Raw genomic sequence first — 52,469 nt, 5'->3', positions numbered from 1 at the left:
AACATCAAGCATATAGCCAAATTATTCCACAACTATTTTACTGACAATCAGTGTTTTGTTGAACAAAAAAGAGGGAATCCGTTTTTGGACACCCTCGTTTCGTATTACATATTTTATGGGTGGTTAGTTTCGCCCCATCAACTTCTCTTTCCTTAAAAATTCTTTGTAGCGCTTCACCTCCTTGGTCATAACGGGTGCTAAAAGCAGTAACGCTATCAGGTTAGGAATTGTCATAAAGGTAATAACCATATCTACAAAGTTCCACACAATATCGATACCCCAAATTGCACCAAAAAAAGTGAAAAGAGCAAAAATGAAGTAGTATGGCTTAATGGCCTTATCGCTAAATATGTACTGTATGGCCCGGCTACCGTAGTACGACCAGCTAATAATAGTTGAGAATGCGAAAAGCAGCAAACCAAGAGTAACTACATGGGTAGCAAATCCACCTAAGCCTACGCGGCCCATCCCCTCCTGAAAACCCTCAATTGTCATTCCAACCCCTTGAATACCCGAAGTCCACGCACCCGAAATTATTACAACCAATGCCGTAAGAGTACAAATGATTAGGGTGTCAACCATGGGTTCGAGCGAAGCAACAAAACCCTCGCGCATTGGATGCTCTGTTTTAGCTGCTGCGTGGGCCATTGGGGCCGACCCCTGCCCTGCCTCGTTGGAGAAAAGGCCTCGCCTAACACCCCACACCAATGTCATGATGAAGGTTGAGCCCACAAAACCGCCTGTGGCTGCTGTTCCAGTAAACGCATCGCTAATAATTAGGCCAAAAGCACTTGGGATATCTCTCCAGTGGACGCCTATTACAATTATTGCCGATAAAAAGTAAAGAGCCGCCATGAAGGGTACTAGGGTTGATGTTACATTGGCAATTCGTTTTAATCCGCCAACAATAATTAGTAACACTAGTACTGCAAGGATAATTCCTGTAACTAATATTGGTACGTTGTAGCTGGTAAGCAGTACATCGGAAATGGAGTTAGCTTGAGCCATATTGCCTGTACCAAGTGTACAAAGAGCAGCTGCTCCAGCAAATACTAGTGCGAGGGGTTTTGCAAATCGTCCCAGCTTTTCTTTCAGTCCAATCTCAATATAATACATAGGGCCACCCGATATGGATCCGTCGTCGTTAACCTTTCTAAAAATTTGAGCAAGGGTACACTCCACCATTTTAAGCATCATGCCAAAAAAGCCAGTTACCCAAAGCCAAAATATTGCACCTGGGCCACCGAGGTATATGGCCAGCGAAACGCCTACAATATTACCAGTACCCACAGTACCCGACAGGGCTGTTGTGAGAGCCTTAAAATGGCTCACATCGCCTGTCTCGTCCTTCTTGCTGTATTTACCTGCCACAAGCCTTAAAGCGTGCCTAAAGTGCGATATCTGTAAAAACTTGAATTTAAAGGTAAAGTATATACCTGTTGGAACAAGCAGTAAAAGAATTAGATAACCCCCAACGTACTCATTGTAAAACGAAATCACGTTGTTGATTGACTCGAGGATTGGATTAATAATTTTTAGGGTTGTTTTTTAAAGGGTTAAGAATTTATGATTGCTAAAAATAGAATAGTAATTGCATAATGCAAAATTTATATAGGTTGATTTTCTGTCGTAAATATTTTCAATAGCTCTTTGCAAACCACGTTCTTGTATTTTCTGCTCCAATTAACATCAAATTTTTTAGATACCCTTTACTTCGAAAGGTTCAAAACTAATGTGAATTAAATAGCAAAGGGTTGGCGTATGCCAACCCTAAACTAATATTTAGCAATGAAGTATGATTATTCCTCTGTAATTTTTTGGATTGCCTGATCGAGCTGAAGCGACTTTAGCCTGAGGTAGTGGTTAAGCGCTTTGTTGATAAGCTCGTCGGTTGTTTCACCCATGAATGGTGCAAGAATCTTTATCTTCTTCATAATTAGCGGGTCAATTGCAACCTGCGATTCTGCTGGGTTCACTTCGGTACTGCCGGGGATAGGCACTGTGTCAGCAGGTACATCCTCTTCCTTGATGAAACGAGTGTTCGACATCAGGGCCTTCTGGATGTCGTTTATGGTATGCTTACTCTTCTTAGCCATATATCTTAAGTATTTCTTTTGCCAAATCGTTGTAATCGTCGGCGCCTCTACTCTTAGGAGCATAATCGTATACCGATTGTTTAAATGCGCCCGATTCCATTAGCGAAATATCCTGCCGGATGTATGTATTGAAAAGTTTCCCCTTAAAGTTCTGATTTTCGGATAGGCTATGAATTACGGCCTGGCTAAACTTGGTGCGAGGATCAAGCTTAACAAATAGTATCCCCGCTAAATCCAAATCCGGATTCATCCTTTTCTTCACCTTTTCTGATATCAGCATAATTCTATCGAGCCCAATAAAGGCAAAATTTTCGGCCTGCATAGGAACAATAAAATGGTTGGCGGCCACCATCGAGTTTATCGAAAGTGTTCCCAGGCTGGGTGGACAGTCTATTAGAATAAAATCGAAATCATCAGCCACTTTGTCGAGCTGCTCGCGGAGCATATACTCCCTACCAGGCTCATTGTTAAGCTGAAACTCAAAATCGAGAAGTTTCTCACTTGATGGAATAAGGCTCAACTTTCCATTCTTAATCATAACATCATCCAACGTTGCGCTCCCAACCAGCAAGTCGCCCACTCCTACTTCAGGCGTGTCGGCTCCAAAGGCCGAGGTTAGGTTACACTGGCTATCGAGGTCGACCAGAAGAACTCGCTTTCTTTTTTTGGTTAATGCTGCACCAAGGTTTAGAACGGTTGTGGTTTTGCCTGTCCCTCCCTTATTGTTTATTATACTGATAATGTTTGCCATACAGAGCTGGTTAAATTGAATCGCTTCATTTTAAAGCACTAATATATGAATTTTTACTGCAATGCCACACTGCCAATGATTTTAAACATAGCCGATGAGTAATTATAATAGCTTTTAACACTATTTTCATAAAGATTTTGGTCATTTTGCATAACTTTACCAACATAATTTGGTTTATAAGATTGTAGTGAAACCGTAAATTTTAATTGTTATGAAAATCTTTTGGAGACATTCATTCCTCTTGATTTTTGTCTTGCTGGGCTACGTGGGTAATGCACAGCTTACAAGGGATTTGCATAAACTTTACCATCCCGCCTACTTCAGTCAGGCTTCGAGTGATTCAAGCCAATTCGACCCGTGGCGAATTGCTTCGAGCAAACCTACCTACTCCGTTGAGCTGGGCACCAGCTACTCCTCGTTTGGTGGAGGACTTTCATCAACATTTATCAGCCCTACCGTTTCGTTTATGGCCACCGATAAGCTACAAATTGTGGCAGGCGGGAGGTTTACCCAAACCAATATGGGTGGTTTGCCATTCCTCAGCTCGGAGCTGGGTCAGGTTGGTGAACAGCAGATGTCGGGTAATCCAACCGAAGCCTTTGCCTACGGGCATTACCAGATAAATGAGAAGTTGAGCGTTTACGGAATGGGTGCCTTTGGAAAAAATCAGCTATACATATCGCCGTTTCAAAGCGGGGTAACAAAGGCCGACTATCAGCAGCTATCGTTTGGAATGGACTATAAAATATCGGATAGGGTAAGTATTGGCGCATCCTTTGGGGTTAACAACGGCCCCTCATGGGGTGTATCGCCTTTTGGCAACCCTTATCACAATCGGATGAATCCATTCTTTCCATAAATTGATATCATTATAAAAGCTAAAGCGGGGCATAAAATCCCGCTTTAGCTTTTATATCAACTTGTTGTTCTATTCGGCCTCCACAAGCTGCTTAAATGTGATATGCTTGTTGTGATATAAGCCTGTCATAAATTTTACCACCCTCTCCTCGGCAGGATGAATCTTATCGCCAAGTCGCTCTGTCAAATCAGCGCAAATCTCCCCTACGCTTTGCTTACCATCAATGGCCATCCAAACTGCAGAGCCCAACTCATCGAGATGAATAGAGATGTAAATGGACTTTCGTGCTGGTATAAAAAATCGTGCAAACTTCTCGTTCTTAAACTTGGGAATTAGTATGGTAACTATCCCATTATCGTCAACCTTATGATCGTGAATACGAATGGGGATTAGATCCAGCGCACTTGTATTCTTTAAAATCTTTCTCCTCTTAAAAAAACTTGCCATATCTATAATTATTGATATTAATAAGAAAGTAAAGCCGATGACGTTTCATCGGCTTTACTTTTATAAATGGTTCTTTAGATTAATGTCCAACGCTTGGTGGAGCAGGTTCGTCTGGGTTACCGGCATTACGTAATGGCACCATGATAAGTATTAGGGCCACAACAATAATCACTATAAATCCGATAAGGAAACCAGGGTTTTTGAAGAACGAGAACACCTCGAAGAGGAATATACCACCCACGGCAAACATGGCCACCACTAGCCCCATGAGCGCCTCTCCGGCAATTAGTCCAGATGCCAAAAGCACCCCAACATTCTCGGTGCGTTGCTTTTGCGCTTCGTTGAGCTTGCGCTTGTTCGACATCATATCCATAATACCCTTAATGATACCACCCACAAATATTGCAAATGTTGTTGTTAGGGGAAGATACATACCCACGCTAACAAGCATAGGGCTCTTCACCTGCATAAGAATAAAGCCAACTCCCATGAACATACCCACAATAATTAATGGCCATGCCATTTCGCCGCCCACAATACCGCGAGCCAGAATGGCCATAAGGCTTGCTTGGGGTGCAGGAAGTTCTTGGCTGCCAAATCCACCAACGTACCCCTCAATATTACCACGGGCAATATCACCATCGTTAAGAATGGTAAGGATGAAGAACATTACAGCGCCAGAGGCAACCACACCAATAATATTACCTATCTCCATTTTCCATGGTGTTCCGCCAAGGATATGCCCAGTTTTAAGATCCTGAAGCATTTCGCCAGCCACGGCAGCCGAAACGCAAACAATGGCTGCAACACCAAGTACAGCCGCAACACCAGCATCACCACCATCGATACCAAGGATTACAAGCACTAAGGCAGTAACCAGCAATGCGGTAAGGGTTAGACCACTCACAGGGTTGTTCGATGAGCCAATCAAGCCCACTAGGTAACCAGAAACGGCAGCAAAAAAGAAGGCCAGAATTGTCATTAGCACAGCCACAACAATTGCTACCCACATAGCAGTTTTAAAAATAAAGAAAGTGATAACAAAGGTTAGGATGGCAACAGCAATAATACCAATAACGGTGAAGGAGAAGCTGATATCCTTTTCTATTCTATTGGTATCGGCTGGTGTACCCGCCGCAGCTTTCTTTACATCTCTTACCGAGCGGGCAATGCCCTCAATTAGGCTATGCCTCATATTGTATAGGGTAAAAGCTGCTCCCACAAGCATACCTCCAATGGCAATTGGACGAACAATACGAGCCCACACGTCCTTAGCAGCAGCAAGCCACTCGGCCGATGTTGCTGTTTCGGCCAGCTCCATTGATGGGCCAATAAAGTATAGTATAATTGGGGTTAAAAGTCCCCAGGCAATTATACCACCGCTAAATGCCAAGGCACCAAGCTTTGGGCCAATGATGTAGCCAACGCCAATGTATGCGGGGCTAACTCCGGGTGAGCCCAGGAACATACCTCCTTGCCCTGTGAAGCTACTTCCGGCAATAGTTTGCTTGCCCCATACAATAAAGCTCTCCCATGCGGTGGCAAAAAGCTTAAATTCAGCCAGAATTTTAACCACAGCACCAACGATCATAGCACGGAAAAGGAATTTTGATCCTCCACCGCCAGAGCGGCCTGCCTTATGAATCTCTGCAGCAGCAACACTTTCAGGGAAAGGTAACTCTGTGCTTTCAACCATAACCCTACGCAGTAGGGCAACGAACATAATACCTAGAAATCCACCAGCAATTAGAATAAGCGTGGATGTAAGGTAATTGCCTGCTGTAAAAAATGGGTCCCAAAGCCCAGCAACAAAAAATGCAGGCAAGGTAAAGATGGCTCCTGCCGCAACAGATTCGCCAATTGCACCAACGGTACGGGCAATATTCTCCTCAAGAATACTACCTTTCACCATTTTAAGGATGGCCATACCAACCACAGCAGCAGGATATACAGCAGCAATGGTCATACCTGCTTTTAAGCCCAAGTAGGCATTGGCAGCTCCTAGCACAACCGACATCACCAAGCCAATGAGCAACGCTCTAAGCGTGAACTCTTTCATATTTGTTTCGGCCGAAACAAATGGAACGAACTTTTTTGGTTCAGACATAAATGTTAGAATTTTAGTTTAGCTAATTTATAAAAGCATTTTCAATTGCAATTTGCTAAATTTTCTGATAATTACAAGTAATCATTTTTTTATTTTTTTATGTTTGGGCTATTGTTATAATATAAAAAGCCACGCATTTATAGAAATGAGTGGCTCAACTGGCAATTATAATTTTATGTTTTGTCTATCCGTAAATCTCTTTTTTGGATGCTTTAAGAGTATTCTTTAGTAATGAGACAATTGTGAGTGGCCCAACACCGCCGGGAACCGGCGTTATGTAGCTACACTTGGGCGAAACCTCATCAAACTTAACGTCGCCTAGCAGTTTCCAGCCCGATTTGGTAGTATCGGATTTTACTCGTGTAATTCCAACATCGATTACTGTTGCCCCTTCCTTTACCATATCGGCGGTGACAAACTCGGCTTGGCCAAGCGCCACAATAAGTATATCGGCAGTTCGTGTAATAGAGGGAATATCCTTGGTGCGGCTATGGCAAATGGTAACGGTACAATCGCCTGGTATGCCTTTCTGCGATAGCAGATTCGCTATGGGACGGCCAACAATATTGCTACGACCTAACACCACACAGTGCTTGCCCGATGTTTCAATCTTATATCTGCGCAAAAGTTCAATTATCCCATCGGGTGTGGCCGACACGTATGCAGGTAACCCAATCACCATTCGCCCCACGTTAACCGGATGAAACCCATCGACATCCTTCTTGGGATCGATTGCCTCAATAACCTTTTGGTCGGAGATGTGCTTGGGTAAAGGCATTTGAACAATAAAACCATCAACCTCGGGGTTGTTGTTTAGCTTATGAACTTCATTTAGCAACTCATCCTCGGAAATATTCGCATCGAATCGGAGTACTTCGCTCCTAAATCCTACCTTTGCACAGGCTTTCTCCTTGTGCCCTACATATGTTTCGCTAGCACCATCGTTACCAACCAGAATGGCTACTAGGTAGGGGATTTTACCACCGTTGGTCTTTATCTGAGTAACCTCTTGGGCTATCTCTTCCTTAACCTCATTGGCAATCTTTTTTCCGTCTAGTAGTTCCATGGCTTATCTGTTTAGTGTTTGTTAGTTCGATTACAAAATCGTTTATCTGCGGGGCATATTGGCCATCATACGGCCCAAGTTCTTGCCTCCTCCTCCAGAAACCATCTTCATCATCTTGCGCATATCATCAAACTGCTTTATTAGCCTGTTTACATCCTGGATGGAAGTTCCACTCCCCGATGCAATACGCTTACGGCGCGAACCATTGAGCAATGCGGGGTTCTCCCTCTCGTCGGGGGTCATGGAGTGAATTATGGCCTCAACACCTTTAAAGGCATCGTCATCAATATCGATATCTTTCATCATCTTGCCCATACCGGGAATCATTCCAGCCAAATCTTTTAGGTTACCCATTTTCTTAACCTGACCAATTTGCGAAAGGAAATCGTTGAAGTTGAATTGGTTCTTGGCAATCTTTTTTTGTAGCTTGCGAGCCTCTTCGGCATCGTACTGCTCCTGAGCACGCTCTACCAGCGACACCACGTCGCCCATTCCCAGTATCCTGTCGGCCATCCTGTCGGGGTGGAACACATCCAGGGCCTCCATCTTTTCGCCGGTGCTAACAAACTTAATTGGTTTGCTTACCACCGCACGAATTGAAAGTGCAGCACCACCTCTAGTATCACCATCGAGTTTGGTAAGCACTACGCCGTTGAAGTTTAGCCTGTCGTTAAACTCCTTGGCTGTGTTAACGGCATCCTGACCCGTCATGGAGTCGACCACGAAGAGGATCTCGTTGGGATCAACTGCCTTTTTGATAGCTGCCACCTCCTTCATCATCTCCTCATCAACAGCCAAACGACCCGCGGTATCAATTATCACCACATCATGCTTGTTCTGCTTGGCATGCTTAATGGCATCCTTGGCAATGGAAACGGGATCCTTACTGCCATCAACGGTGTATACAGGAACATTTATCTGCTCGCCCAAAACCTTAAGCTGGTCGATTGCGGCAGGTCGATAAACGTCGCCAGCCACTAGCAATGGATTTTTGCTCTTCTTGCTCTTTAAGTGATTAGCTAACTTACCCGAAAAGGTTGTTTTACCAGAACCCTGAAGACCAGCAATAAGAATAACCGATGGGTTGCCCCCAAGGTTAATATCTTCGGCCTTGCCCCCCATTAGTTCAGCAAGCTCATCGCGCACTACCTTAACAATAAGCTGACCTGGCTTAAGGGAGTTAAGTACATCCATACCCAACGCCTTACGCTTTACCTCATCGGTAAATTGCTTTGCAATTTTAAAGTTTACGTCGGCATCGAGCAGGGCTTTGCGCACATCCTTTAACGTTTCGGCAACGTTAATCTCACTAATTTTTCCTTCGCCCTTGATGAGTTTAAAAGATCTCTCGAGTCTTTCCGTTAAATTATCGAACATACTGAAATGTGGATTTGAAATGTATAGCTGAATTAATCAGCGCAAATATAACAAAAAACCATAAATTTAGTTTAGGTAAAGCAAAGGCGCTAATGAAGAATCGTTAGCGCCTTGACAAAACAAACTGGATACCTGCAAATTACTTTTTCCGTCCCCCAACAAGCGTGTTATAGTCTAGGTAGTACAACATCCGTAGCGAGATACTATTTCCCTTTCCTGTGCTCCAGAGCTCTCCTACATTATCGAAATACTGGCTACGAACATGGGAGTTTGAGGTTTCAATCACATTTTTCCACACTACGCTAAGTACGCTTCCGGGTGCAAAGTGCCACTCGTAGGTTAAATCGATATTAAAGAGGTTATAGTTGATGTTTCTATCGATGTTAGCATCAGCAATAGGCGTAGAAAGGGTGCCATCGTAATTAAGGCTATGATAACTTGAATAATCTAACCAACGCCAGTAGTGCCTTAGCCTAATGTTTATAAACGAATTTGCGGTGAAAGTGTACAGGGCGTCGAGGGTGTTGGTAAGTGTTGACACATCGCGTAGCCCCATAAAGATTTCTGAATTATCGTTGGCTCTTCCAACGTATCCAATATCATTCCTGCTAAAGTCTTGCTGTATTTGATAAACCACAAAGAAACTGTTGCTAAACCGTATGCGAGGGGAAAAACGGAACGAAAACTGATCCATACCCATGCTCTCCGAACGCCAGTAGCTAGTTCGGGTATCGATGGCTAAAGGCTTTCGATAGTCCGATGAGGTAGTGAAGTTACCTGCAAATCGACGAGGACGAATAACCATACGGCCATCAACACGGGGCTCATCGTAATCATGTGTTTCGCGTGGATCCATCCAAAACTCTCCGCTAACGTAGTGATATGTTTTGGCAAAAGTGGTACGAAAATTTATGTAAAAATGCGATGAGGTGTAAACCATTGGATTATGAAGCATAGAGTATGAACCGCCTATCCAACTGCTCCAGTTTAGCAGCTTCCAAAAAGGTTTGTAAACCCTATACCCAACGCCAGCCCCGTTGCTAAACTCGTTGGCCTTTTTTAGATATCCCATATCGTTAGGGTTATAATTCTTGCTTTCGGTATTTGTCCAGGTCTCAAAAAGCAGGTTTCCAGAAGTTTTATGTAATCCAAGATTATATTTATAACCCAAATCTAGATCGTCTTCAGCTATCTGACTTAGTACACCCTTACCTGTAATGGCGTATGTATTTGCCTTATCGCGCAGCACAAAGTCGGTTGCCGTAACATTTGATGTGTACCTTGAACTAGGCATTAAAAGATTGGTATTTGCTAGGCTAACGTAGGAGTTATTCTTTAGCGTTTGGTCAAATACCATCATATTGTAATTTGTAAACCCCTGGGTTAAGACACCTCTCTCCTCTTGGTTTACCGTGTCGCGTATGGTTGCATAGGTGTTAGATGTCATTGCATTGAGAAAACCGATACCCAAGCCAGATGATGTACGGCCCGATATCTTTGTGGCATTAATCATAGCGGTTTCTTGTGGATTAGCAATAATCTGCTCATGTTCGTCCAATTGGCCAGAAACTCCACTGTACTCCTTGGGGCGAGTGCCTATTCGGCGAGAGTAAAATATCCCTCCTTTTTGAAATAGATCCATACCCTCGTTAAAAAAGGGACGCTGCTCGCCATACTGCACCTCGTAAGGCGAAATGTTTAGCACCTTATCGTCCGATTTCACCTGTCCAAAGTCGGGTATCAGGGTCATATCCAGAGTGAAACTTTCAGTAAGGCCAAGCTGCACATCCATTCCACCATTTAGCTGCCATGCTAGCGATTCGTTATCGGGGTGTTTATCGATATAACCCGACACGTATGGGCTAAACGATAATCGAATGGGAGTATTAATGTCACGAATACCTGATAGTTCGCCCGACTGATTAACAATACCTGACACAGAGTTATCGATGGGATTCCATGAACTCCACTCGTTGTATCGCTTAATAAGTCTTCGGAAATTAAGCCCCCAATTACCATCAATCCTACTTGAAAAACGAAGTGCCGAAAAGGGAATACGCAACTCGGCAAACCAGCCCTCATCGGTAATGGTTACAGCACTTTCCCAAACTGCATCCCAGCTTCTATCGGTTGAATTACCCGTTCTTCGAACATCGGCCTGAACGCCCGATGCAGAAACAATAAATTCAAGGTAGTTAATCCCGTCGTTGTATGGGCTAATTAAAACGCTGAATGCATCGGCCTTTAAATTATCTGCATTATCGCGCTTACCCAGTTCCCTGTATACATTGTCGGGTTCTTCGTCGAAAAGTGAGGCACCAATATAAATGGAGACATCATCGTACAAAATTCTCACCTCGGAACGCTCCGATGGATATGAGCCGTTGAATGGTTCGTACTGAAAGAATTCATCGGCCACCTGAGCATTTTGCCAGGCATTCTCGTCCAACACCCCATCGATTCTAATGGGCTCATCAATTCGGTATGCGGTTATCTTACGCTTGCCCTCTGGCAAATCCTTTTGTGGGCGTGCATGGGCAAAGGGCATAAATATGCTGGATACTATAATAAATGTTAGTATTCTTCTTTTAATCATTGTGAAAAGTGATAAGTGTCCCCAATTGTTTGTCGTCAGAGTTTTGAAACGTAAAGGTAGCAAAGGTTTAACGGTGTGTGGTGCTTTTTTTGTATGATATAGATCATACGCAAAGCGACCCCAAAATAATGGGGTCGCTTTGCACTTGTAATCAGACTTAATGGACTACCTTTGACTAATCCAACTAACTATCTCTTCGGAATCGGGACTTTCACGAGGCGATACGGATTTAACCACCCTTCCCTCCTCATCAATAAGAAACTTTTGAAAATTCCACGTAACCTTTGCATCCACCACACCGTTCTCATCCTTACTGGTTAGCCACTGGTACAGTGGGTGAATATCTGATCCTTTAACAGATATTTTCGACATCATAGGGAAGGTTACCCCATAGTTCTGACTGCAAAACTCCATAATCTCATCGTTTGAGCCAGGCTCTTGATTCATAAAGTTATTAGCCGGAAAACCAATGATGACAAAGTTTTTGCTTTTGTACTGCTTGTATAGCTTCTCTAGTATTTCGTACTGTGGAGTTAGTCCACATTTCGAAGCTGTATTTACAACCATTACCTTTTTACCCTTTAGGCTTGATAGCGGGAATTGCTGACCACTGATGGTCTCGACTGTAAAGTCATGCAGCGTTTTTTGCTGCGCCATTCCTAGCATCGAACCTGCTACGATGCTAACGGCTAGTATGAATAGTTTTTTCATTGTTTAATATTGAATTGTTTACCATTAAACACCTCATTAAGCTAATTGTTTTCAAGATATTCTAAGAATTATCGAAAATGATACATTGTTTTATCTATAGTTGTAAATTGCAAGTCCATTGCAAAAGCGCTTAACCAAAAAATAATTACTATGAAAAGAAAACCAATTTTAGCACCATTGCTTTTGATTTTGCTTATCTTATCGGTTGGTTATAATGTTTATAGTTGGATAAAGGCAAGCCGAATTGAACATAGCATTGAATCGGCAGAAAAGCTTTTCAACCTACAATTTACTAAGGCCGAGAGAGATTCACTAAAGGATGGGGTAGCCGAGGCCATTGAGAAGTACAAGCTAATTCATGAGTTTGATATACCTAACGACCTGGCACCTGCTCTTGTCTTTTCCCCTATTCCAGTGAACTATAATGCAAAGTTTAAGGAGCAGAGGTCAGATTTTTGTATTCCCAATGCCATAGCTGTTCCTGACAATTTAGAAGACTTAAGCTATTACACCGTTGCCGAGCTGTCGTCCCTCATAAAAAGTAAGCGCATTACATCCGAGAGCCTTACACGGATGTATATTGATAGGCTTAAACGCTACGACCCCGAACTTTTCTGCGTTATAACCCTGCTTGAAGACAGGGCCATTAAACAGGCCAAGGCTATGGATGAAGAAATTTCAATGGGGAAATACCGTGGTCCACTTCACGGTATTCCCTATGGTGTAAAAGACCTACTGGCTCTTGAAGGATATCCATTTACCTATGGCTCACCAATTTACCACGATCAAGTGGCGGAAATTACCTCTCCGGTAATTAGTAACCTCGAAGAAGCAGGCGCTGTGCTGGTTGCAAAGCTATCGCTGGGAGAACTTGCCTGGGGTGATGTGTGGTTTGGCGGAAAAACCCGAAATCCTTGGAATACCGATATGGGATCAAGCGGATCATCGGCAGGCTCGGCATCGGCCACTGCTGCAGGCTTGGTTCCCTTTGCCATTGGATCCGAAACCTGGGGATCCATCGTATCGCCATCAACTGTTAATGGGGTAACTGGCCTGCGGCCAACCTTTGGTAGGGTTAGCCGAACCGGGGCAATGGCATTATCATGGACAATGGATAAAATTGGCCCCATATGCCGCACGGCACAGGATTGTGCCATTGTAATTGATGCCATAGCAGGCACAGATGGAGATGACCCAACGCTGGTTGATAAGCCAATTAGTATTGATTTAAAGGCTGATGTCCTTAGGTTGAGAGTTGGGTACGCCAAGGACTATTTCGACAAGGAATATGGCTTTAAAACTAACGACAGCATTGCGCTAGAGGTTTTAAAGGATATAGGTATTGAGCTTATACCCGTAACTCTACCTGAGCACTTACCTATGGAAGCCCTTTCAATTATTCTCGATGTGGAGGCAGCGGCCGCATTTAGTCATCTCACGCTATCGAATATGGATGATTTGATGGTGCGACAAGGCAAGATGGCTTGGCCAAACTTTTTCCGTAAAGCTCGTTTTATCCCTGCAGTTGAGTACCTTCAGGCCAATCGGATTAGAACAGTTCTAATAGAGGAATTCGTAAAGCTATTTGATGAGGTTGATGTAATTGTAACCCCTAGTTTTGGTGGAAACCAGCTGCTAATGACCAATCTTACTGGGCATCCTGCACTGGCAATGCCCACTGGTTTCTCCAGCTCAAAGCTGCCCACAAGTATTACACTTATTGGCAACTGGTACCGCGAGGATCAGATCTTGCTGTTGGGTAAAGCTTATCAGGATAAGACCCAGTGGTACAGAGAAACTCCCGAAAAGTTTACCCCAAAACAATAGGCATAGAGCAGTACTTATACAACAAAGGCCGGTTCCAAAACTAGGCCTTTGTTGTTATTAGTGGTAGCTGTATCTACTTTCCTTTTCGCCAGCGCCTAAATGGGTTAAGCTTGTGTATTGGCGATTTGGCGGGGAATATTCCGGAGCTCACCTTTCGCACATCCTCTATGGTGAAAAAGGCTTTGGGGTTAAACTCTTCGATAACTGATATCACCTCCTTTAGATTCTCACGGCTAACAATGGAGTAAACCAGCTGAACTTTTCCAGCACTCCCTTCGCCCTCTACCAATGTGGCTCCATAGCCACTTTTGCTGAGGTTCTTTACCAAAAGGCTTCCGTCCTTGGTGGCAATAACCCTTACCAAAATATTACCCATGGCTAGATGCTCCTCAAGTTTCATTCCTACCCAGTTCCCAGTGGCAAAGCCAGCTGCATATCCAAAGTAGCAGGCGTAGTTATCTAAATTGCCCATTATCTTGCCAATGGCGATTATCCAAATAAACACCTCAAAGAACCCTAGAATTGGTGCAAGCAAACGCTCCCCCTTTGATACAAAGATAATCCTCATTGTTCCCAAAGTAACGTCGATTATGCGTGCAAAAAAGATTAGAAGAGGTAGCACCAGATAGAGATAGATATTACTATCGAAAAAGGCTGCATCGAAAATTGTTAGCATAGCTGTTGATTTGTTGGATATGTAGATATTTAAAGTTTGAAATAGGTTACGATCTTTTTTAAGCGATCTGCCAACTCCGAGAGATCATCGGCTTTAGTGGCCGACAAATTAGCCATTTCTGTATTCTGTTGGGTAACCAAATTTAATTCTTGTATTGCATTGTTAACCTGTTCCGATCCAATTTTTTGTTCAGCACTCGCAACTGAAATTTCCACCACCAGTTCGGCTGTACGTTCAATCTCAGGAATTATCTCCGATAGCTCTTTGCCAGATTGGCTAGAAACGCTTACCCCATGGTTGCTAAGTTCAATTATCTGTTCTGCTGCTACGCGCGAACGCTCTGCAAGCTTTTTCACCTCGGCAGCTACCACGGCAAACCCCTTGCCATATTCGCCTGCCCTAGCAGCTTCAACCGCTGCGTTAAGGGCTAGAATATTGGTTTGCTTGGCAATCTCGGTGATAATTGAGATTTTTCCATCAATTTCAGACATGGCCTCAAGCGCGCGCTTCGACGACTCGTACCCCTGCTTAACTCCGTTCGATGCTCTTGTTGCTATGGATTAAGTTGTTTTAGCATTCTCACTGTTTTGCTGTATGTTGGCAACCATCTCCTCCATCGAGGCCGATATCTCTTCGGATGAAGAGGCTTGGTTTGATGCTCCGCTAAGAATTTGTTTCGATGAGTCGAGCAACTCAACGCTGGCTGCAACCATTTCATTCGTCCCAGAAATTATTTCGCTTATGGTACTACGCAACCTTTCGGCCATTTCTTGGAGGCTCTTCACCAAGAGGCCAACCTCATCATCCCTGTTGATATTAATTTGCACCATCAGGTTTCCGCTGGCAATTTGCTGTGCAAAATCGACACTCTGTTTTATTGGGGAGATAAGGCGTGATGCAATAATCCATATAATAAGGTACATTAAGGCTAAGCCTAAAACACCAAAAACGATTGTACGGTATAGTAAGGCATTGGCCTCCTTCATTACAACGCTAACAGGAACCTCAATGGCTAAAGTCCATACGTAAGGGCTGTTTCCAACCTCAATGGGTACCATCGACACAAAGTACTCTTCCCCATTCTCGGGATTTACGTACTCAAACGTGCTGTAATCACGCCTTTGTGTTGAGACAATCGTGTTGTGAAATGATGTTGTGTCGGTAGTAAGTGAAGGCAATAGCTTATTGCCAACTATGTTTTTACTGCTATGGGCAACCACTGTACGGTCATCGGCAAGTAAATACGACACCGAATTCTCAAAGGGCATTATTTCAGAGATGATATCACCCATCGATTCAAGGCTTAGATCGATGCCAATTATACCCATAAATTCGCCATGTTTTTGAATGGGTGCCACAATGGATGTCATAAGAATTCCTGCAAGTTCAGGGGTATGGGTATCGTAATAGGGTGTCCAAATCTCTTCGATATTATTCTTTCGCGCTATGTAGTATGGGCTTACAATGTCTAAGTTATTCATATCCACTGTTTGCCTAACTACATTGATATTATTGCCACTGCGTATATATACATTCCGATGCCTGCCATTTTTAAGGGTATAGGTGGGATCAAATGCTTTAATCTCCCACACCTGCCAAACTGATAGTATTTCGGGATTATTCTCGAGCCATGCATAGCAAAGCTGATCGTAAAAAAACTCACGATCCTCTTTGGGAATATGATCGTAGCGGTTGTAAACATCTCGGAAAGTTGATGCTACTTCCATATAACGACCCAAATCGTATTCAATTAAATTTTTATACTCATAAGTAGTTCTATAAATAACCTCTTGAGAATCGCTGTATGCATTAGCTCTAAAGTTTATGCTTATGTATGTTAGCGCGAAACCATAAATAAGAGTAAAAACACCCAGAATTGAAACCAAAAGGTTTGTTTTAAGATGCTGGCGGATATACTTTATCATTGAAAATGATTATTTGAAGTAGCTAAATATATTATGCTGTATAGCTTATTTAACGGGGCTTACAGCTTTATGTTTCAATGCTTGAAGCATACGTAAATATGATTTATAATGCTTGCAAATTTCCCATCGTTCCAATAAATTACACGGGGCAAACCTAGTAAAAAAAAGTAAACTGTGGATACAATACCCCTCAATAGCTAATAACAAAAGCAAACCCCAACCACTTAAACTTTCAGTGATTGGGGTTTAACATTTATAATGTTTACAGTATCTATATATTTTCAAGAGGGCCTAGCGCATCAATATTCATTGATTTTGATAGCTTAGAGATATTCTGAAGATTTATATCTCTTCCTTGAATCGATATAAGCACATTCTCAGATCCTCCAACAATTAGTAAAAGTTCAACAACCTTCCCTTTGATATCTTTGATAAGAAAGGTTAGGTTTTGCTCTTTTTCCCTAATCACCATGAGCTCTTTGTACTCATTGGTAGGGAGCTCCTTCATAATTTCTTTGTGAAAATCAACATCAGGATTTTGCTTTTCGGTTGCTAATATTTTAATGCCCGATAAGCCCTTTACTACATCTTGAAACTCTTTGTCGGCCTCATTGAGGTTTGCAAAAAGGGTGAACATATACTCGGATATAAATATGGATGTATACCCATCTTTACCTGCATACCTATCGAATAGCTTATCGACCGGCGATTTTTGTGCGAATAACATTCCTGTAAAAAGGAGCAGTACAACTAGCGCAATGGTTTTTCTCATGGCTTATGCGTATTTAATTATCAACATTTTGTTTGCTCGAATTCGCTGTAAAGATATGCTTAATAAATGGCATTTCTTTTGGCTTTTCTATCGCCTTTAGCTTTTCGAGTTGCTGTATATTTCTTGAAAAATCACTAACTGGTTCTAGTATCTGGTGTGGCAGATTTAGCTTGTCTAGCGATCGCATCTCATTTTGCACCCGATTAATTTTTGAACCCACCAATGCAAGTACACGTTGGGTCTCCTGCAGTGCAACGTAAGGGTCGTCGTAGGTATCAACTATCATTGTCTCTGTGGTGCGGTTTGACAAAAACCATGCTAGGCCAAGTAGAATAACCACCGATGCTGCAGCAGCCCAAACAGTAGCCAACTTTACTGTCCTCCCCCTCAAAGAGCTTTGCCTACTCTGTGCCTTGTCAATTGCATCTAGTATACCCGCCTCCAGATCGAACTGCAACTCGGACGAATTGCTTAACTCCGGGCAAAAAAGTTCCTTCTCGGCCATTAAGTCAACGGGGATAATCTTGTTACAATAAAAATACTCCCTTATAGAATCTTCCTCTTCCAGCGAGGTGTCTCCTTGGTAGTACCTACGTAGTAACTCTCTTACCCTATACTCCATTTTACTCATAAACCTGCTTTTTGCTTTGTAATTCGCATTCGATAATCTCTTTAATTCGTTTACGGGCTCTTGAGAGCAAAACCCGAATATGTTCAGGTGATGTTGCCATCTGATTTGCAATATCATCAAATTCCAACCTCTCGACATCTCTAAGGTTAAACACCTTTTGTTGTAGCTCAGGGAGTTTACTCAGAGCCTTGCTAATTAGCAGCATTCTATCGTCTTCCCTGTACTGTTCTCCGTTGTAAATTAAAGAATCTTCTGTACTTGCAATAGTTTCAATATCTACCATCTGCTTTTTTAGCTTAAGCCTATCGAGGCAACTATTTCGTGTAGCCGTATAAGCAAATGCCTCTATGCTTTTTACCTCTGCCAGATAGTCTTTTTTTGTCCAAAGCTTTACAAATACGTCCTGCACACAATCCTTGGCCTCGTGCTCATTTCTTAGCATTCTAATACAAATGCTATAGAGTCGACTAGCTAGCGGAAGTACCCTTTGCTTAAACTCACGCTCATTCATGCAGATGGCCAATTGTTAAATGTTTTTTGCCAGCTTACTGTCCTCGGTGAAGTTGGTTACCAGCTGCATAAAGTTTTCGGGATTGATGTTACCTTTAACACCAAGACATACAAATGATGAGCTGTCGTCAATAATTATCACCATCTCTCTAATTCTTCCATTTTTCTCTAAGGCTTTTATGGTTATTCTAGAATCACTATCGATTACCTCCATAAAGCTATTATAATTAGCCTTTCTAAGCCTTTCGTTGATTCGAGCAAATACATTCCTTGAGTCCTTCATGTCTTCCGAAATAGATATGGTAAATGATGTGACCCCTTTAAGAGCTGGACGAATCATACGTGTTTCCTCTGAAATCAGCATCACGTAGCGCACCAAGAAGCCAGGCAATTTGAATGAGCGAATATCCTCTTGGTAAAGTATTTGCGAAAGTACAGGCTTTTGGTTGCTTTGAGATTTTGTAGAGCAGCTAGCCATAGTTACCAGCAGGCTAAATGCTAGGGTTAGTAAAATTTGTAATGACTTTTTCATGACTTTCACTATTTAGGTTTTTTTATACATCAGCCCTACATGTAAATGGTGCCTGTAGGGCTGATTATTTGCATTAAATAGAACAGCTAGTTCTCAAGGTTTTTAAGAAGAGATAGATGTCCGGAGCTCCCTCCAAACGAGCTAGACGTCCCTAGTTTCGAGAGCTCACTCAGCTTAAGGTTACCAGATATTGAGAGTAGAACTTCCTCTTTACCGTCAATGGCAAGGAGCAAAAAATCGGTTATTACATCACCCTTTTGTTGCACGAAAAAGTTTACCTTTTGAGAACCATCCAAAACTTCCATGATGTTGAGATAATTCTTTTTATCCATTTTGGCTCTAACCTCTTCGGTAAACCCAACTACCTTGTCCTCGGATACAAGGATACGGAGAGAATTCATCTTTTCTGAGATCATTTGCAGATCTGTATCGGTTTTATCGACCAAAGCTAGCAACTTGAACAGCTGTGGGGTGATCATTACCGAAGTAAACCCTGGCTGGCCAGAATACTTATTAAACACCTCATCGATAAATGCTTGCCCAAATGATATATTTGCTGCAATTACCATAGCTACTATTAATACTAATCTTTTCATTTGATTTGTTTTTTTAATTTAACATTTGATATTAAGGTTAACCTTGCCTCTGAAATAATGACGAGTTTAGGGTCATTTTGTAACAGTTCATTCTAAAAAAAATACGTTACAACACTCAAGCACCTGAATATGTGGCAAATAAAATACATTAATTTTTGAAAATTTTATATATATTCATTTCACATAATCAGGGAGCGTAACAATGATGAACCATTTCATAAATAATCCAACACATAAACATCTGTTACTAAATACATTTTGCACATCGCTACTAAAAAAATAAAAAAAAACCTCTGCAGGGCTTGTGGGAAAAGATAAAAAGCATTAGTTTTGCAGCGCTTTGGTGATAAGCGGAGATCAAATGATTGAGCCTAGTAACCATAAGATTAGGTAAGGATAAGGACGTAAAAGTCCTTTTTTTTTCTAGTAGTAATGATTCAGTAGCTCAGCTGGTAGAGCACATCCCTTTTAAGGATGGGGTCCTGGGTTCGAGCCCCAGCTGAATCACACGAGCTCTAAAAAATATTTTTTTTGATTCAGTAGCTCAGCTGGTAGAGCACATCCCTTTTAAGGATGGGGTCCTGGGTTCGAGCCCCAGCTGAATCACACAAAAAAAGCAGCCAAATGGGCTGCTTTTTTATTTTATATATACGGTATTGCTAGAATTTTGACTCAATGCAAGCGTGAGGCATATTAAGGCCACTAAACTCGAATAGTTCCTCCCCCGACTCTAGCATGTCTTCGTCATCCTCCTCGTAGTGCCATTCAACAAATATTGAGTTGCCAATTTCCGTTAGCTCATTAATTTTTTGTAAAAGTGTAATTAAGTATTTATAGGTTGCCGAGTTAAAATAGCGGAAGAAAAGCACCACCTTTATGTCACGTTTTTCGCCATTGGCATCTAAATACTTCTTGAAGTCATCGAGCCAAAAAAGGACTGGTTCAAAGAATTTTGTAACATTTTCGGGATGACAAATGCCTTTTATAGACAAGAGGTTGGAAGAATGGTCCAAAATTACCTCAGGTGAATCTTTTTTGGGTTTGATGTGTAGTTTCTTCATGATAGTATTTATCTGTACTTCCAATTACTACTCTGCTTTAGGTAAAAACTCGAAGGGAATATTCAGCAGCTGAGAAAACTCCTCCCCAGCCTCTTCGAGCTCAAAATCGTACTGAGGATACTTCCATATTACCTGTACTCTATTCCCATTCTTTTGAAGATCCCTTAGTTTAGACAATATGATGAGCAACATTTTTGAAGAGGCTGTGTTGAAGTAGTCGAAATCGAGTACCATCACCGTTTCGTGGTTAGGTTCTTCCATGTAATCATTGAACCATTCAATAATTGGATTGAAGAACTTTTTTACATCTTCGGGTAAGCACCTACCTTGGACTAAAAATTCTTCTTTAGCCTTGTTAAGTATTACCTTAGGAGTTATTTCGGTTGGTTCAATACGAATAACTTTCATTCTATTGGTAAAGATTAAAGGCTAACCATTAATTTGGCTAGCCTTATTGAATTAGGATATTGGCTGATAGCTAATGAAGTTAAAGGGAACTTCTACGATATCGGCATAATCCTCTCCAGCGTCTTGCATATCTTCGTCATCCTCTTGATAGTACCAATCGATTACCACTTTGTTTCCAGCATCGAACATTGCCTTAAAGTGTTCGAATATCTCCAGCAACATTTTAGATGAGGCTGTATTAAAGTAGTCCATCTTCACCTTTAGAATCGTCTCAGAATTTGGCGATTTGGCGTACTCCGAAACCCATTTAACAAGGGGGTAATAAAACTCCTTTACATCCTCGGGAAGTGATTTGCCCGAAATGGAGAATTCTCCTGAATTTTTATTGAACAGCACTTCTGGGGTTTCGTGGGTTCCTTTAATGCTTAATGCTTCCATCTATTGTTAATTTTTATTGAGTGTTTTAGAAATTTTATTTCATTGTCAACAAATTTACGAATAAAGTAATGAAAAAACAAAGGAGATTTCAATTTAACAGTTAAAAATAGTCACAAATAATGAAATTAGGTGAAGGCTACATAACGTGTTGTTAATCTATCGATTCAATCCACTCTTTAATTCGTGGCTTATTCATTTTATTCTGATTTTCAAAATCGAGCACAAGGCCAACAAACTTATCATTCCGTAAGGCTAAAGACGATTCGAATGTATACCCCTGCGTACTAGTATGGCCAACAATTGTTGCGCCTGTACTTTCGAAAACCTCGGCCAAAAGGCCCACGGCATCGCCAAAGTTCTCGGGATACCCAACCTGATCGCCATTACCAAATATGGCAACTTTCTGCTTTTTCAAATCAAGATCCTCAATGGCAGGAACCAGCTCATCCCAATAGTGGGGAAGTTCACCATCGAACCATGTTGGCACTCCAAGGATTAGCATATCGTATTTCTTCAAATCGTTGGGATTTAGCGAATCAACATCAATATCGTCGATAGGTTTACCATAACTCTCTTTGATATGCTTTGCTGCTTGTACTGTTTTAGTAGCGCTGTGGCTATATATTATTGCTGTCTTCATAATCTTAATATTCAAAATAGATTAGTATTGGATTAAGTCCTTAGCTGCCGCTAAAATTTTGTCGGTACTAGGAAGAATAGCGGCCTCTAATATCCTATTAAACCCAACAGGGGTAAAGGTTGCTCCAACACGCTTCACGGGTCCATCAAGGAACTCGAAAGCCTCATCGGCAATAATAGCGGCTAATTCACCTCCAAATCCACCAAAAACCTTATCCTCGTGCACAACCAGCACCTTGCCAGTTTTCTTCACTGATTTTAGGATGGACTCGCGATCGAGCGGAACAATTGATCGTATATCCACCACTTCTACGCTTACACCCTGTTCCTTCTCAAGCGTTTCTGCTGCCTCAAGGCACATATGGGTAGTGTTTCCAAAGGTAATCATCGAAATGTCGGTTCCCTCTCTCCTAACCCGAGCCTTGCCAAATGGCACCTCAAAATCATCAGGAATTGGAGTTGCCGCCTTTGGAGCATTGTATAAAGCCTTAGGCTCTAGAAAAAGGGTCATCCCTTTAGAGCGCATGCTGGTACGAAGCAATCCAGCCGCATCGTCGGCAAATGATGGGTACACAATACGCACCCCTGGTATGGATGCCAATGCACCCTCGATGGTTTGCGAATGGTACAGGCCTCCACCAATGTAACCGCCACTCGCCAGTCGTATGGTGATATTGGGGACAAACTTACCGTTCGAGCGCCAGTAGTCGTGCGATGAGTCGACGTACTGCTCCATGGCTGGCCAAAAATAGTCGGCAAATTCGGCACCCTCCACGACCACTCTAATCTTGTCGTTAAAACGGGTCATACCATTGGCTGTACCCAGGATATAATCCTCGGCAATGGGGCCATTGAAAACCCTATCCTTGCCAAACTCCTGCTGCATCCCTTTCGAAACATTGAAAATTCCGCCTTTATCCTTGTTGGCCATATCTTGCCCCCAGATAAAGGTGTCAGGGTTATGCCTAAATTCGGCCTTAAGCGTTTCGTTTAACCCCTCAATTAGCTTCTTGGGCTCGCCCTTAAAGTCGTGGACTCCCTGCGGATATTTCTCAGCAGAGTATGGTTCGGGCAAAACAAAATCGTGAATTGATTCGGGTTTTGGATCGGGTGCCGCCATTGCTTTCTTGTGAGCATCTTTTACAATTTGCTTCACATCAGCATCAATTGCGGCTAGTTCATCCTCCGAAAAACGGTTGTAGTTAAGTAGCATTCGGCGGAACTTGGCTAGTGGATCGGCTTGCTCCACATAGGTTTTCTCGTACTCGTCGCGATACAACTCATGCCTATCGGAGTTGGAGTGCGAATGGATACGCACACAGTTGGCCTGCACAATGGCGGGCATCTGATTTTCCATTACCCATTCCTTTGCCTCCTTAAGGGTATTCATCGAGTCGAAAACATCCTTACCGTTGCAATGGAATATTCGCAGATTTTTAAATCCTGAGAAATTATTAGCCACCTTGCGGTTAGCAGTTTGATCCTTTTTGGGTACAGAAATACCGTAGCCATTATCCTGGAAAACAAACACAACGGGTAACTTTTCGTTTGACGCGCCATTTATGGCCTCGTAAACATAGCCCTCGGAAACTGAGGATTCGCCCTGCGAGCTGAACACAACGCCCTTGTGGCTGTATCGCTTAAAGGCTCTCCCCACACCCGATGCTTGCTGCGTATGGTTGCCCGTACAGCTGGATGAGTTGTGGATATTTAGCTCCGCCTTGGCAAAGTGATTGCTCATATGGCGTCCACCACTCGAAGGATCAGTATCTTTAGATATTCCATTTAGGATAATCTCCTCGGCAGTCATACCAGCCGATAGCACAGTGAGCATATCGCGGTAGTATGGAAAGAGGTGATCGGTTTCCTTATCGAAAACCTGGCCTATGGCCAGCTGAATGCCATCGTGACCAGCGTAGGGGGCGTGATAGCTCCAGCCAATGGCCTGTTTCAGATAGTTTGGTGCACGCTCATCGAGAGCACGCCCAAGGGTCATCAATTTATACCACTTCTCAAGGGTTTCCTTTGATGTTTGCTTAATGCCGTAAGGCTTATCGTTTCTTTTTATGTATGACATTTTAGTATCGTTTTTCAGTTATCAGTTATAAGTTATAAGTTATCCCTGCCTGACTGCCATTGGCAGATCAATCATTCATTCAATTATGTTTAGACTCTGTCAGGACCTTCGGACGCTGACAGGTCAACCTCTACTACAAATCATTAATCAATTATACTTCCCTGTTGGCATCGAACTGCTCGAGGTAATCGGCCACACGGCGCAGGAAGGCTCCACCCAGCGCGCCATCAATTATGCGATGATCGTACGATAGGCTTAGGAACATCTTGTGACGGGGCACAATGATATCGCCATGCTCGGTCTCCACCACGGCAGGTTTCTTCTCAATGGTTCCCGTGGCCAAAATGGCCACCTGAGGTTGCGAGATAATGGGCGTTCCCATTACATTTCGGAAAGTTCCAAAATTGGTGATGGAAAATGTTCCATTCTGGATATCATCGGGCGAAAGCTTATTGGTACGTGCCGCTTCGGCCAAATTGTTGATTGCGCTGGCCAGTCCCGGGATGTTCAGCTTATCGGCTTCGCGAATCACTGGAACAATTAGGTTACCATCAGGTTTGGCCACTGCTATTCCAATGTTTACGCTACCTTTTACGATAATTTTATCGCCATTAACCGATGAGTTAACCATTGGGAAATCTCTTAATGCTCGTGCTGCTGCCTCGGTGAATAATGGCATAAAGGTTAGCTTGGTCTTGTACTTTTTCTGGTAGGTTTCCTTCATCATCTCGCGCCATTTAACCAGCGCAGTAACGTCGGCCTCCACCATATTGGTAACGTGAGGCGAAACCTGTTTCGACATCACCATGTGCTCGGCAATTAGCTTGCGCATACGATCCATCTCAATTATCTCGTCGCCAGCACTCACCGAAACATTAACTTTTTGCTCCTTTGGAGCAGATTTAGGCTCGTTAGTAACCTGATGGGCTGAACTAGTTTTTTTGTCTCCCCTTCTGCTTATGAATCCAAGCAAATCGTCCTTGCGAACACGACCATCCTTTCCAGTTCCCTCAATGGAATCGAGTTCCTGCTGGCTAATATTCTCCTGCTTGGCAATGCTCTTTACCAACGGGCTATAAAATCTAGTGCTCGATGAGTTTATGTTGATATCCGAATCATTTGAAACGGTTTTCTCGTGCTCTTTCGCTTCTGGTTCTTCGGCAGATTGACTGTCTGATTCGGTTTCTTCGGACACCTCATCACCCGTATTAATAATGGCAATAACTTCTCCAACTGGCACTAAATCGTTCTCCTTAAAAAGTATTTTATGCACTTTACCTTCAACAGGAGAGGGAATCTCAGAGTCGACCTTATCGGTAGCAATCTCGAGGAGATTATCGTCCTCCTCCACAGTGTCGCCAACTTTAATAAACCATTTGGTAATTGTAGCTTGCTCAACGCTTTCGCCCAACTTGGGCATCTTTATTTCGAACATACTCCTATTTATTTGTAATTATTCTAAATAGGAAACATCGAAGTGAAAAAAATGTTCGGGAGGGCTGGTAGGAAAGTTTAAAGTTTAGAGTTCATAGAGTGCCTAAAAATTTGGGTTTACGAAATGTTGTTGGTTATATAGAATGATTGGATGACCTGCCTGCCTTAGGCTGATGGTTGATTGAATGATTGTATGATTGATTTGCCAAAGGCAGGAAAGTTTAAAGTTTAGAGTTCATAGAGTGCCTAAAGTTTTGGGTCTACGATATGTTGTAGGTTATTCAGATTGGTTGATTGATTGATAGACCTGACTGCCTTAGGCTGATTGGTTGATTGAATGACCCTGCTTGCCAGCAGGCAAGCTGCCTGACTAGCGTCAGAGCAGGCAGGTTGGTTGATTGAATGATTGAATAGGGAAAAAGTTGCTCCCAGACATTATTCAGTGAATTAATGGCTGTTTAAAACGATTGAGGTTTTAAGATAGCTTCTGACTTTCTGTATTTTAACGTTCGTCGTTCAAGCAAACCTAACACAAAGAGGACATAGATCTTCACATAACCACATGGAAGAACAAATCACTATTTGTTTCTTTAAGCACTCTAGGTACTTTTAGCTTTAGGCACTTTTAACTTTAGGCACTTTGCTGTGGATTATCTATTAAATCCCATAAGCTTAGCTACAGCATCGGTATTGCTCTGTGAGGTTAGCTGCTCTAGGAGCAAAAACGCTACATCGATTGCTGTGGATGGCCCGTATGAGGTTGTAATATTACCCGTTTGTACAATTGGGCTATCAACTAGATTTACTCCATAGCCTAGCAAAGCCTCACGTCTTTTGGGAGAATTGTAGGTTGTAGCATCTTTGCCGTTTAACACTCCGCTCCTACCCAGTGGTAATGCAGCAACACATATTGAGGCAATAACCTTACTCTTATCATTGAATGATCTAATCAGATTTAGTACCCTCTCGTCGTATGCGTCGGTATAGTAGCTATACTCCTCAAATCCTCCAGGAATAGCCAATGCATCATATGATTCGACATCCACCTCATCAATCAAAATATCGACGATAAATCGTTGGTTAAACGAGCTTACTATTTCTTTACGTAATCCACAGGTGTATAGCATTGTCGATCCATCTCCCTCAAGATGGTTCCACCCCATCACATCAATAAAGGCGCTGGCCTCGAGCACTTCAAATCCGTTAGGAAGTAATAGTAGTACTTTTTTCATCTTGACTTATATTAGTTTAAGGTTCAATATGCCATGAACGGAAAACATTGTGAAGCCACAATTTAACTGTTCAGCACAATAAGGTACAGCCATATATATTAATGCATACAAAGGAATTGATCTATTTTAAGCCCTCTCCACCTCCACCATATTATCATGGAAAGCAGTACCGTGTCCCATATCGGTTTCGCGGCCATAGGATAACACGTTGAGCGCACATCCTTGGGCTCCCCACCAGCCATTGTGAATAACCACGCAGCCCTTGCGGAGCGAGTAGGTTAGCTGAGCAGCAACTGTGACCTCGCCCCGAGCATTATAAACCCTTACCTTATCGCCATCCTTAATGCGACGAAGCTCGGCATCGGAAGGGTTGATCTCTACAAACGGCACTGGATTAAACATTTTAATAACCTGCAGGTTACCAAACTGTGAGTGAATACGATTCTTGGTATTGGGGCTCATTAAATGCAGTGGGTATTCCATCTGCTTTTTATCTTTGGAATAGCCTTCTACGGGCCTGTCGAATGTGGGCAATGGGCTTACGCCCCACAATTTTTGAGCCTGTTGGGAGTATAGCTCAATTTTTCCGCTTGGGGTTTTAAAGATATTGTCAGAATATGGTATTTCCTCTAATCCTGGGGCTAATACCGGACTTTTTTTAAGTTGCTCCATAGATAGTTCTGGAAATCGACTTAGCTTCTCGCTAAGAAAATTATTAACCCCTGCATCTCCGGGAGGAATTAACACTTTCTCAACCTCATTCTTAGCAAAACCAAGCCTTAGGGCTAAATGATAATAGATTTCATTCTCGGGCATCACCTCGCCTGCCGGTTCCACCACCTTTTGCTTAAGCTGCACGTAGGGATTCCAGTACGAGCCAATAATATCGCTCTGCTCGAACATATTCTTGGCAGGTAGTACAATGTCGGCCTTCAAAGCGGTATCGGTGAAGAACTGCTCCACCACCACCCTGAAATCGAGCTTACGAAATGCTTTTAAAACCGTAGAGGTATCTGGGTTTTGTGCCAAAGGATTTCCCCTCTCAACCCAAACCATTTTTAGGGGAGGATTTTTTGTGGCTAGCATATCGGCTCCCAGCCGAGCAGTTGCTATTGAACGGCGGGTAATGCCATCGGGTTGAACTGGGGGGTAGTAACAAAGCGGTTCCAGCACATCGTCGAACACGTAGCTCTGCAGGTTTGCGTAGTGCCAACATGCACCAGGCTTACCAATATTTCCGTTAAGAACCGACAATGCTAGCAGGCACCGAACGGTTTGCCCACCGTTGCTGTAACGCTGCATCCCGTAACCGGGAATTAGAGTCATTGGCTTAATATTGCCTATGCTCCAAGCTAACTTGTAGATTAACTCTTCGGGCACACCCGTTATTTCAGATGCCCAAAGCGATGTATAGTCTTTAACGTGCTCTTTAAACTGATCGAAACCCAATACATTCTTATCTATAAAATCCTTATCAATCCAATTATTTAGGATCAACAAATTGGCAACGGCAAGCGCCAGCGCTGCATCGGTTCCAGGAACAGGCTGAATGAGTAACGATGCCCTTTGGGTGGAATCAGTTCGGCGAGGATCGATGGCAACAAGCTGCGCCCCATTATCGAGCGCCTTGCCCAGTGGTATCATCTCCTGAATATTGCTCTCGGCAGGGTTTTTCCCCCAGAGCACAACTAGCTTGGCATTCTCCAAATCCCATGGAACATTGTGCTTATTCTCGCCAAGGGTAAGACGAGTAGCCTCAAGGCCAGCAGGCCAGCATAGGTTGCCATATACGGTCGTGGCTCCGCCATAGATATCGCGCCAAAACTTGCCGCTAAGCTCGTTGATTAAACCCGACATTCCACTGGCAGCATAAAAGAGCACACTTTGCGATCCGTAATGCTCCTTGTAGTGCAATAGACGACCGGCGATGGAGTCGAATGCTTCGTCCCAGCTAATTCGATGAAATTTGCCTTTGCTATCCTTGCGGTGAGGATAGATAATTCTATCGGGAGAATTTGCTCGTTCCACATAGCTTAGTCCTTTTAGGCAGATTCCTTCGGGGGTTGCTTTATTTAAAGGATTTGGAGAGATATTAACCACCCTGCCATTATCGACATACACATTAAAAGTACAGGTACTATAGCAGTTACGAGGGCAGGCTGTGGTAAATACTTGCATTATTGAAAAAGATATTGCTATATGGGTTATTTGGTTTCGTTGGTGTATTGCCAAGCTGTGATAAACTCACCATTTTTAAAATGGTATACCGATCCGTTATCATGCTCGACCCTGGTGTAGAATGTAATTACACCCTCTCGATTTGTAACCGTTCTGGTTAAAATTATTTTATTCAATTCGAACTTCTCTACTGTTACTTCGGTGCCGTACATTTCTTTTAGGTTCTCAACAGGTATTGGATTTCCTTTGTTAGCACTCTGCTGTGCCATTGTTTGCAGCTTTCGTTCATTGGCCTGCCTAACAAGTTCCTCCTGTTTTTGCTGTTGTTCCTTGAGAATCTGTTGGCGTATACGTTCTTCTTGCTCACGAATTCTTTCGGTTTCCCTTTGAATACGTTCCTCTTCTTGACGAAGTTCCTCAGCGCGCCTTCTGGCCACTTCCTCTGCAAGTCGCTGTTGCTCCTGCTGAGCAAGAAGGCGCTCCTCCTCAGCCCTTTTCCTAGCTTCTTCCCTAGCTTTTGCTTGGGCTAACGCCATAGCCTCTGCTTCACTCCTCTGTTTTTCCAACTCAGCCAAACGAGTTTCCTCCTCAGCCTTGCGACGAGCCTCTTCGGCAAGTCGACGTTGTTCGGCTTCCTGCCTTATGCGTTCCTGTTCAGCCTGACGGGCCTCCTCCTCGGCTTTACGGCGTGCTTCTGTGGCAAACCTGTTGCGTTCGGCTTCCTGACGTGCCTCCTCCTCGGCTTTCTGGCGTGCCTCTTCTCGCGCTCTACTTTCTGCCAGGGCGCGAGCTTCGGCCTCTTTTCGCTGACGTTCCTGCTCAGCTATATGTGCTTCTTCCTCAGCCTTTAGTCGAAGATTTTCAGCCAAACGGCGTTGCTCTGCTTCCATCCTAACACGTTCCTGTTCTGCTTGACGAGCCTCCTCCTCGGCTTTACGGCGTGCTTCTGTGGCAAGCCTGTTGCGCTCGGCTTCCTGACGTGCCTCTTCCTCGGCTTTCTGGCGTGCCTCTTCTCGCGCTCTACCTTCTGCCAGAGCTCGTGCTTCGGCCTCTTTTCGCTGTCGCTCCTGCTCAGCTATACGTGCTTCCTCCTCAGCCTTACGGCGTGCCTCTTCGGCTAAACGCCTCTGTTCTGCCTCCTTCCTAACACGTTCTTGCTCGGCCAGTCGAGCTTCCTCCTCGGCTTTACGACGCGCTTCTGTGGCAAGCCTGTTGCGCTCGGCTTCCTTGCGAGCTTCTTCCTCGGCTTTCTGGCGTGCTTCTTCTCGCGCACGAGCTTCAGCCAAAGCTCGTGCTTCGGCCTCTTTTCGCTGACGCTCCTGCTCGGCTATCCGTGCTTCCTCCTCAGCCTTACGACGTGCCTCCTCAGCCAATCGTCTCTGTTCTGCCTCCTTCCTAACACGTTCTTGCTCGGCGAGTCGCGCTTCCTCCTCGGCCTTTTTGCGAGCCTCTTCGGCAATTCGAATCCTTTCGGCTTCTTTTCGGGCTTCCTCCTCAGCCTTTTTTCGAGCCTCTTCTTTGACCCGTGCTTCAGCCAAAGCTCTGGCTTCAGCCTCTTTTCGTTGACGCTCCTGCTCTGCAATACGAGCCTGTTCTGCTGCTTTTTTCCGGGCTTCTTCCTCCTGACGACGCTTGGTCGCCTCTGCTGCTATACGTGCCCTTTCTTCATCGGCTGCTTTTTTCTTGGCCTCTTCGGCAATTTTACGCTCCTCTGCGGCTACATCTCGCTGGAAACTTGCTGAGTAATCAACATCAAAGCCAAAATCATTACGTCTAGTTTCAAAAAGTATTTTCGCCACTGGATTGTTGTAGACTTTTAAGGCGCTTTGGTCTGTTTGAGGCTCTAACTCCACCTCAAAATCGATTGTAAATGCTCTTTTCTGAGCAGTACTGGGGATGCGAGAGTTGATGCTAATCTTTTTGGAAACATAGTTAGGCTTCTCAAAACTAATAATATAGTCTGAATCATAATCGAGCATAAAATCAAATCGCCCACCCCTACCAGGAGTCAAGCGCTTAACCTCAGCACCCTGTTTGTAAAGTATTATGGAAGCGTCGTCGGTGCTTGCCCTTCGAACAATTAAACGACCAATCACTTCAAGTCCATCCTGTGCTACAGATACAGAACCAAAGAATGAAAGAATAATTATTAGCGCTACCCTTATACTTTTTGATGGGCTAGTTATGTATGTTGTGCTCTTCAATTTTAGAATTTTAATAACAATTGTACGACAAAAGGCTTTATAAGTTACTAACAGCTATGTAAGTTAAATCACTTGAATACACTGCTGGATATTTCATCGAAAGGGCGTTCGGGCTTAAATTGGTAATAAAAGGCCAATCGATCTGAAAATTCGCCTACAACTACAACCGCCAGTAGCACCCAAGTAAAGTTTTCGTTTTTTAGAGATATAAGACCAAAGGGGACAAGAAAACCAACTGATATACGGAACAAAGATAAAAGAGCCATTACTGCAGATGGTTTGAACTGGCTATGCCCAATGGTTATAATAAAAAGCATTGTTTTAAGTGCCAGTAGCACTATCAATAGATCCATTTGCTGGGCAAAAAGCGAAGCAAAAACTAATGCGATACCAAACGTGTTGCCACTGGTGACCAATGTTTTTAAACCTTGGCTAACGGTAACGTATAGCATCTCGATGGAGAGAAGCAGAAACACTCCAAAAACCATCGACACAATTTGCAGTGAAGCAACAGGGAAAAGCTTTGAGCCAAAACCTGTAGCCATAAATAACCCAAACATTAAAATCTCCCTTGACAGCCAGCTTGTATTAAGATTATTGATTGACAAATAGGCTCTCGTAGGTTTCCCCAGATGCAAAGTGCTGGCCAACATCCCTGTGCCACCTATTATGGCAAATAGCCAAGGTGAAAGGGAAATGCTTTGGCTCACAATGCCAGCCCACTGCCACCCCACCAGCAATGCGGCTAAAAAGGTGAACAAAGCCAATGGCCATTCATTTAGCCACTCTCTAACTTCTCCTTTAGCTTGAGCTAAAATTCTCTTACTGCTAACGGCCCCTGTAGTTGTTGCTTCCACATCAGCTTGGGGCACATTGGCTTTTACATCTTCCCCCAGTATTTTTATCCGTGGATAGATCTCCCGATTTGATAGCCCAAAAGCATTGGGGCTTGACTTCTCTTCAATCTCACCAAACGATAGTGCTCCTGTTGGGCAGTTTTGGGCACAAGCAGGAATTTGCCCATCCTTAAGCCGATGAAAGCAGAAATGGCACTTCTCCACCACTCCGCTTTTGTGGTTGTACTTTGGAGCATCGAATGGGCAAGCCCATGTACAATATTTACATCCAAGGCACAACTCAGGGGTATGAATTACGGCATTTGTTTCAGTATCTACCCTATACGCTCCACTTGGGCAGGCTTTAAGGCAGGGTGCTTCTTGGCAGTGATTACATGCAAGAGATAGATGAACATAGCCCAAAAGAGGTAGCTTCTGCTTATTGAAGTGGTTAACACTCCGCCAGCTTAGCGGGGGCACAGTAGAGTTTTCGACACTACAGGCAACGACGCAGGCATGGCAACCAACGCATTTACTGTAATCGAAAATGAAACCCCTTGTAGTTCCCATAGGTTATGTAATGCTAGTCAAGCGAATTGAGCGCTTGAGAAATCAAGTTAATTAACCACTCTGTATTTTCTATACCTACTGATAAACGAATCATTCCCGGAAAAGGGTACTTATCGCCCCAAACAGGCTCAATGGGCATTAGAATGGTGTCGGCATCGCCCAGCGTTGGCACCAACAGGATATGGTCTTTAACTAGATTTATGAACTGGTTACACCGTTTTTGCTTCTCATCGGGGTTTTTACCTTCAATATCGAATGTGATAATTGCTCCGTACCCCTTACTGCCGAATAGGTTTACGGCGTTGGTATGGGTTGTATGGGTGGGCAATCCAGGGTAAAGCACCTTTTCAATTTTACTATGGTTACTTAAAAATTTGGCCAGTTCAAACGCATTGTGACAATGCTGTTGAAATCGAAGGTCGAAGGTTTTTAGCTGTTCGCAGAGCCTTGCAGCATCATCGGGCGAGAGCATGTGTCCAACCAGCTTACGGTACTCTAAAGCGGCTTTTTCCAGCTCAGGGCAATTGCCTGAGAGTACACCCGCAGAGATGGAACCATGGCCAGCAAGATACTTGGTAGCGCTATGGAGAACAATATCGGCACCACTATCCAATGGTTTCCAAAGGAATGGAGTGGCAAAGGTGTTGTCGACAATAACCCGTGCACCATACCGCTTGGCTACCTCAATAAATCTATCGCCATTAAGCGTGATTAGCATTGGATTTGAGATGGCCTCGAATAGCACTACCTTTGGCCTTAATTCTCTAAGCGTTGCCTCGAACTTTTCGATAGAATACTCATCGCCATCGGGGAAAAAGCGGTGAATATCCATACCCCGACGTTTAATCAGTACATTGTCGATAAAGTGGTTGGTTCCCCCATAAATCTCAGAGAAGAAAAGCCAACTACCCGGGTTATCGTGCTCCTGAAAAATGGATAGGGCAATATCGATGGCTGCCAAGCCCGACTGGGCAAGAACTGACCATTGGCTCCCCTCAATCTCCATAATCATCTCCTCAGCAGCAGCAACGTTCGGGTTTCGATATCGACCATAAATATAAAGCTCAGGGTTGCGAGAATAGTCGTGCTCGTTGGCAAATGCTTGCTGCATAGTGGGGATATCCACCAAATGAAATCCAGTATCGCGGTATATGGGCGTACGGGTGGCTAGGGGGTTATTCTTCTTCATATCTATTTGTTGAATAGATTGTACATTATTGAAAACAGAAATGAACGGCCACCAAAACTACAAAAAAAGGGCAATAAAATTGCCCTCACCATTCTGTATTTATTAACTATTTTATGTTGCTACGAGAACAACGACTCAACGAAAGCAAACCGGTCGAAAATCTGCAGATCGGTCATTTTTTCACCAACACCAATGTATTTCACAGGAATTTTAAACTGATCGGATATTCCCAACACCACGCCACCCTTGGCAGTACCATCGAGCTTTGTAAGGGCAAGGGCAGTAACTTCTGTGGCCAGGGTAAACTGTTTTGCTTGCTCAAAGGCATTTTGACCAGTGCTACCATCGAGCACAAGAAGCACCTCATGCGGAGCATTGGGAACAACCTTTTGCATCACCCTCTTAATCTTTGAGAGCTCATTCATTAGGTTTACCTTGTTGTGCAGTCGGCCCGCTGTGTCGATTATCACAACATCGGCATTATTAGCCTTAGCCGAAGAAAGCGCATCGAAAGCGACAGAAGCAGGATCGGAACCCATAGTTTGTTTCACAATGGGTACATCCACCCGCTCGGCCCAAATGGTAAGCTGATCGACAGCAGCAGCCCTAAAGGTATCGGCAGCACCTAAATACACCTTTTTCCCCACACCCTTGTACATATGGGCAAGTTTACCAATGGTAGTGGTTTTCCCTACGCCATTAACACCCACAACCATAATAACATAAGGCGATCCATCGGGAGTATCGATAGAAGTATCCACATCGCCCGATTCGTTTTGGGCAAGAAGTTCTGCAATTTCAGACTTAAGTATCTGGTTGAGTTCACTGGTATTTATGTACTTTTCGCGGGCAGCACGTTCCTGAATTCGCTCAATTATCCGCAGGGTGGTCTCCACACCCACATCCGAAGTAATGAGCACCTCCTCAAGGTTATCGAGCACGTCATCGTCAACCGTAGACTTGCCCACCACAATCCTTGAGAGTTTCGAAAAGAGGCTCTCCTTGGTTTTCTCTAGGCCTTTGTCCAGAGATTCCTTTTTACTACCCGAAAAACGTCCGAATACTCCCATAGCAACTTAATTTTGGAATGAATTGGGTAAAAATAGTAAAAGCTTCCCAATTAATCAGGAAGCTTTAATACGAATTGAGTATCTCAAGGAAAAAACTAGATTTTTCCGTCGAAAAAGTCTTTGATTTGAGCATTGGGCACCATCTCCTCACGGAAAGCATAGGCACCAGTCTTGGGCGACTTCACCATTTTAATGCACTTGGTGTTAGTTCTTCCCTCACCTTTTTGTAAAGATGCAACTACTTTCTTAGCCATAACTTAATGTTTTATTTGATTTCACGATGTACGGTTACCTTGCGCAGAATAGGATTGTACTTCTTACGCTCGATCCTATCGGGGGTGTTTTTCTTGTTCTTGGTTGTAATGTACCTAGAGGTGCCAGGCATACCCGATTCCTTGTGCTCTGTGCACTCCATAATCACCTGTACTCTATTACCTTTCTTTGCCATAGCAGTATTCTTTAGTAGATGTTAATTAGACCTTTTTGCTGAGCCTCTTTAAGAGCGCTCTTCAAACCTTTCTTGTTGATGTTACGGATACCCGCAGCTGATACCTTAAGGGTTACCCAGCGGTTCTCCTCCTCAAGGAAGAATCTCTTGTTCATAACGTTGGGATAAAATCTTCTCTTGGTCTTCTTGTTAGAGTGAGAAACGTTATTCCCAACCATTAATTTCTTTCCGGTAATCTGACAAATTCTTGACATCTCTCCTGTGTATTTTGGATTTGTATGATTTTCAAAACAGTGCGCAAAGGACGCTATTTTTATCTAAAATTCCAAAGCATTTTGAAAAAAAATTCCTCTTTATTGCATTTTTTTCTCACTTAGAATCAATAGCCTTAGCATATTGAGCGCTGCGACGGAGCTCCGCAGAATATTTCGCTCCCTGTCGGAACCAAAGTTTAATTTCTGGCTCACAGTAGTTTGCCGTGACGATACAGCCACCCACACTGTACCCACGGGTTTACCTGGTGTAGCTCCGGTTGGACCAGCAATACCCGAGGTTGCAATGGCATAGTCGGTATTAAGTACCTTCATAACCCCAGTGGCCATAGCCTCAACTACCTGCTGGCTAACTGCGCCGTGTGCTTCGATAAGTTGACTATCCACACCAAGGGAACTAATTTTTACTTGGTTGGAGTACGCCACAACTCCTCCGGTAAAATATCGAGAAGAGCCAGGTTGTTGGGTTATTAAATGAGCAATGGTTCCACCAGTACAACTTTCTGCCACCGAAAGTTTAAAGCCATCATTGGCCAGCAAATTTCCAACTACTGAGGCCATAGTGTCGTCCTCGTAGCCAAAGATGTTGTTGGGAATTATCTTCAGCAGCGTTTCAACTTGCTTTTGTATTTCTAATTCAACTAACTCCTTTTTATGACCTGATGAAGAAAGTCTTATACGTATTGAAGTTGGGTTTGGTAAGTATGCTACCTTGATATTATTGGGCATCTTGGCCTCCCACTCGGTAAGCTTTTCGGCCAAAAATGATTCGGGTAGACCAAAAGTTTGAATTGTTCTATGAACTATGCTTTCACCGCCTGATAATGCAAAAAGTCTAGGCAAAATATGCTCATGCATAATGGCCTTCATTTCGAATGGAACACCGGGCATGGCCACAACCGCCTTACCATGGACCTGAAACCACATGCCGGGAGCTGTTCCCATACGGTTGTGCAGCACCTCGCAATTGCTGGGCACTTCGGCTTGCTTAGCATTTAGCTCTGTTAATGGTAAGCCTCGTTTTATAAATATTTGTCGAATGTGCTCAAGGGTGGGCTCATGAACTACAAGGTCACCACCAAAAAGTTGGCAAATAGCCTGTTTGGTAATATCGTCGTTGGTTGGACCAAGACCTCCGGTTATTAGCACAATATCAGAGTCGTTAATCGATTGTTTAACTGTGCTTTTAATCTGTTCATCTGTATCGGATATTGAAATGATTTGCCGAACCTTAACCCCAACCTTATTGAGCTCATTGCCCATCCACGCTGAATTGGTGTCGACAATTTGTCCAATAAGAATTTCCTCACCTATAGTTATTATAGTGGCGTACATACATCAGCTTATAAACAGTAATTAGGCAGCCATTAACCACCCTTAAATAGAGCCTCTCATGGGACTCGAACCCACGACCTGCTCATTACGAATGAGCTGCTCTGCCAGCTGAGCTAAAGAGGCAGGTATATTTTTAGCAAAAGTAGATTATTTTTCAGGTAATAGTTTCGAATCTGAAAAAATTACTCACCGTTAATCCTATTGATCCTTTGAAGCAAGGTGGGGTGCGAATAGTTTACAAGAACATACATAGGGTGCGGAGTAAGATTAGAAAGATTTTCAGCTGATAACTGCTTCAATCCAGATATCAACCCTTTACCCTGATTATGTTTTGCGGCAAAAGCATCGGCCTGATACTCCATTGTCCGGCTTAACCTGTTGGTAAACACCCCTAAAATGGTCTCGATGGGCGAGAAAAGTAGGCCGAATGCTAATAGCGAGAGGTGGAAAACTGGCTCGTTTGCAGACTCGAAACCTAGCGCAATTGAAAGGGCTGAACTTTGAGCTAGCCAACCAAAAAGGTAGAGGATTATGGCCGATTGAACAGCCCCTAGTCCAAAATTTATCCATATATGATGTTTACGATAGTGACCAACCTCATGGGCAAGCACTGCGACTATCTCCTCGGTACTCATCTTTTCAATTAGCGTATCGTAAAGCACAACCCTTCGATTGCTCCCAAATCCTGTAAAGTAGGCATTGGCCTTGGTTGAACGCTTTGAACCATCGATAACAAACACTTTACCTACCGGAAAGCCAATTCTTTGGCCAAAATCCTTTATAGCATTAAGCAGTTCGCCCTCCTGCAATGGTTGCTGTTTATTGAATAGTGGCACAATGACCCTTGAATAGAGTGCGTTGGCCAATAACGAAAAAACAAGCATAATCCCAAGGGCAATTATCCAAAACCACTCCTGGGTGAGATGATACACCCAAGTAACGATTGCCAAAATCCCACCCCCAATAATAAAGCTGATTAGCAACGATTTTATAGAGTCGACCACAAAAAGTCGCTTGGTGGTTTTGTTAAAACCATATTTCTCTTCAATCACAAAGGTACCCCATACGGAAAATGGAAGTGAAGTAATCCATCCAACAAAACCCACTATAGCAAAGAATATGAGCGTAGTAACAATATCCCCAAAGTTAAACTCAGCAAGCCAACCATGGAGCGTACCCAACAGGCCAAAGTATAGTACCAAAGCAATAGCAAGTGTGCTAATGCTATTTTGAAATAACGAGAAATGGGTAGTCTCGACCTTATAGCTTTGCTGTTGCTTATACCTATCGGGTGGGTATACATCAGACAGGATAGTTGGAATTGGCTGCTTTCGAGCTTTTAGGTTTAGTAAATCAAGTATTAGCTCAAGTAGAAACTCTAAAACTATTATTATTAGGATTATAAGAAGTAGGGTATTCATAAAAAATAGGGCTATAGTCTTTCCAGTAGTTTTATGCGGTGTTCAATAATCTTTCTGTACCATGAAGCTTCGGGCAGTACGTAGTAACTCTCCGACTGATTTAACCACTCCAGGGCAACATCAAAACTTCCAAGTATCTCGTTGGCAACGGCCATGTTGAAAGCGGCTTTGGCTGCTACCTGAGATCTGTTCTCGTAATTCCTTAAAACAACCTGCCATTGAGCAGCAGCATCGAGCCATTGGTTGTTCTGGGCAAACTCCGCTGCAACCTTCATTGGCTTGGGGCCTTTAACAAAATATACACGCTGCTCGTCCATCCACGATGGCGCAATCCTTTTTGCATAATCCTGTCCGGCTAAAAAACCGGAGTAGGTTGCCGCGGAGAAAAACCCAGGTAGCTGATCGCCCACCCTAACACGATAGTAATCTGTTTCTTCCCAGGTTAGCGTGTCGCGATACAGGTGCTCACTAAACACTTTTTGTTGATACAAATCGTAAACACGCCAGTATGCGTACACATTCATCGATAGGTATCCGTAGTAGGCCTGCATTGCGCCATCCCAAAATGGATATCCACTTGTTTTGGGAGTTAGCTTAATGTACTCAAGCGATATTACAAGGTCGGCATTGGTGCCAGCGGCTATCTCTTCTACCCTTTTCCATGGGTAGGGTAATATTAAATGTGACGAATCGTCGCGATAATGCTGCTTAACTGGCACTTCAATCCCATCGAACCAAGGCGACTCGGCAAGAGTTTCGGCAAGCACTAAACCAGCCTCAATGGCTGCTGTACTATCGAGCGAGGCTTGAGCCATACTTTCGGGTACGCCTTGTATACCCTCGTATGTACCTACCACCACTAGGGGCTGAATAAAATTGTTGGGTATAGCTAATTCGGCAGGTTTAAGCGTTTGGATATTGATTAGCCTGTACTGCACGCAAGAACCAAAGGTTAGTGCTAGCAAGACAAACGATAAGAAAAGTAGACGATTATTAATATACGTGCTTTTCATGTTGATATATTTATATGGCCTCTATCGACAAATTGTTCGGCGCAGCCTTACCTCGAGCTGACGAATTGTAGAGGGTTTTGATATTATTTCAAGGTTTTTACCAAGCAGGAACATGCGAGGCGTTTCGTGTACATCGTATGTTGCGTACACATCATTGTCGGGGCTATAGGGAATACGAACATTTATCCAATTGATATTTAAGTCGTTTACGTATCGTTCCCAGGAGATTGGTTCATCATCCAACGAAACGGCAATGACTTCAAATCCCAGATCCTTGTATTTGTTGTAAATCTCCAAAACCCTTGGCATGGCATCGATACAATGGGGACACCATGACGACCAGAACAGCACCAGCTTGTAATCGGCTTTGATTTTTGACAGGTTGATGGACTTGCCCTGTAGTGGTTCTATCAAAAAATCGAGCGCCTTCTCGCCCACCTTTGCCCTCACTGTTCTTTTTAATTTTTCTTTTGGTTCATACTTTTTAAGTGGGTCTAGCCCATCAAAGGCTGTGGACTGTAAGTACTCGTATACGTCCTGATAATCGGAATCGACAAATCCATTAATCAGAATATCCCTAATGGTTCGTTTAACCTCAATATCCATAGGCAATGCAAGGAGAGCGTAAGTACCCCGAATAAACTCCAGATCCTGTTCCTCCTTATAGAAATCGTCGTTAAAAAAGTTTTCCATATAGGCCCACACCCTATCGCGCAAAGCAGGTGAATTCTTAATTAGCGGGTTATGAAGGTCTATCGAATTCCACCACGTGGCAACCAGCTTGGTGAGTTCATTTTTTTTGCTATCGCTAGTTACAGGTCTTTGCTCAAGCTTTATATAGCTTGATACTAAAAGGTTTTGGTTCGTCTGTATAAGCTTTTCGGCAAAGCGGTTTAGTTCATGGTTAAGCCTTTGCAGTTCAACCTGAAGGTTATTTCGAAAGGTTGATGAATCGGGGTAGTAATCCATTAACGAGCGGATTAGCCACCCCTGTTGGCTGTGTAACTCTTTTTGACGTTGAAATCTCCAGTACGTGTTATTCTCAACCGATTGGGCCGACCTAAGGCTATCCTCGGGTGCAAACACAACCGTGTTGACATCGATACTAGTTTCATCACCCACAACAAGGTTGAGCTTAATATTCTTGCCCACATCAACCCTATACATCCCCTTTTGGAATCCACTGGGTAGGGTAAAACGATAGGTACCTTGCGAAATCTGCAGGGATGAGTCGACCACCGTATAGCCTTGGCCTTCGAACATTAGTAAGCGAGCTTGCGGAGAAAAGGCTTGCTGTACATTTACGGAAATATCAACAGGCTGAGCATGGGCAGTAAAGGGAAATATAAAAAAAACAGAAAGTACTAAAAGGCAAATTCTTTTCATATCATTTATGTGATTATGCTGTTTTCAACTAAATCTAAGGAACAGGTCTGTATACAATTACCTGCCCTTTCACCAAACCATTAAGGTCGATTGGGCTAGTACCCACCTTACGCCCCGAGAATGAGGTATTCTGGTGAGCCAGCTCGTAAATACCCTCAGCATATACCTTTAGTATAATTGCCGTATGCTGCTCCATAGTTTCGGTAATGGTAGAAAAGCCCTCGGTACGCTTAACTACCGCATCCTGAAAATGTACAATATCGCCGGGGTAAACCTTTTGAGATTTAAAATCGATGGGCTCTCCATAAACATACATCCCATCCCAGGAGGCATTCACCAACTTTAAGGCCTGATAGGCCAAGTCCCAGCACTCGCCCCTGTCCACCTGTTGCCCCATAACACCATTTACGTACTCAACAATTTGCTTGTTCATTGGCGGTATTGGGTCGTTAGCGTCGACAGCACTAAAGCTGAATACTGTAAAAACAAGGGTTACAAATAGATGTCTCATAGTAGTAATCGATTTTATATACTAACGTATTAACCCCGTTTTTGGTTTAGGTTGATTTGATTAGCTCAGAAATTTTAGCTTTCAAATCGGCCGGATTGAATGGTTTAAGTATAAAGCCATTCATCCCCAGCTTAAATATTTTTTCCTGCACATCGAGCATTGCCGAGGCCGTTAGGGCAATAATAGGTATTTGACTTTTGGTCTTATCGGGCAACTTTCTGATGATTTGGGTTGCCTCGTACCCACTCATCTCAGGCATTTCCAAATCCATAAGAATTAAATCGTATTCATTCTCCTTCACCATATCCACAGCAATGGCCCCATTTTCGGCAAGCTGTGTCTCCAATCCCCAGTCTTTAAGAAACTTTAACGCAATGAACGAGTTAACCTCATTATCCTCAACCACCAAAACCCTGTAGGGTTGCCTCTTACGGTTTAGATGCACCGCTTCGTTATGCTTGTCGACCGTTTTTATGCGAGGCTCCTTAATTTTTCGTAGGCAAATGGAAAAGTAAAACTCCGAACCCTTGCCGGGTTGGCTTAAAACTTGAAGATTTCCCTTAAGCATATCAACCAGCTTATGCGAAATGGCCAACCCAAGACCTGTACCTCCAAACTGGCGAGTTGTATTAGGATTGGCTTGAGTAAACTCCTGGAATATCAAATCATGCTTATCTAAAGGTATTCCTATTCCAGTATCGAGCACGGCAAAACGAACCCAAACCGAGGCATTGGTTTCCCTTTCCTTTGCAATTTGTATTGTTACGGAACCATTTAGCGTAAACTTAATGGCGTTGGATGTAAGGTTGGTAAGTATTTGGTTTAGCTTACCCGAGTCGCACTGCACATTGTTGGGCAGGGTGCTATCGTAATCGAGAATAATATCAACACCCTTTTTGCTGGCCAAATGCTTAAACATATTGTAAACACCCTTGGCAATTTCGCTAAGATCGGTAGGATGCCTATTAACTGTAAGCTTACCGGCTTCAATCTTACTGAAATCGAGAATATCATTAAGCAGTGACATAAGCCCCTGGGCAGAGTACTTTAGGTTTTGCAAGTACTCCATTTGGTGAGCCAGCGGATTATCTTGCAGCAGGATATTGGCCATTCCTATAACCGCGTTCATAGGCGTGCGAATTTCATGGCTCATGGTGGAGAGGAAACGCTCCTTGGCCTTTGATGCCTGCTCGGCCTCGTCGCGCGCCTTAATAAGCTCTAACTCCTGCCGTTTGCGCGATGTGATATCAACCATAACACCCATAAAACGGCTAACCTTCTTATCCTCAATCACAGCAATGATATGGGTTAATGCAGGGAAATGGCTACCATCGAGCTTTTGAGCCACTAGCTCAACCGAAGGTAATTCGGGGATAGTGGAGCTACGCTTTAGGTAACTTCTAACTTTTGGCTTATCCTTTGGGCTAAATAGATCGGTTATATGAATTCCCTGCTCAAGGCTGTTTGGGGCAAAACCAAAGAATAGTTTTAGGTAATTATTTGCAAAGGTTAGAAAGCCGTTTGCATTAGCCTCAAAAACCTTCTCGGGCAGCAGCTCGGCAAGCTGTCTAAAGCGTTGCTCGCTTTGCAAAATCTTCTCTTGAGCAAGCTTTTTATCGGTTATATCGGTTATAACAAACAGCAGGCACTTCTCCCCCTGTATGTCGATAATCTCTGCCGAAAAGCTACAAAGCACACGTTGACCCAAAGAGTTAACTAGCGAGGTCTCAGCATCAAGCACTCTCCCCTCGCTCAAGATCATCTCCTTAAGCTGGTTTCGCAACTTGATATCGGGAAATATATTGAGCTCGCGGGAGGTGGAGCCTACAACCTGTTCGCGGGTTAAGCCAGTAATTTTCAGAAAAGTTTCGTTCACATCGATAAAGCGCCCCTCGTCGAAGCTGCTAATCACCATCATCACCGCATTGTTATCAAATGCCTTGCTAAACTTCTCCTCCGATAGCTTAACTATACGCTCGGCCTCGATGCGCAGCGAGATATCCTGACAAATGGCGAAGACAACCTCCTTTTGGCTCCAGTTACCTTTGAAAAGTCTTACTTCCACAGGAATAAGTTTACCATTCCCCCTCACCAAGTTTCCCGAAAGTATCATCCGCTTACCGAAGAAAGCATCGGAAACCATATGCTTAGCCTCATCCTGCATCGATTTTTCGAAAAACGATGAAAAACTCTTCAGCACAATCTCATGCTCGTCCATCCCCATTCGATTATAAACACTCCTATTGGCCTGTACCACCATCCCCCTTTTGCTGATGATGAATACCATATCCTCGAAGCCATTCACTAGCAATCGGAAGTTCTGCTCCTCCTCCACCAGTTTCCGTTCAAACTCCTTTTGCTGGGTAATATCAAAGCAATTATCCAACAGTGCTGGCTGTCCGTTCCAGCTAACAATTGATACATTGGACTTAAACCATCTCATCTCACCATTCTTATGTAGGGCTCGGAAAGTGAACGATCGGGATGTTTTCTGAGAAATTTCCTGAAAATTGTTGGAGAATAAAAGCTTGATTAGTTTTCGATCCTTTGGATGTACTATCTCCACAAATTCCATTCGCTTTACCTCTTCGGCATTGTAACCTGTCAGGTGCTCGAACTGGGGGTTATGAAACACAATGCGGTTACCGCAAACTACGTAAATACTACCTGCACAGCTATTCACCAAGGCCTCGAAAAGATTATTGCCGAAATCAGCAGAAAGCACCTCGGGAGTAACCCTTTGGTTATCGGGATTTTCGCTATGTAAATCCGATGAATGCATACTTATGAGAGTTGATTTAAAGTAATAATACGCCTACAGGAATTGTTTGTGTTAATTGATGTTAGAGACTTTTAACAAAAGTACAATTATCTTGTTTAATTCGTAAATTCGAGGCCAATAATTAATCGAATTCCACATTTGCTGAACAATTTCTATTAGAAAATAATGAAACGAAATATTGCTATGCTAATCTTCTTTTCCATTGTACTTATCGTAACCATTGGGGTAAACTACTACATTTATCGTCGCACCAATCCCATTTTTGCTTTTGCTGGAGGATACGAACTTGCCCTACGCCTCCTTTTTTGGGCAATAGCCCTCTCGTACCCAATAGGTCGATTTTTAGAGCGTGTAGTTCCATCGGGTGCTGCCGAATTAGTTGCTAAAGTTGGCTCGTTCTGGTTGGCAGCCATGCTTTACCTCACGCTGATGTTCTTGCTTTTTGATCTTTTGAAGTTGATGCATAGCTGGACTGGATTCCCTTCCTTTCTCTCGGCCAAAGATAGTATTTCGTTTCTCCGAAAGATTTCAGTTGGAATATACGCTACAACAGCAATAATTATTTTTGCAGGATACCTTAACGCTATCTACCCAAAGGTAAGCAGTGTAACCATAAAGACAGACAAGTCATTGAATGGTAACGCTATGCTAAAAATTGCTGCAGCCTCGGATATTCATTTGGGAACCATTATATCCAACGGCCGGTTAGAGCGCTTTGTGCATATGATGAACGAGCAGAAACCCGATATAATTCTGCTTGCAGGCGATATCTTTGATGAGGATTTGGGGCCAGTTATTAAGAATAATATGGGCGATCAGCTCAAACAGCTTAGCGCTCCGCTGGGTGTTTACGCTATTACAGGCAACCACGAGTACATTGGAGGGGTCGATGCAGCAATAAAGTACCTCGAGGATCACGGCATTACAGTTATTCGCGACTCGGTGGTAACACCACAGGGAAAGCTAAATGTTGTAGGTAGAGACGATAGGCAGGCCAAAATGATGGGTGGTAATATGCGCAAACCCATCGAACATATGGTTGTAAACATTGACAATAACCTCTTTACCATTATGCTCGACCACCAACCCTACAACCTTAACGAGGCGGTGGAAAATGGTATCGATCTTCAAATATCGGGTCATACCCACCACGGGCAACTTTTCCCGCTAAACCTTATTACCAAAGCAATGTTTGAAGTAAGCCGAGGTTACAAGCAGATAGAGAATTCCCATTTTTACGTATCGACAGGATTTGGCACTTGGGGCCCTCCGGTTAGGGTTGGTAATAAGCCGGAAATTGTGGTTTTTGAGGTGAGTACTGGTAAGTAAACTTGAAGAGACCTGACAGCCCTGCAAGAGGCAGACAGAGTGATTGACTGATTGGATGACCCTGCTTGCCAGCAGGCAGGCTGCCTGACTGGCGTCAGAGCAGGCAGGTTGGATGATTGGATGATTGAAAACTCACTAACCAATTACCGTTTTACCGATTACTGATTACCGATCACCGATCACTGATTACTGATTACTGATTACTGATTATCTCGTTAACCTCCAAAAAGCGTCGGTTCCCCTAGTCAACTTACGTTTCCGAGACAAGCTGAGACAGGCCGATCACTGACTACCGATCACTGACTACCGATCACTGACTACCGATCACTGATCACTGACTACCGATTATCTCGTTAACCTCCAAAAAGCGTCGGTTCCCCTCGTCAACTTACGTTTCCGAGACAAGCTGAGACAGGCCGATTACTGACAACCAAAACCTAACCCCTTTCCACCAAAAACACCTGCTTGCAATCCTTAACTAATCTATATCTATCATCAATCCTAAAGCCCACAACCCAAACAATATGGCCATTCGACTCCAACACGTAAACAGAGTGCTTATGGTGCAAAGGTACTTTCTGGTCTACCAGAAAATCGCTAATCTTTTTGCGCCCCTTCATGCCAAACGGGACAAACCAGTCGCCCTCGCGCCACAGGCGCAGTGTTAGGGGAAAATGCAGCTTACCAAAATCGAGCGCAGCAACATCTGCCAATTTGGGGATGGTAAAACCGCTATCGTTACTAACTACGCTAAACGATAATGCTATTGGTTCCGTTATTACACCAACTGCCTCATCAATTTTAGCCTCATTTATTTCTGTTGATATTTCGGCATGTGAAACAATAAGCACCTCCCTATCGCGAACTAGACTATGGGTTGCCGAGTAAAATAATTTCCCGGGTTGCGAGTAGAGCGACTTTTCGATATCGATAACCACAGCGGGCGAAAATCCAAAATTGGCCAGCTCCTCTATGAGAAATAGCTGACGAAATGGATACCTAACCAGCTCCTCAATGCAGTAGTGTACCTCGTTAGGCAACTCGCTTCTAACCTTTGCTCTAAAATCGGCATTCATAGCCTCAATGGCTTGCCATGTGTTGGCCAGGTGTAGCGATGTGCTATAAATATTATCGATGGCAGCAGGGTTAATTACTTGCAACTCGGGCAAAATGTTATGGCGAATTCTGTTGCGGGCGTACTTGGTTTGAGCGTTGGACGAGTCGTTACGGTAAGCAATAGCGTGCTGAGCAGCATACTCCTCAATCTCATGCCTATAGGCAAAAAGCAACGGACGGATAATGCTGTTTGATTTTGATTTTATCCCTGTAAGCCCCTTTAAACCTGAGCCACGGGTAAGGTTAAACAGAACTGTTTCGGCCACATCGTTCTTGTTGTGTGCAATGGCCACCGAGGAAAATCCTTTCTCGTTGCAAAGATCTGAAAACCAACCATACCTTAACTCACGAGCAGCCACTTGAATAGACACGTTATTGTTGGTGGAGTACTCCGTTGTTTTAAAATGCTTTACCAACAGCTCCACCCCAAGCGTTTCGCAGGTTTCGCGAACCAGCGCCTCGTCGGCATCGGCCTCTTGCCCACGCAGATGAAAATTGCAGTGCGCCACGGCAAAATTATATCTGCAGGCATTAAAAAGATAAAGCATCACCATTGAGTCGCCCCCACCGCTTACGGCTAACAGCAGCTTGCTTTTGGGCTCAACCAGTGAGTGCTCTTCGATATATTGTTTAAACTTTTTTTTCATAACGGCTCTAGGCGAGGTCTCGTTTTTTAATTTATTCTTTAATTTTCTTCTTATTCTCAATATAAACTCTCTCGTTTAGTTTTCTCAATGTTTTCAAAAAAATCTTTTTCATTTAAAATAGATAACTGATATTTTGCAATTTCTCTGAATTTCAAAAATCTATCCTTTTTATTAACTTCATCCTTAATCATTTCTGAATTTAAAGTTTCAAGATTTGATAAAACGGCAAGTTCATTAATACTAGCAATATCACTAATATTCATAGATTTTTTTGCTAATTCAGGATTCGCTTCTCGCCAATCTTTGGCTGTACAGTTGAATAATGCTACATTTAACAAATCAGCTTCTTCGGCGTAAGTTAACCATTCAGTTCCTGCTTCGTAATTTTTATTTGGGAGAATGTAGTTTTTAATTGCATCAGTGTGAATTAGATAGTTCGTTTTGCTTAGTATTCTTTTTACGTTCCATTCTAAATTGTATTCATTTGTTTCAATCTCTTTAAGTCTTTGATATTCTGTAATTAAATATAGTTTAAACGTTGGGCTTAACCACGAGGCAAATTCAAAGGCTATGTCTTTATGTGCGTATGTTCCACCATAACGACCTGATTTAGAAACAATACCTATTGCGCTAGTTGATTCTATCCATTTTTTTGGAGTTAATGTAAAACTATTTGACCCTGATTCAATTCTAAAGGCATCGAATTCGATGCCTTTAAAAGTTGGATTATTCAAATGCTCCCAAAGCCCAAGAAATTCTATAGTACTTCTGGTTCTCATCCAGTTTTGAATGATGTAATTTGTTCTTTCTGAGTCACGATATTTAGCCATGTCCGTCAATGAGATATATTCTTCTTCGTTCTGTTTGTAAAGAACAATCTCAATTTCATTGACATTCAATTTTACTTTATTCATCCGTAACTTATTTAAAATAAGAACAAATATAATCATTTTCTTGCGGTAAACTTTTCTCGGAGTTTTGTCTCATAATGAAGGAACACTAGCTTGTTGTTAACACCTTTTCTATAGCCATTGCCTTTAGCAGGCACTCGCTGTACTCCTGCACGGGGTTCGACTTACTGGTAATAGCACCACCAACCGAATACGATAGGTAACGCTTGGTTTTGTTGTAGAGCAAGCTACGTATAACCACGTTAAAATCGGCATTACCCTGCGAGTCGATATACCCCACCGTACCAGAGTATAGCCCACGCTTTGTGCGTTCCAACTCCTCGGCAATTTGCATAGCGCTAACCTTAGGTGCACCAGTCATTGAGCCCATTGGAAAGGTGGCCTTTAGCAAATCTACAATATCAGAATTAGCATTAAGATTGCATGAAACGGTAGATATTAGCTGATGAACCTGCGGAAATGGGTACACCCCGCACAGCTCATCAACGGTAACGCTGCCCCGTTGCGCCACACGCGATAGATCGTTGCGCACCAAATCGACAATCATAATATTCTCGGCTCGCTCCTTTGGGTCGTTTTTGAGCTTATCGGCCAGTTGCTTATCGTCCTGTGGGTTATTGCCACGCGGACAGGTTCCCTTAATTGGTTGCGAGACAATCCTATTGCCCTGCTTCTGCAAGTACCTCTCGGGGCTGGCGCAAAGCAGAAACTTATCATGAAACTTGCCAAATGCCGAGAAGGGCGTGGGCGACAGCTGATTAAGCCGTAAATAGGTTTCGTAAGGATTTATTCGGCATGTTTGTGCGTAGAACTCCTGGCAAAGGTTCATCTCGTAGATATCACCCCTATGGATATGCGCAAGCACCCTATTCACGGTATCGATATATTCATCCTTTGTAAAACGTGCCTGTGTTATTATATCCTTATCATTCTGTGCGGCAATAGCAGGTTCATCCATTATGGCATCGAACAGGCATCCTGCGGTTTGGCGGTTGTATTTATCTTTGGAGTAATGAATATTGAGAATACCATCCTGCACAGCAAATACTATGGAAGGCATGAAGAAAATCATTTCGGGAAAGTGAAGACCATCGGAGTTGTTAGAGCTTAATTTTTCTACCTCATTCTTTAAATCGTAGCCCAAGTAGCCAAAAAGCCAATTGTTTTGGGCAGTTGCATCACGTAGCTCGTCAAAATAATTCTTGCTGGGAACAATAAGGCTGTCGGCACCAAATGCAGCAAGCACCTCATACCGGCTGAAGGGTGAGCACGCATCGCAGGTAAGCATATCGGAATTGCTACGAAGTACCAGTGCGTATCTTTCATTTCTGCTCCAACGACAAAGCTGGTCGGCAAAGCGTGCTACTTTTTTTATGGGTATTGAAATAGTGCCTCTCATGCCGCAAAGATATGGAGTTTTAACTTTTACTAACTATAAAAGAACAAGCTCTTTCCCATAATAAGTAAGACTAAAGGGCTTATACTGATTGAATAGTTGTGAAATAATTTTACGTTAGCGGTATAGAGACATATTTGGATCAGTCCAATGAATTAATCTCAACTATTACAAATTCTGAGAGTTATCCTATAAAACAATAGGTTCAACTTCATCACTGGCTACGTTTCAATAGTTGGTTTGCCACTTTGGTTGGTAACTAAGCCATTTTTATAATCATTTTACAAATTGACATAAGGATATAATAAAATTAAGTTTACTACTAAAATGATTGAAACAAAAGTAATACGATCAATACTAAAAACCTCTAATATCATATACTTTCATTGTCCATTAAAATATTTACAATAAATTTGGCCGTTTGTGCCTTCAAATATATTCCATGTAATAGGAAGAATAGATATTCAACTTTCATACAAGTGTATATAATAATTATTCAACCTTGAATGTCAAAATTTAACTGGTTATTAATATTTAACTTAAAAAGGATTCTCGTGAAAAAGTTCTTAACTTCATATATTTTGCTGCTATTAATTCTTCAAGTATCATTTGCTCAATCTGAATACAGCTGGGTAGGTGAATATGTAGATGGTCTAGCTCTTGCCCAAAATAATGACAGGTTCGGATACATTGACCCTAATGGAGCTGTTGCTATCCCCCTACGCTTTGCAGCAGCCTCAGAATTCAGGCAAGGAGAGGCAATGATTATGGTTGGCAGTGCCCACGAGTACTCCATTCTAAAGATTGATACACTGGGGCACATTCTTTGGTCTTTTGAAGAGGGTCTCAGGAATAATGAAAATAGGATGAAGTTTATTGATCTAACGAATTCTGAATTTCAAGTGATGGTTGCATCTGGCTTAGTAATTCGCGACAAGCCAGATCTTAGTGGGCAAAGGATTGCTGTAGTTCCCTACAAAGGCAGTGTAAAGGTATTGAAGAAGACATACAGTTGGATAACTGTTGATAATATTAAAAGTCAATGGGTCGAGGTTGAATTCAATGGCCTTAAAGGCTTTTGTTTTATGGGTTTTCTTACTCAGATGGATGTTGATAAATTCAACTATTTTTATCGCTACCAGTGGATTAATGACTATCAGCAGAAAAGCCACTGGAAACTAAAAAAGGAAAAACTTGAAGAAATGATATTTCTTGAAGATTCTGGAGTATTTGTAGTTTCTTCGGGAACTCCAGAAACATGTGCTAGAGGTCAAGCAATTTACCTTCCCGATATTTCTATGCAAGATGCGTTTTTACTTATAAAAGCTGCATGTATTGAATGCAGTGTGGTGTTAGAAACGGACAAGCGTGGTTTCTCCAGCAAAACTACTAATATTTCTGATTATAATTATCCTGCCGACTCGCATCAAACCTCTATAAGTTTTCTACTTGACCAAGGTTTAGGACATATCACCATTTCCATTGAAGAAGATAATAATGGTTATGTTAGGATAAAAATGTAGAAAAATATTTTGAAGTAGTTATTTGTGGTCCTATAACATAAATATTTGTTATAACATCTGATTTTTCGAAAATGATATTTAAAAAAATGCGAAGAGCCCTTTCAAGTTAACTCGTAAAAAATGTTTAAAATTTAAAAACTAAATGAATCCCGACTCAAAATCGTTTGTTTACACGCTAACCCGCATTGCATCGAGGTACAGAACCGAGCTTGCCCAAAACTTTGCAGCCAAAGGTTTTGCCGATGTTACCCCTGATTACTGGATTGTGCTAGAGTGGCTTTGGGAAGAGGACAACATAACCATTGGGCAGCTAGCCAAGCGCACCAGCAAGGACAATGCAGCCATATCGAGAATTGTTGATGGTATGGAGCGAAACAATCTGGTAAATCGCATGGCCAGCGCCACCGACAAGCGCTCGTACCAGATTGTGCTTACCAAGTACGCCAAGGGAATAATTGAGCAACTTAAAGCCATTGAAGAGGCAACGCTACAAAAAGCAACGGATGGATTAAACCCCATTGAGGTGAAGGAACTTATCCGTATGCTTGAGCATTTGTACGAAAAACTAGATTAAAAAAAAGGCACAAACCATTGGTTTATGCCCTTTTTAATATTGAAATAAAGCTGTTATACTATGTATTCATTGCACCGCAAACGCTGATAACCTGTCCGCTGATATAGCTCGACATCTCTGAGCCAAGATAAACGCACACATCGGCAACATCCTCGGGGGTACCGCCACGCTTAAGAGGAATCTTTTCAACCCACTCGTTGCGAACCTCTTCGGGCAGCTTATGAGTCATTTCGGTAATAATAAAGCCAGGGGCAATGGCATTGCAACGGATATTCCGTGAACCCAATTCGCGAGCCACCGATTTGGTAAAACCAATAATACCAGCTTTTGAAGCCGAGTAGTTTGCCTGACCAGCATTGCCCGATACGCCTACCACGGAACTCATATTGATAATTGAGCCCGACTTCTGCTTAAGCATATACTTTTGTGCGGCCTTGGTTAGGTTGAAAACCGATTTTAGGTTTACGTTCATTACCAGGTCCCACTGCTCCTCGGTCATACGCATTAGCAATGTATCGCGGGTGATACCAGCGTTGTTAACCAGAATATCGATACGACCAAAATCTTTCACAATCTCATCAACCATGGCTTGCGATGCCTCAAAGTTGCTGGCATCGGAAACATAACCCTTAGCCTTTACGCCCATGGCGTTCAGCTCCTTCTCAAGATTCTGGAAATTCTCATCGGCATTCATATCGGAAAATGCCACGTTGGCACCATGCTGGGCAAATGCTATAGCGATGGCACGGCCAATTCCGCGCGCTCCGCCAGTAACTAAACCTGTTTTTCCTTCGAGTAGTTTCATAATATGTTGTTAAGTTGATTTCGGCTACAAAGGTAAAAAAAGATTATAAATTTAAACGAGAGTTGAAAGTTCATAGAAATAGTGCCTGTTTTAACCCTAAATAACCAAGCATTTTTTTTACAATTTTATTATTTATTTTTACCAACGGACAAACGACCGATGGTGACTGTTATACCGAAGGTTCA

General features: G+C 43.0%; 47 protein-coding genes and 3 tRNA genes. 7 read left to right on the top strand and 43 right to left on the bottom strand.

Annotation, left to right across the window (positions count from 1 at the left end; all coding sequences use genetic code 11):
* Positions 1-123 precede the first annotated feature (123 nt).
* The 3 genes from G8O23_RS13385 to G8O23_RS13375 all read right to left on the bottom strand — a co-directional run bounded on the left by G8O23_RS13385 (position 124) and on the right by G8O23_RS13375 (position 2,847).
* A complete protein-coding gene (locus G8O23_RS13385) occupies positions 124-1,500 on the bottom strand; it encodes an alanine/glycine:cation symporter family protein (protein WP_166365675.1) in 1,377 nt (458 codons plus the stop codon).
* Between the two features lie 299 nt (positions 1,501-1,799).
* Positions 1,800-2,096 (bottom strand): hypothetical protein, encoded by a 297-nt coding sequence (locus tag G8O23_RS13380; protein WP_166365673.1) that lies wholly within the window; start codon positions 2,094-2,096, stop codon positions 1,800-1,802.
* Entirely contained in the window at positions 2,089-2,847 is a 759-nt protein-coding gene (locus G8O23_RS13375; protein ID WP_166365671.1) for a ParA family protein, read from the bottom strand. The genes G8O23_RS13380 and G8O23_RS13375 overlap by 8 nt, the downstream gene beginning before the upstream one ends.
* 211 nt (positions 2,848-3,058) lie before the next feature.
* Between G8O23_RS13375 and G8O23_RS13370 the strand changes: the two genes are divergently transcribed.
* Positions 3,059-3,706, top strand: coding sequence for a hypothetical protein (locus tag G8O23_RS13370; protein ID WP_166365669.1), 648 nt, complete (start codon positions 3,059-3,061; stop codon positions 3,704-3,706).
* Between the two features lie 69 nt (positions 3,707-3,775).
* On the opposite strand, the gene G8O23_RS13365 is transcribed toward G8O23_RS13370, so the two are convergent.
* The 6 genes from G8O23_RS13365 to G8O23_RS13340 form a co-directional block, all read right to left on the bottom strand.
* Entirely contained in the window at positions 3,776-4,153 is a 378-nt protein-coding gene (locus G8O23_RS13365; protein ID WP_166365667.1) for a PqqD family protein, read from the bottom strand.
* Between the two features lie 79 nt (positions 4,154-4,232).
* Positions 4,233-6,260 (bottom strand): OPT family oligopeptide transporter, encoded by a 2,028-nt coding sequence (locus G8O23_RS13360; RefSeq protein WP_166365665.1) that lies wholly within the window; start codon positions 6,258-6,260, stop codon positions 4,233-4,235.
* Positions 6,261-6,444: 184 nt separating this feature from the next.
* Complete coding sequence (folD, locus tag G8O23_RS13355; RefSeq protein ID WP_166365663.1) at positions 6,445-7,326, bottom strand: bifunctional methylenetetrahydrofolate dehydrogenase/methenyltetrahydrofolate cyclohydrolase FolD; 882 nt, start codon at positions 7,324-7,326, stop codon at positions 6,445-6,447.
* 42 nt (positions 7,327-7,368) lie between these two features.
* Positions 7,369-8,703 carry a signal recognition particle protein gene (gene ffh, locus G8O23_RS13350; protein ID WP_166365661.1) on the bottom strand — a complete coding sequence of 445 codons (1,335 nt, stop codon included), beginning with the start codon at positions 8,701-8,703 and terminating at the stop codon, positions 7,369-7,371.
* Between the two features lie 139 nt (positions 8,704-8,842).
* Entirely contained in the window at positions 8,843-11,299 is a 2,457-nt protein-coding gene (locus G8O23_RS13345) for a DUF5916 domain-containing protein (protein WP_166365659.1), read from the bottom strand.
* Between the two features lie 165 nt (positions 11,300-11,464).
* The gene (locus G8O23_RS13340) at positions 11,465-12,010 is read right to left on the bottom strand and encodes a glutathione peroxidase (protein ID WP_166365657.1); all 546 of its coding nucleotides are present in this window, start codon (positions 12,008-12,010) and stop codon (positions 11,465-11,467) included.
* Positions 12,011-12,160: 150 nt separating this feature from the next.
* Between G8O23_RS13340 and G8O23_RS13335 the strand changes: the two genes are divergently transcribed.
* On the top strand, positions 12,161-13,837 hold the full coding sequence (locus G8O23_RS13335; RefSeq protein WP_166365655.1) for an amidase: 1,677 nt from the start codon (positions 12,161-12,163) through the stop codon (positions 13,835-13,837).
* A 73-nt stretch (positions 13,838-13,910) separates the two neighbouring features.
* Here G8O23_RS13335 and G8O23_RS13330 read toward each other — a convergent pair whose 3' ends face one another.
* The 8 genes from G8O23_RS13330 to G8O23_RS13295 all read right to left on the bottom strand — a co-directional run bounded on the left by G8O23_RS13330 (position 13,911) and on the right by G8O23_RS13295 (position 19,479).
* Positions 13,911-14,513: a DUF2179 domain-containing protein gene (locus tag G8O23_RS13330; RefSeq protein ID WP_166365653.1), complete on the bottom strand. Its 603-nt coding sequence runs from the start codon at positions 14,511-14,513 to the stop codon at positions 13,911-13,913.
* Positions 14,514-14,542: 29 nt separating this feature from the next.
* Positions 14,543-15,070, bottom strand: coding sequence for a methyl-accepting chemotaxis protein (locus tag G8O23_RS13325; RefSeq protein WP_317169009.1), 528 nt, complete (start codon positions 15,068-15,070; stop codon positions 14,543-14,545).
* 3 nt (positions 15,071-15,073) lie between these two features.
* Positions 15,074-16,438, bottom strand: coding sequence for a methyl-accepting chemotaxis protein (locus G8O23_RS13320; protein ID WP_166365649.1), 1,365 nt, complete (start codon positions 16,436-16,438; stop codon positions 15,074-15,076).
* A gap of 271 nt (positions 16,439-16,709) precedes the next feature.
* On the bottom strand, positions 16,710-17,210 hold the full coding sequence (locus tag G8O23_RS13315; protein WP_166365647.1) for a DUF4252 domain-containing protein: 501 nt from the start codon (positions 17,208-17,210) through the stop codon (positions 16,710-16,712).
* Between the two features lie 13 nt (positions 17,211-17,223).
* Positions 17,224-17,841: a hypothetical protein gene (locus G8O23_RS13310; RefSeq protein WP_166365645.1), complete on the bottom strand. Its 618-nt coding sequence runs from the start codon at positions 17,839-17,841 to the stop codon at positions 17,224-17,226.
* Positions 17,834-18,352 (bottom strand): RNA polymerase sigma factor, encoded by a 519-nt coding sequence (locus G8O23_RS13305; RefSeq protein WP_166365643.1) that lies wholly within the window; start codon positions 18,350-18,352, stop codon positions 17,834-17,836. The genes G8O23_RS13310 and G8O23_RS13305 overlap by 8 nt, the downstream gene beginning before the upstream one ends.
* A gap of 15 nt (positions 18,353-18,367) precedes the next feature.
* Positions 18,368-18,883, bottom strand: coding sequence for a DUF4252 domain-containing protein (locus G8O23_RS13300; protein ID WP_166365641.1), 516 nt, complete (start codon positions 18,881-18,883; stop codon positions 18,368-18,370).
* An 86-nt stretch (positions 18,884-18,969) separates the two neighbouring features.
* A complete protein-coding gene (locus G8O23_RS13295; RefSeq protein WP_166365639.1) occupies positions 18,970-19,479 on the bottom strand; it encodes a DUF4252 domain-containing protein in 510 nt (169 codons plus the stop codon).
* Positions 19,480-19,913: 434 nt separating this feature from the next.
* On the opposite strand from G8O23_RS13295, the gene G8O23_RS13290 reads away from it, so the two are divergent.
* Both G8O23_RS13290 and G8O23_RS13285 read left to right on the top strand, forming a co-directional pair.
* Positions 19,914-19,986: transfer RNA gene (locus G8O23_RS13290), tRNA-Lys, on the top strand.
* Positions 19,987-20,012: 26 nt separating this feature from the next.
* Positions 20,013-20,085 (top strand) — tRNA-Lys (locus G8O23_RS13285).
* A gap of 53 nt (positions 20,086-20,138) precedes the next feature.
* Here G8O23_RS13285 and G8O23_RS13280 read toward each other — a convergent pair.
* The 22 genes from G8O23_RS13280 to G8O23_RS13175 form a co-directional block, all read right to left on the bottom strand.
* Positions 20,139-20,540, bottom strand: a complete 402-nt coding sequence (locus G8O23_RS13280; RefSeq protein WP_166365637.1) for a DUF1987 domain-containing protein — start codon at positions 20,538-20,540, stop codon at positions 20,139-20,141.
* Between the two features lie 27 nt (positions 20,541-20,567).
* Positions 20,568-20,948, bottom strand: a complete 381-nt coding sequence (locus G8O23_RS13275) for a DUF1987 domain-containing protein (RefSeq protein WP_166365635.1) — start codon at positions 20,946-20,948, stop codon at positions 20,568-20,570.
* Between the two features lie 51 nt (positions 20,949-20,999).
* The gene (locus G8O23_RS13270) at positions 21,000-21,386 is read right to left on the bottom strand and encodes a DUF1987 domain-containing protein (RefSeq protein ID WP_166365633.1); all 387 of its coding nucleotides are present in this window, start codon (positions 21,384-21,386) and stop codon (positions 21,000-21,002) included.
* Between the two features lie 151 nt (positions 21,387-21,537).
* Complete coding sequence (locus G8O23_RS13265) at positions 21,538-22,029, bottom strand: flavodoxin (protein ID WP_394351924.1); 492 nt, start codon at positions 22,027-22,029, stop codon at positions 21,538-21,540.
* A gap of 18 nt (positions 22,030-22,047) precedes the next feature.
* Complete coding sequence (locus G8O23_RS13260) at positions 22,048-24,102, bottom strand: alpha-ketoacid dehydrogenase subunit alpha/beta (RefSeq protein WP_166365629.1); 2,055 nt, start codon at positions 24,100-24,102, stop codon at positions 22,048-22,050.
* 151 nt (positions 24,103-24,253) lie between these two features.
* Complete coding sequence (locus G8O23_RS13255) at positions 24,254-25,537, bottom strand: dihydrolipoamide acetyltransferase family protein (protein ID WP_166365627.1); 1,284 nt, start codon at positions 25,535-25,537, stop codon at positions 24,254-24,256.
* Positions 25,538-26,186: 649 nt separating this feature from the next.
* Complete coding sequence (locus G8O23_RS13250) at positions 26,187-26,768, bottom strand: DJ-1/PfpI family protein (RefSeq protein WP_166365625.1); 582 nt, start codon at positions 26,766-26,768, stop codon at positions 26,187-26,189.
* A 126-nt stretch (positions 26,769-26,894) separates the two neighbouring features.
* Complete coding sequence (locus G8O23_RS13245) at positions 26,895-28,946, bottom strand: molybdopterin-containing oxidoreductase family protein (protein WP_166365623.1); 2,052 nt, start codon at positions 28,944-28,946, stop codon at positions 26,895-26,897.
* Positions 28,947-28,972: 26 nt separating this feature from the next.
* On the bottom strand, positions 28,973-31,150 hold the full coding sequence (locus tag G8O23_RS13240) for a hypothetical protein (RefSeq protein WP_166365620.1): 2,178 nt from the start codon (positions 31,148-31,150) through the stop codon (positions 28,973-28,975).
* Positions 31,151-31,218: 68 nt separating this feature from the next.
* Positions 31,219-32,556 (bottom strand): DmsC/YnfH family molybdoenzyme membrane anchor subunit, encoded by a 1,338-nt coding sequence (locus G8O23_RS13235; RefSeq protein WP_166365618.1) that lies wholly within the window; start codon positions 32,554-32,556, stop codon positions 31,219-31,221.
* A 13-nt stretch (positions 32,557-32,569) separates the two neighbouring features.
* Positions 32,570-33,745: a trans-sulfuration enzyme family protein gene (locus G8O23_RS13230; RefSeq protein ID WP_166365616.1), complete on the bottom strand. Its 1,176-nt coding sequence runs from the start codon at positions 33,743-33,745 to the stop codon at positions 32,570-32,572.
* A 119-nt stretch (positions 33,746-33,864) separates the two neighbouring features.
* The gene (gene ftsY, locus G8O23_RS13225; protein WP_166365614.1) at positions 33,865-34,815 is read right to left on the bottom strand and encodes a signal recognition particle-docking protein FtsY; all 951 of its coding nucleotides are present in this window, start codon (positions 34,813-34,815) and stop codon (positions 33,865-33,867) included.
* Between the two features lie 95 nt (positions 34,816-34,910).
* Positions 34,911-35,069 carry a DUF4295 domain-containing protein gene (locus G8O23_RS13220; protein WP_166365612.1) on the bottom strand — a complete coding sequence of 53 codons (159 nt, stop codon included), beginning with the start codon at positions 35,067-35,069 and terminating at the stop codon, positions 34,911-34,913.
* 11 nt (positions 35,070-35,080) lie between these two features.
* Positions 35,081-35,263 (bottom strand): 50S ribosomal protein L33, encoded by a 183-nt coding sequence (rpmG, locus tag G8O23_RS13215; protein WP_166365610.1) that lies wholly within the window; start codon positions 35,261-35,263, stop codon positions 35,081-35,083.
* Between the two features lie 11 nt (positions 35,264-35,274).
* A complete protein-coding gene (rpmB, locus tag G8O23_RS13210; protein WP_166365608.1) occupies positions 35,275-35,517 on the bottom strand; it encodes a 50S ribosomal protein L28 in 243 nt (80 codons plus the stop codon).
* Positions 35,518-35,616: 99 nt separating this feature from the next.
* Entirely contained in the window at positions 35,617-36,870 is a 1,254-nt protein-coding gene (locus G8O23_RS13205; RefSeq protein ID WP_166365606.1) for a competence/damage-inducible protein A, read from the bottom strand.
* Positions 36,871-36,920: 50 nt separating this feature from the next.
* Positions 36,921-36,993: transfer RNA gene (locus G8O23_RS13200), tRNA-Thr, on the bottom strand.
* Positions 36,994-37,052: 59 nt separating this feature from the next.
* Positions 37,053-38,291, bottom strand: a complete 1,239-nt coding sequence (locus tag G8O23_RS13195; RefSeq protein ID WP_166365604.1) for a M48 family metallopeptidase — start codon at positions 38,289-38,291, stop codon at positions 37,053-37,055.
* 11 nt (positions 38,292-38,302) lie between these two features.
* Positions 38,303-39,304, bottom strand: a complete 1,002-nt coding sequence (locus G8O23_RS13190; RefSeq protein WP_166365602.1) for a DUF6340 family protein — start codon at positions 39,302-39,304, stop codon at positions 38,303-38,305.
* 21 nt (positions 39,305-39,325) lie between these two features.
* Complete coding sequence (locus G8O23_RS13185; protein ID WP_166365600.1) at positions 39,326-40,690, bottom strand: TlpA family protein disulfide reductase; 1,365 nt, start codon at positions 40,688-40,690, stop codon at positions 39,326-39,328.
* Between the two features lie 34 nt (positions 40,691-40,724).
* Entirely contained in the window at positions 40,725-41,201 is a 477-nt protein-coding gene (locus G8O23_RS13180) for a hypothetical protein (RefSeq protein ID WP_166365598.1), read from the bottom strand.
* A 46-nt stretch (positions 41,202-41,247) separates the two neighbouring features.
* Positions 41,248-43,983 (bottom strand): PAS domain-containing hybrid sensor histidine kinase/response regulator, encoded by a 2,736-nt coding sequence (locus G8O23_RS13175; RefSeq protein ID WP_166365596.1) that lies wholly within the window; start codon positions 43,981-43,983, stop codon positions 41,248-41,250.
* Between the two features lie 165 nt (positions 43,984-44,148).
* Between G8O23_RS13175 and G8O23_RS13170 the strand changes: the two genes are divergently transcribed.
* Positions 44,149-45,312 (top strand): metallophosphoesterase, encoded by a 1,164-nt coding sequence (locus G8O23_RS13170; protein ID WP_166365594.1) that lies wholly within the window; start codon positions 44,149-44,151, stop codon positions 45,310-45,312.
* 437 nt (positions 45,313-45,749) lie between these two features.
* Here the strand turns inward: G8O23_RS13170 and tilS are convergent, their stop codons facing one another.
* The 3 genes from tilS to pabB all read right to left on the bottom strand — a co-directional run bounded on the left by tilS (position 45,750) and on the right by pabB (position 49,385).
* Positions 45,750-47,075: a tRNA lysidine(34) synthetase TilS gene (gene tilS, locus G8O23_RS13165; RefSeq protein ID WP_166365592.1), complete on the bottom strand. Its 1,326-nt coding sequence runs from the start codon at positions 47,073-47,075 to the stop codon at positions 45,750-45,752.
* Positions 47,076-47,131: 56 nt separating this feature from the next.
* On the bottom strand, positions 47,132-47,989 hold the full coding sequence (locus tag G8O23_RS13160; protein ID WP_166365590.1) for a KilA-N domain-containing protein: 858 nt from the start codon (positions 47,987-47,989) through the stop codon (positions 47,132-47,134).
* A gap of 85 nt (positions 47,990-48,074) precedes the next feature.
* Entirely contained in the window at positions 48,075-49,385 is a 1,311-nt protein-coding gene (gene pabB, locus G8O23_RS13155) for an aminodeoxychorismate synthase component I (protein WP_166365588.1), read from the bottom strand.
* Between the two features lie 551 nt (positions 49,386-49,936).
* Here pabB and G8O23_RS17640 point away from each other — a divergent pair.
* Positions 49,937-50,905, top strand: coding sequence for an SH3 domain-containing protein (locus tag G8O23_RS17640; RefSeq protein WP_166365586.1), 969 nt, complete (start codon positions 49,937-49,939; stop codon positions 50,903-50,905).
* 142 nt (positions 50,906-51,047) lie between these two features.
* The gene (locus G8O23_RS13145) at positions 51,048-51,479 is read left to right on the top strand and encodes a MarR family winged helix-turn-helix transcriptional regulator (protein WP_166365584.1); all 432 of its coding nucleotides are present in this window, start codon (positions 51,048-51,050) and stop codon (positions 51,477-51,479) included.
* A gap of 58 nt (positions 51,480-51,537) precedes the next feature.
* On the opposite strand, the gene fabG is transcribed toward G8O23_RS13145, so the two are convergent.
* Positions 51,538-52,284 (bottom strand): 3-oxoacyl-[acyl-carrier-protein] reductase, encoded by a 747-nt coding sequence (fabG, locus tag G8O23_RS13140; protein WP_166365582.1) that lies wholly within the window; start codon positions 52,282-52,284, stop codon positions 51,538-51,540.
* Positions 52,285-52,469 lie beyond the last annotated feature (185 nt).

This window comes from Perlabentimonas gracilis (assembly GCF_011174675.1).
Taxonomy (GTDB): Bacteria; Bacteroidota; Bacteroidia; order Bacteroidales; family Tenuifilaceae; genus Perlabentimonas; species Perlabentimonas gracilis.
The sequence above is the reverse complement of the archived record's forward strand: the minus strand, read 5'-3'. Positions and strand labels throughout refer to the sequence as shown.

Bases quoted from the DNA above. Each gene is read 5' to 3' on its own strand.
- pabB (WP_166365588.1), bottom strand. From the start codon at position 49,385: ATGAGAGGCACTATTTCAATACCCATAAAAAAAGTAGCACGCTTTGCC.
- G8O23_RS13375 (WP_166365671.1), bottom strand. From the start codon at position 2,847: ATGGCAAACATTATCAGTATAATAAACAATAAGGGAGGGACAGGCAAA.
- G8O23_RS13145 (WP_166365584.1), top strand. From the start codon at position 51,048: ATGAATCCCGACTCAAAATCGTTTGTTTACACGCTAACCCGCATTGCA.
- G8O23_RS13175 (WP_166365596.1), bottom strand. From the start codon at position 43,983: ATGCATTCATCGGATTTACATAGCGAAAATCCCGATAACCAAAGGGTT.
- G8O23_RS13380 (WP_166365673.1), bottom strand. From the start codon at position 2,096: ATGGCTAAGAAGAGTAAGCATACCATAAACGACATCCAGAAGGCCCTG.
- G8O23_RS13195 (WP_166365604.1), bottom strand. From the start codon at position 38,291: ATGAATACCCTACTTCTTATAATCCTAATAATAATAGTTTTAGAGTTT.
- G8O23_RS13260 (WP_166365629.1), bottom strand. From the start codon at position 24,102: ATGTCATACATAAAAAGAAACGATAAGCCTTACGGCATTAAGCAAACA.
- rpmB (WP_166365608.1), bottom strand. From the start codon at position 35,517: ATGTCAAGAATTTGTCAGATTACCGGAAAGAAATTAATGGTTGGGAAT.
- G8O23_RS13370 (WP_166365669.1), top strand. From the start codon at position 3,059: ATGAAAATCTTTTGGAGACATTCATTCCTCTTGATTTTTGTCTTGCTG.
- G8O23_RS13360 (WP_166365665.1), bottom strand. From the start codon at position 6,260: ATGTCTGAACCAAAAAAGTTCGTTCCATTTGTTTCGGCCGAAACAAAT.
- G8O23_RS13180 (WP_166365598.1), bottom strand. From the start codon at position 41,201: ATGAGACATCTATTTGTAACCCTTGTTTTTACAGTATTCAGCTTTAGT.
- G8O23_RS13170 (WP_166365594.1), top strand. From the start codon at position 44,149: ATGAAACGAAATATTGCTATGCTAATCTTCTTTTCCATTGTACTTATC.
- G8O23_RS13280 (WP_166365637.1), bottom strand. From the start codon at position 20,540: ATGAAGAAACTACACATCAAACCCAAAAAAGATTCACCTGAGGTAATT.
- G8O23_RS13245 (WP_166365623.1), bottom strand. From the start codon at position 28,946: ATGCAAGTATTTACCACAGCCTGCCCTCGTAACTGCTATAGTACCTGT.
- folD (WP_166365663.1), bottom strand. From the start codon at position 7,326: ATGGAACTACTAGACGGAAAAAAGATTGCCAATGAGGTTAAGGAAGAG.
- G8O23_RS13220 (WP_166365612.1), bottom strand. From the start codon at position 35,069: ATGGCTAAGAAAGTAGTTGCATCTTTACAAAAAGGTGAGGGAAGAACT.
- G8O23_RS13335 (WP_166365655.1), top strand. From the start codon at position 12,161: ATGAAAAGAAAACCAATTTTAGCACCATTGCTTTTGATTTTGCTTATC.
- G8O23_RS13320 (WP_166365649.1), bottom strand. From the start codon at position 16,438: ATGATAAAGTATATCCGCCAGCATCTTAAAACAAACCTTTTGGTTTCA.
- G8O23_RS13230 (WP_166365616.1), bottom strand. From the start codon at position 33,745: ATGAAGAAGAATAACCCCCTAGCCACCCGTACGCCCATATACCGCGAT.
- G8O23_RS13305 (WP_166365643.1), bottom strand. From the start codon at position 18,352: ATGAATGAGCGTGAGTTTAAGCAAAGGGTACTTCCGCTAGCTAGTCGA.
- G8O23_RS13300 (WP_166365641.1), bottom strand. From the start codon at position 18,883: ATGAAAAAGTCATTACAAATTTTACTAACCCTAGCATTTAGCCTGCTG.
- G8O23_RS13250 (WP_166365625.1), bottom strand. From the start codon at position 26,768: ATGAAAAAAGTACTACTATTACTTCCTAACGGATTTGAAGTGCTCGAG.
- G8O23_RS13295 (WP_166365639.1), bottom strand. From the start codon at position 19,479: ATGAAAAGATTAGTATTAATAGTAGCTATGGTAATTGCAGCAAATATA.
- G8O23_RS13160 (WP_166365590.1), bottom strand. From the start codon at position 47,989: ATGAATAAAGTAAAATTGAATGTCAATGAAATTGAGATTGTTCTTTAC.
- G8O23_RS13205 (WP_166365606.1), bottom strand. From the start codon at position 36,870: ATGTACGCCACTATAATAACTATAGGTGAGGAAATTCTTATTGGACAA.
- G8O23_RS13315 (WP_166365647.1), bottom strand. From the start codon at position 17,210: ATGAGAAAAACCATTGCGCTAGTTGTACTGCTCCTTTTTACAGGAATG.
- G8O23_RS13255 (WP_166365627.1), bottom strand. From the start codon at position 25,537: ATGTTCGAAATAAAGATGCCCAAGTTGGGCGAAAGCGTTGAGCAAGCT.
- G8O23_RS13275 (WP_166365635.1), bottom strand. From the start codon at position 20,948: ATGAAAGTTATTCGTATTGAACCAACCGAAATAACTCCTAAGGTAATA.
- G8O23_RS13365 (WP_166365667.1), bottom strand. From the start codon at position 4,153: ATGGCAAGTTTTTTTAAGAGGAGAAAGATTTTAAAGAATACAAGTGCG.
- G8O23_RS13340 (WP_166365657.1), bottom strand. From the start codon at position 12,010: ATGAAAAAACTATTCATACTAGCCGTTAGCATCGTAGCAGGTTCGATG.
- tilS (WP_166365592.1), bottom strand. From the start codon at position 47,075: ATGAAAAAAAAGTTTAAACAATATATCGAAGAGCACTCACTGGTTGAG.
- G8O23_RS13310 (WP_166365645.1), bottom strand. From the start codon at position 17,841: ATGAGTAAAATGGAGTATAGGGTAAGAGAGTTACTACGTAGGTACTAC.
- G8O23_RS13330 (WP_166365653.1), bottom strand. From the start codon at position 14,513: ATGCTAACAATTTTCGATGCAGCCTTTTTCGATAGTAATATCTATCTC.
- ffh (WP_166365661.1), bottom strand. From the start codon at position 8,703: ATGTTCGATAATTTAACGGAAAGACTCGAGAGATCTTTTAAACTCATC.
- rpmG (WP_166365610.1), bottom strand. From the start codon at position 35,263: ATGGCAAAGAAAGGTAATAGAGTACAGGTGATTATGGAGTGCACAGAG.
- fabG (WP_166365582.1), bottom strand. From the start codon at position 52,284: ATGAAACTACTCGAAGGAAAAACAGGTTTAGTTACTGGCGGAGCGCGC.
- G8O23_RS13345 (WP_166365659.1), bottom strand. From the start codon at position 11,299: ATGATTAAAAGAAGAATACTAACATTTATTATAGTATCCAGCATATTT.
- ftsY (WP_166365614.1), bottom strand. From the start codon at position 34,815: ATGGGAGTATTCGGACGTTTTTCGGGTAGTAAAAAGGAATCTCTGGAC.
- G8O23_RS13235 (WP_166365618.1), bottom strand. From the start codon at position 32,556: ATGGGAACTACAAGGGGTTTCATTTTCGATTACAGTAAATGCGTTGGT.
- G8O23_RS13190 (WP_166365602.1), bottom strand. From the start codon at position 39,304: ATGAAAAGCACGTATATTAATAATCGTCTACTTTTCTTATCGTTTGTC.
- G8O23_RS13185 (WP_166365600.1), bottom strand. From the start codon at position 40,690: ATGAAAAGAATTTGCCTTTTAGTACTTTCTGTTTTTTTTATATTTCCC.
- G8O23_RS13270 (WP_166365633.1), bottom strand. From the start codon at position 21,386: ATGGAAGCATTAAGCATTAAAGGAACCCACGAAACCCCAGAAGTGCTG.